Source organism: Actinoplanes oryzae (assembly GCF_030757795.1).
Lineage (GTDB): Bacteria > Actinomycetota > Actinomycetes > Mycobacteriales > Micromonosporaceae > Actinoplanes.
Genome location: NZ_JAUQWH010000052.1, coordinates 1 through 49,540 on the forward strand (window position 1 = coordinate 1; position 49,540 = coordinate 49,540).

Below are 49,540 nucleotides of genomic sequence, written 5' to 3' on the forward strand. Positions count from 1 at the left end.
GACCGCCGCCGTAGACGCCCTTGCCCTGCTGCTTCGCGCCGTAGACCGGGCCGGAGGCGGCCGCGGCGCCGTACGTGCCGGCGGGCGGGCCGCCCACGGTCAGCAGTTCGGTCGCGGCGTCGGCCGGCTTCGGGCTGCTGGGCAGGTCGTCGTCGGCGTCGTCCTTGAGGGCTGCCGGCGCCTCGGCGGGGTGCTTCTTGCGGTGCCGGACGATGCCGAGGACGCCCGCGCCCACCAGCAGGAGGCCGACGATGCCCACCCCGGCGACGAGCCAGGTGATGTCGGAGAGGGTGAGGTCGGAGTACCAGCTCTTGCCGTCGCCGGCGCCGGTGCCGCCCTTGTCCGCCGCGGCCTTCACGACCTCGGTGGCCGGGGTGTAGCGGAGGATGTAGTTGGCCGGCGGGTCGCTGGTGAAGCTGCCGATGTCGGAGACCGTCACGAAGTTCTTGCCGTCGGGCGTGTAGGAGATCGCCTCGCCGAAGGGCTCGTTGGGGAGCCCGGTCGCCCGCGGCTTCTTCTTGAGCGCGGCGACGACGTCGCCGCCGGTGACGTCCCACTCGTACGCGGCCAGGTAGGACCGGATGACCACCTTGCCGCCGCCGGGGGCGACAGCACCGCCCGTGGCGACGCTCTGGGCGAGCTTGGCGAAGGGGGTGCCGGCGGTGTCCGTGCGCGGAAGCTCGACCGTGCCGACCTTGGCGAGCGGGACGCCCTCCTTGTTGCCGGTCTTGAGGGCCGCGGTGGGCTTGTAGATCTGGGCGGCGCCGGAGACTTCCTTGGTCACGATCAGCGGCTTGCCGTCGCCGTCGAAGAGCAGCGTCTCGGCGTCGTGCTTGTCGCCCTCGGGGTACGCCAGGCGGTGGATCTTCGGCTTCTCGGAGAGGTCGGCCGGCATGCTCCACAGGGCGATCGTGGCGCGCGGCGTGAGCTCGTCGTTGCGGATGGCGTTGTCGCCGATGTCGGCGATCCAGAGCGTCTCGCCGTCCGGGGAGAGGACGAGGTCCTCGGGGTCACCGGGTCCGTCACCGCTGTAGGAGACGGAGTCCTTGATCGCGCACTTGCTGCTGAGCAGGAAGATCTTCTTCTTCTCGTCAGACGTCGAGCTGTCGTTGACGGCGATGTAGCCGTCGTCCGTGGCGACGATCCCGGACAGCTCGTTGAGGAGCGGATCAGTGACCTTGCACACCTTCTTGCCGGCCGCTGCCTTCGCCGTGGACGTCGTGGAGGCGTCCTCGGCGGAGGCGGGCACGGCACCCACGATCACGAGGCCGGAGGCCACGATGATCGGGAACACGAGACGCCGCATCCGATCAGTGTCGCATGCGCTGCCGAGTATCGGTGTTACGCGTGGATCAAGGCTGGCGGAACAGCCCCCACGCAGGCACGGAACGGGTGGAAGCGGCCACTGTGCGAGTCGTTGTCACATAGCGCGCGTGGCAGTGAAACGCACAGTAGCCCTCATATCCACAGTGGAGCCGACGGGGACCGCCTAGATCCGGAAGTTCTCCAGATCGGCCGCCAGTGCCTCGTCGATCCGGACCCGCAGCTCCGACCCCACCTCGGTGTGCCGGGTGTCGAGCACCTGACCACGCCGGTGGATCCGGGCCACCAGGTCGCCGCGGTCGTAGGGCAGGAGCACCCGCAGGTCCACGGCCGGCCGCGGCAGCTTCTCGGCGATCGCGGCGTGCAGCTCGGCGATGCCCTGACCCGAGTGCGCCGACACGAAGACGGCGTCCGGCCAGGTCCGCTTGAGGCGCAGCAGCGTCTCCTCGTCGGCCGCGTCGACCTTGTTGACCACGAGCAGCTCGGGGATGCGATCGGCACCGACCTCGCCGAGCACCTCCCGCACGGCCGACACCTGACCCTCGGGATCGGGGTGCGAGCCGTCGAGCACGTGGACGACCAGGTCCGCGTACGCCACCTCCTCCAGCGTCGACCGGAAGGCCTCGACGATCTGGTGGGGCAGGTGCCGCACGAACCCGACCGTGTCGGAGAGCGTGAACACGCGCCCGTCCTCGGCGGCCGTCCGGCGGGTGGTCGGGTCGAGCGTGGCGAAGAGCGCGTCCTCGACCAGCACGCCGGCCTGGGTCAGCCGGTTGAGCAGGCTCGACTTGCCCGCGTTGGTGTAGCCCGCGATCGCCACGGCGGGGACGCCGTTGGTCTGCCGCCGCGAGCGCTTGGTCTGGCGTACCGTCCGCATGGCCTTGATCTCGCGCCGCAGCTTGGCGATGCGGTGGTTGATCCGGCGCCGGTCGGTCTCCAGCTTGGTCTCACCGGGGCCACGCGTGCCCACGCCGCCCCCGGCACCGCCGCCGGCGCCACCGCCCTGGCGGGACAGCGACTCACCCCAGCCGCGCAGTCGTGGGAGCAGATATTGCAGCTGGGCCAGCTCGACCTGCGCCTTGCCTTCCTTGCTCTTCGCGTGCTGGGCGAAGATGTCGAGGATCAGCGCCGTGCGGTCGACGACCTTGACCTTCGTCTGCTGCTCGAGGTTGCGCAGCTGGGACGGGGACAGCTCGCCGTCGCAGATCACGGTGTCCGCGCCGGTCGAGAGGACCACGTCGCGCAGCTCCTCGACCTTGCCGCGGCCGATGAAGGTGGCGGAGTCGGGACGGGAGCGGCGCTGGATGAGGCCCTCGAGCACCTGGGAGCCGGCGGTCTCCGCCAGCTGGGCGAGCTCGCTGAGCGAGTTCTCCGCCTCGGCCACGCTGCCCTCGGTCCAGACGCCGACCAGCACCACGCGCTCGAGCCGCAGCTGCCTGTACTCGACCTCGGTGATGTCCGTGAGCTCGGTCGAGAGCCCGGCCACGCGCCGCAGCGAGTGCCGTTCCTCGAGCTCCAGCTCACCTGTCGTTACGTCGGGTTCGAAAAGCTCTGTTCGCAAAAGTGACCTCCTCAGCCCGATGGTGGCACGCCGCGGGTCCGGGCGCATCCACATATGCGGGCCGAGCGTTCTCGAATGAGTGCTTGACTCTTTAGTAACCACCGCGATGGATGCCGCATTCCGCAAGGGGCGAGAATCGGGTGACTCACCCGCCAACGACGGAGGGACTCCCGTGGTGACCACCCGCCTGCCCAGCGCAGGATTCTCGATCACGATCCGTATCGCTGTGACCGCCGACGCGTCCGCGATCGGCCGGCTCACCACCTGCGTCGGCGAGGCCGGCGCGATCGTGACGGCCCTCGACGTGGTGGACTCCGACCCCGGCCGCGTGCTCGTCGACCTGACCTGCGACACCGCCGACTCCGGACACGCCGACCAGGTCGTCAAGAGCCTGGAGGAGCAGGACGGCGTCGACGTCCGCAAGGTCTCCGACCGCACGTTCCTGCTGCACCTCGGCGGCAAGATCGAGGTCTCCTCCAAGGTCGCGCTGCGCAACCGCGACGAGCTGTCCCGGGCGTACACGCCCGGTGTGGCCCGGGTCTGCATGGCCATCGCGGAGAACCCGGCCGACGCCCGCCGCCTCACCATCAAGCGCAACACGGTCGCCGTGGTCAGCGACGGCTCGGCCGTCCTCGGCCTGGGCAACATCGGCCCGGCCGCCGCGATGCCGGTCATGGAGGGCAAGGCCGCCCTCTTCAAGCGCTTCGGCGGCGTGGACGCGTGGCCCGTGGTGCTCGACACGCAGGACACCGACGAGATCGTCAACATCGTCCGGGCGATCGCCCCGGCCTACGGCGGCATCAACCTCGAGGACATCGCCGCGCCGCGCTGCTTCGAGATCGAGACCCGGCTGCGCGAGCTGCTGGACATCCCGGTCTTCCACGACGACCAGCACGGTACGGCCATCTGCGTGCTCGCCGCCCTCACCAACGCCCTCCGCGTGGTCGGCAAGAACCTCGCCGACGTCAAGGTCGTCGTCTCCGGGGCGGGGGCGGCCGGCACCGCGATCATGAAGCTGCTGCTGCGCCAGGGCGTGGGCGACATCATCGCGTACGACCGGAAGGGCGCCCTGCACCGCGGCATGGACGACCTCAACGACACCTGGCAGTGGCTGGCCGAGAACACCAACCGCGACAACTACTCGGGCGACCTGCCCGGGGCGATCGTGGGCGCGGACGTGTTCATCGGCGTGAGCGCGCCCAACCTGCTCACCGGCGACGACATCGCGAAGATGGCCGAGAGGTCGATCGTCTTCGCGCTGGCCAACCCCGATCCGGAGGTCGATCCGCGGGAGGCCCGCAAGCACGCCGCGGTCGTCGCCACGGGTCGCTCCGACCAGCCGAACCAGATCAACAACGTGCTGGCGTTCCCCGGCGTCTTCCGCGGCATGCTCGACGTGAGCGCGGAGGAGTTCACCGAGGAGATGGCGCTCGCGGCGGCCATGGCCATCGCGAACGTGGTCGGCGAGGACAAGATCAACCCGACGGTCATCATCCCGAGCGTGTTCGACGCGCGGGTGACCCCGGCGGTGGCCGCGGCGATCCGCGCCACCGTCAAGGGCACCCCGGCGCCGCACAACGAGGCGGCGGCGCCTCCGGCCGAGCTCGCGGAGGCTCCCGCCGAGACCTTCTGACGGGCGTCGTTCGCGACCGGCACGACGGTCACACGGCGGCGTCTCCATCGTCGCTCGTTGCCCACCCGGTCAGCTCGCCGGTGCGGTCGGTGATCAATCCGGCCACACCGGCGGCGACCAGGTCGGGCCAGAGGGTCATGTCGTTGGCCGTCCACGGCATGACCCGCACGCCCTCGGCCCCCAGCGCCGCCACTGTCTCCGGCGAGCCGAGCACCGCGTTCATCGACGGGTTGACGTAACGCACCCCGAGCTCGCGCGCGACCGCGACCTGGTCGGAGTCGAACGGATCGCGCAGGAAGCCGCGGCGCACCTCCGGGGAGGCCTCACCCGCCAGCCGTACGACATTGGGGTCGAAGCTCTGCACCACCGTGCGGTCGAGCAGGCCCGCGTCGCCGACCAGGCCGATGATGTTCTTGACCTCCTCGAGGGTCGCCGGCGGCTTGATCTCCAGCAGCAGCTCGGCGTCGCTGGCCACGAGCGCGTCGAGCACCTCGGTCAGCGTGGGGATCCCGACGCCCGCGTAGGACGGCGAGAACCACGAGCCGGCGTCGAGGGCGTCGACCTCGTCCAGGGTCAGCTCCCACACCTTCCCGGAGCCGTCGGTGGTGCGGTCGACGGTCCGGTCGTGGATGACCACGGGTACGCCGTCCGCCGTCGTCCGCACGTCGAACTCGATGAACGTGGCCCCCGCCAGCACTCCCGCGGTGAGCGCGGGCAGCGTGTTCTCCGGCGCGACGGCGGAGTAGCCGCGGTGCGCCACGCGATGCAACGCCATCAGAGGGCGACCTCCCCCGTGGCCACGAGCACCGCCGGCCCCGCGAGCCACCACCGCCCCTCCGCGTCGGCGGTCACCCAGAGCCGGCCGCCGGGCACGTCGACGGCCACGCGGCCCGTCGGCAGCTCGGCGTTGCGCAGCGCCACCGCGCCGACCGCGAGGGCGCCGGAGCCGCAGGACAGGGTCTCGGCGGAGCCCCGCTCGTAGACCCGCATGTGCACGTGCAGGTCGGCGCCGTCCACGGCGGCACCGGGCGTGGTGAACTCGACGTTCACCCCCTGGGGGAACACGGCGGGGTCGAAACCGGGCGCCACGTGCAGATCCAGGGCGTCGAGGCGCACCCCGTCGTGCAGGGCGGCGACGAGATGCGGGTTGCCGCAGTCGACGGCGATGCCGGGCAGGGTCAGCGGGCCGACGGTCGCGGTGCCGGCCGCGTACACCTCGGGGGTGCGCATGTGCACGGAGATCAGGTCGCCGTCGGGCACCGCGACCACGACGCCGGACCGCGTCGCGATCGGCAGGCCCTCCGTCCCGAAGGACGCCAGCTCGTGGGTCAGCAGGTAGCGCGTGAACACCCGCACACCGTTGCCGCACATCTCGGCGAGCGAACCGTCCGCATTCCAGTAGTCCATGAACCACTCGGCCTCGGCCGCCCAGCCGGCGCCCTCGGGGTGCTTGGCGCTGCGCACGACGCGGAGCACGCCGTCGGCGCCGATCCCGCGGTGCCGGTCGCAGAGCGCGGCGACGAGCCCGGGAGTCAGCTCGAGCGCCCCGTCGGGGTCCGGGAGGATGACGAAGTCGTTGCCGGTGCCATGGCCCTTGGTGAACAACACGCGGTCCATCATTCCCCAGCCGCGCGAACGGCTGCCAACGCCCTGTGGACAACGTCCGGGGACGCCGCATCGAGCCAGGTGACACGCGGGTCGCGGCGGAACCACGAGCGCTGGCGGCGGACGAAGCGCCGCGTTCCCCGTACGGTGTCGTCCTTGGCCTCGGCTTCTGTCATGTTTCCGTCGATCTGCGCGAGCGCCTGCTGATAGCCGAGCGCCCGGCTCGCCGTGCGGCCCTCCCGCAGGCCGGCCCGGTCGAGCGCGCGCACCTCGTCGAGCAGACCCTGCGCCCACATGAGGTCCACGCGCGCCGCGATGCGCGCGTCCAGGTCCGTCGTGTCCCGGTCCACCCCGATCTGTACGGACGGGTAGTACGGGGTCGGCACGGGCAGATGAGCAGTGAACGTGGCGCCCGTCATCTCGATCACCTCGAGCGCGCGCACGATCCGCCGGCCGTTGGACGGCAGGATCTTGCTCGCCGCCTCCGGATCCCGCTCCCGGAGCCTCCGGTAGAGCGGTGCCGGACCGATTTCCGACAGCTCCGCCTCGAGCCGTTCCCGGATGGCGGGATCCGTGCCGGGAAACTCGAATTCCTCCAGCACGGCCCGGACATACAACCCCGAACCCCCCACCAGCAGAGGTACGCGCCCCCGCGCCACGACCGCGTCGACGGCGGCCCGCGCGACCTGCTGGTACTCGGCCACGCTGGCGGCCACGGTCACGTCCCAGATGTCGAGCACGTGGTGCGGGACGCCCTCGCGCTCGCCCGGCGGCAACTTGGCGGTGCCGATGTCCATCCCCCGGTAGAGCTGCATGGAGTCGGCGTTGACGACCTCGCCGCCCAGGGCCTCGGCCAGGGCGAGACTGAGCGCGGTCTTGCCCGCCGCGGTGGGACCGACGACGGCGATCACGCCGGGGGAAGGGAGCAATGGCACGCAAGCCACCGTAACGGGCTGGTCACGGTCATCTTCCGCGGCTTCCCCCTGACCGGGTTGGACCTGTGACAATGCGCGAGAAAGAATGCCGATGGAATGATGGCATTCGACTGCGCCATGGCGGTGCGTACGGGCAGTGGAGCCCGAGACACCGGGAAGACGAGGATGGGCTCATGAACGACTGGACGACCTTCGGGCGCGTGGACGCCGACGGCACCGTCTACGTCAAGACAGCCGAGGGCGACAAGGTCGTCGGCTCCTGGCAGGCGGGCACGCCGGAGGAGGGCCTGGCTCACTTCGCGCGGCGCTTCGCCGACCTGGTCACCGAGGTGGACCTGGTGGAGGCCCGGCTCAAGTCCGGCGCCGCCGACGCGGCGCACTCGCTGAGCAGCGTCAAGCGGCTGCGGACGACCCTCGACGAGGCCCACGTGGTCGGCGACATCGACGGGCTCGCCGCCCGGCTCGACGCGCTGACCCAGCTGGCCGACGCCAAGGCCGACGAGGCCAAGGCCGCCCGCGAGCTGGCCCGCACCGAGGCCCTCGCCCGCAAGACGGCCCTCGTCGAGGAGGCCGAGACGATCGCCGCCGAGGCGACCGGCTGGAAGAGCGCGGGCGACCGCCTCAAGGAGATCCTCGACGAGTGGAAGACGATCCGCGGCGTCGACAAGAAGACCGACGGCGAGCTGTGGAAGCGCTTCGCCGCGGCCCGCGACGGCTTCACCCGGCGCCGGGGCGCGCACTTCGCCACCCTCGACGGCCAGCGCAAGCAGGCGCAGACCGCCAAGGAGGAGCTGGTCAAGGAGGCCGAGGCGCTCTCCGGCTCCAGCGAGTGGGGCCCCACGGCCACCCGGCTCAAGGACCTGATGACCGAGTGGAAGGCGGCGCCCCGCGCGGCCAAGGAGGCCGAGCAGCGCCTCTGGGAGCGGTTCCGGGCCGCCCAGGACGCCTTCTTCACCCGCCGCAGCGAGGTCTTCTCGGCCCGCGACGCGGAGTACAAGGGCAACCTGGAGAAGAAGCAGGCCGTCCTCGCCGAGGTCGAGGCCCTCGACGTCGACGCCGACCCGCGCGGCGCCCAGAACAAGCTCCGCGACCTCCAGGCCGCCTGGCACGACGCCGGCCGCGTCCCCCGCGAGTCGGCCGCCTCCCTGGACCGCCGCTGGCGGGCCGCCGAGGAGCGCATCCGCGTCGCCATGGACTCCGCGTGGCGCAAGACCGCGCCGGAGGACAACCCGCTCCTGCGCCAGATGCGCGACCAGGTCGCCGAGGCGGAGGAGAAGCTGGCCCGCGCCCAGGCCGCCGGCGACAAGCGGCGGATCAAGGAGGCCGAGCAGGCGCTCGCCTCCAAGAAGCAGTTCCTGGCGTTGGCGGAGCAGGCGCACTGAGCGCTCGCACCGTTCGCTGAGCCGACGACGAAGCCCCGGGCCGGTGCCCGGGGCTTCGTCGCGCTTGGCCGTGCCGTCCAGCGGAGCCGGCCTCCCGGCGCGTGGCCGCCGGGCTGATCGCCGCCGAGATCGTGCTGAGCGTCCCGTGCCGCCGCCGCACGCTCAACGCCCGCTGAGAGCCCAGCGCCGGCCGACCGCGGGCCCACCCGCGAGCCCGGCGCCGAAGAGCCAGCGGGTGCAGCAGCACCGGCAAGTGCCGCAGCGCTCCCGAAGTGCGCTGCGCCCCGAAATGCGCCGTGCCCCCGAAATGCGCGCGTCCGCGGAGTGCGGCGTGCCCCCGGAATGCGCGCGTCCGCGGAGTGCGCCGCGCCCCCGAAGCGCGCAGCGCCCGCAAGTGCCGCAGCGCCCCGAAGCGCGCAGCGCCCGCGAGGGCCGTGGCGTCAGCTGATGCTGCAGCCGTCGACCACCGGCAGGGGGGCCGGGACGCCGATTGTCGGGAGGCCCAGGGAGACGCCGGGGAGCTTCGGGGTGTGGCCGGCCTCCCACGCGTCGCCCGCTCGGGTGCGGCGGTGGGACAGCGGGGCGCCGTCGGCGTTGAGGTGGTGCGGGGCGGCGTACGTGATGACGGTCTCGACGATGTCGCCGGGGCGCGGGGTGGTGTCGCCGACGGCGAAGTGGACCAGGCGGCCGTCGCGGGCGCGGCCGCTCATCCGGCCCGTACGCTCGTCCTTGCGGCCCTCGCCCACCGCGACCAGGACCTCGGTCGTGGCGCCGACCAGGCGCTTGTTCTCCGCCCAGGTGATCTCCTCGAGGAGGGCGATCAGCCGCTCGTAGCGCTCCTGGACGACCTGCTTCGGCAGCTGCTCCGCCATGGTCGCGGCGGGGGTGCCGGGGCGCTTGGAGTACTGGAAGGTGAAGGCGCTCGAGAAGCGGGCGCGCCGCACGACCTCCAGGGTCTGCTGGAAGTCCTCCTCGGTCTCGCCGGGGAAGCCGACGATGATGTCCGTGGTGATCGCGGCGTCGGGCATGGCGGCGCGGACCTTGTCGATGATGCCGAGGTACTTCTCCGAGCGGTAGCTGCGGCGCATGGCCTTGAGCACGCGGTCGGAGCCGGACTGCAGCGGCATGTGCAGCGAGTGGCAGACGTTGGGCGTCTCGGCCATGGCGGCGATCACGTCGTCGGTGAAGTCCTTGGGGTGCGGGCTGGTGAAGCGGACCCGCTCCAGGCCCTCGATCGTGCCGGTGGCGCGCAGCAGCTTGCCGAAGGCGAGCCGGTCGCCGAACTCGACGCCGTACGAGTTGACGTTCTGCCCGAGCAGGGTGACCTCGAGCACGCCCTGCGCGGCGAGCGCCTCCACCTCGGCGAGGATCTCGCCCGGGCGGCGGTCCTTCTCCTTGCCGCGCAGCGACGGCACGATGCAGAAGGTGCAGGTGTTGTTGCAGCCCACGGAGATCGAGACCCACCCGGCGTACGTGGACTCGCGCTTGGTGGGCAGCGTCGACGGGAACACCTCGAGGCTCTCGAGGATCTCGACCTCGGCCTCCTGGTTGTGCCGGGCCCGCTCGAGCAGCGCCGGCAACGACCCGATGTTGTGCGTGCCGAAGACCACGTCGACCCACGGCGCCTTCTTGACGATGTCGCCGCGGTCCTTCTGCGCCAGGCAGCCGCCCACGGCGATCTGCATGCCGGGGTTCTTGAGCTTGGTGGGGCGCAAGTGGCCGAGATTGCCGTACAGCCGGTTGTCGGCGTTCTCCCGGACCGCGCACGTGTTGAAGACCACGACGTCGGCGGCGTCGGCGTCGGCGGCACGGACGTAGCCCGCGTCCTCCATCAGGCCGGAGATGCGCTCGCTGTCGTGCACGTTCATCTGGCAGCCGTAGGTGCGCACGTCGTAGGTGCGGGCGGCCGCGGGGGCAAAGTCAGTCATGGCAATTCAAAAGCGTAGACCCTAGGCGGCCGCAGGTCGCTCCGGCTTCCAGCTGGATCGTGAGCACCCGGGGCCGAGGGCGCACGCCGGGTCGCTGCCTGTGCACGGGCGGGCATGGCGTCGCTCCGTACCGTCGTCGGTCTCGATCTCGTCGACATGCACCGCGCTGAGCGTGCCGTCCGCGGCGGCCCGGACGTACCGGGTGGGGTTGAGGGTGTCGTCCGCGAACAGGACGTCGGTGCCGAGACGAACGGCGACGGCGCTCGCGACGGCACTCTCGGGCAGATCGGAGGGGGCGAGGAAACACTCCAGCGCCGTCGGGAAGTCGCCTCCGGTGTGCCATACGTCGCAGAGCACGGCGTCGTCGACCATGGCGCCCAGGGTCGCCACGGGCCGGCGCAGCACCTCGGCGACGGCAGCGCACACGGTCGTCACCTCCAGCTCCGCGGCGAGACACCAACTCCACAGGCCGTCGGCGGGCTCAGCGTCCATACCGCTCATCGTGGACATCCCTTCCGGTCCGCACTTGCGGTGTTACCCCTCCGTGACCATTCTCGGGGCGTTCCGATACTTGTGGCCCCCTAGAGTGGCCCCATCCGAGTGAACGGCACAGACGGGACGGTGGTCAGACGGTGACGACGACGAGCGAGCCACTCATCGTCCTCGAAGGCGTCAACAAGCATTTCGGCCCGTTGCACGTCCTGCAGGACGTCGACCTGTCCGTGGCGCGTGGCGAAGTGGTTGTCGTGATCGGACCGTCGGGTTCCGGCAAGTCGACGCTGTGCCGCGCGATCAACCGCCTCGAGCCGATCGACTCCGGCACCATCACCTTCGACGGGCGGGCGCTGCCGGCCGAGGGCAAGGCCCTCGCGCGGCTGCGCAGCGAGGTCGGCATGGTGTTCCAGTCGTTCAACCTCTTCGCGCACAAGACCATCCTGCAGAACGTCATGCTGGGCCCGGTCAAGGTGCGCAAGGAGAAGCCGGCGGCGGTCCGCGACCGCGCGATGGGCCTGCTCGAGCGGGTCGGCATCGCCAGCCAGGCGGAGAAGTACCCGGCGCAGCTCTCCGGCGGCCAGCAGCAGCGCGTCGCCATCGCCCGTGCGCTGGCCATGCAGCCCAAGGCCCTGCTCTTCGACGAGCCGACCAGCGCCCTGGACCCCGAGATGGTCGGGGAGGTCCTCGACGTCATGACGTCGCTGGCCCGCGAGGGCATGACCATGGTCGTCGTCACGCACGAGATGGGCTTCGCCCGGCACGCCGCCAACCGCGTGGTCTTCATGGCCGACGGGCAGCTGGTCGAGCAGGCCGAGCCCGAGGAGTTCTTCGCCAACCCCAAGAGCGAGCGGGCCAAGGACTTCCTGTCGAAGATCCTCACGCACTGAGCGGTATCCAGGCGCGTACCGGCCGCATCTCTCCCGCGAGAACGCGGGAGTCCACAGACGATTTTCCGTTGATTGTTGTTTTTCGCAGCACCAGGAGGAGCAGGACGATGCGCATCACTCGAATGGCGGCGATCGCCGGGGCGTTCGCCCTGGCCCTGTCCGCGGCGGCCTGTGGCGGCGGGGACGACAGCGGCTCGGGCTCGGCCAGCGGCATCGTCGGCAAGGCGAGCAGCGACAAGAAGCTCGTCTTCGGCGTCAAGAACGACCAGCCCGGCCTCGGCCTGCAGACCGGCACGGCCTACACCGGCTTCGACATCGAGATCGCGAAGATCATCGCCAAGGGCCTCGGCGTGCCGGAGTCCGGCATCGAGTACAAGACGACGGTCTCCGCCAACCGCGAGCCCTTCATCCAGCAGGGCCAGGTCGACGTGGTCGTCGCGACCTACACGATCAACGACGAGCGCAAGAAGGTCGTCAACTTCGGCGGCCCCTACTACGTCGCCGGCCAGGACCTGCTGGTCCCGACCGCGTCGACGATCACCGGCCCCGAGGCGCTGGCCGGCAAGAAGGTCTGCTCGGTCTCCGGCTCCACGCCGGCCAAGCGGATCCAGACGGACTACAAGGACGCGCAGCTCCAGCAGTTCGACTCCTACTCCAAGTGCGTCCAGGCGCTGGCCGACGGCAAGGTCGACGCGGTCACCACCGACGACATCATCCTCGCCGGGTACGCCGCCCAGGACCAGTACGCGGGCAAGTTCAAGGTGGTCGGCAAGAAGTTCAGCGACGAGCCCTACGGCATCGGCGTCAAGAAGGACGACACCGAGGGCTGCAACAAGATCAACGAGATCCTGAAGACGGCCGCGACCGACGGCTCGTACAAGGCGGCCTGGGACGCCACGCTGGGCAAGAGCGGCACGGCGGCGCCCGAGCTCGACGTGACCAAGCTGACCAACTGCAGCTGACCGAGTTCTCTGGGCGGGGCCGGCATCGCGCCGGCCCCGCCCTCCTCATGAGAGAAGCGCGATGGACGTCTTCACCGATCCGGACAACATAGAGACCTACACGACCGGGTTCCTCTGGATCCTGAAGCTGACCGTGGCGGCAGCCGTCGGCTCGGGAGTACTCGGTGTGCTGCTCGCGGGGATGCGCGTGTCGCCCGTACCCGTGCTGCGGGCCTTCGGCACGGGCTGGGTCAACATCTTCCGGAACACGCCGCTGACGCTGATCATCTTCTTCTGCTACTTCGGCCTCTACTCCGCGCTGGGGCTGGAGCTGGCCGACGACATCGACCTGAACAACTTCTGGCTCGGCGTCGTGGGCCTGTCGGTCTACACCGCCGCGTTCGTCTGCGAGGCCATCCGCTCCGGCATCAACACCGTCCCGGTGGGCCAGGCCGAGGCCGCCCGCGCGATCGGCATGTCGTTCCTGCAGACCCTGCGCCTGATCGTGCTTCCCCAGGCCGGCCGGGCGGTCATCGCCCCGCTGGGCAGCATCCTCATCGCCCTGTGCAAGAACTCCACGATCGTCGGCACGATCGGCCTCATGGAGTCCTCGTCGGCCATGAAGGAGCTGATCAACGCCAACGGTGACGCGGTCATCCCGATCTTCCTCGTCTTCGCCGGCACCTTCGCCGTCGTCCTGATCCCCACCGGCTACTTCTTCGGGTGGCTGTCGAACCGACTGGCGGTGAAGCGGTGAGCAGCACGGACAGCGTCCTCTACGACCACCCGGGGCCCCGGGCCAAGGCGCGGAACCTCGCACTGACCGTCGTCTTCGGCATCGGGCTGGTGCTGCTGCTGTGGTGGATCTACCGGCAGTTCGACAAGAACGGCATCTGGGACGGCCCGTTGTGGGAGCCGTTCACGGCGGGCGAGACCTGGACGGCGTACATCCTGCCGGGCCTGTGGAGCACGGTGCAGGCGGCCGCCGTCGCGATGGTGCTGTCGCTGGTCTTCGGCGTGGTCTTCGCCGTGGGCCGGCTCTCGGACCACTGGTGGCTGAGCGGCCCGTCGGGCGTCGTGGTCGAGTTCTTCCGGGCTGTGCCGCTGCTGCTGATGATCTTCTTCATCTTCTTCGGCATCCCGTTCCTCACCGAGCAGCCCATGCCGCCGTTCTGGGCGGTCGTGATCGGGCTCACGCTCTACAACGGATCGGTGCTGGCCGAGGCCTTCCGCGCCGGGATCAAGGCGGTGCCGCGGGGCCAGAGCGAGGCCGCGTACGCGATCGGCATGCGCAAGAACCTGGTCATGCGCGAAATCCTCGTGCCCCAGGCCGCGCGCGCCATGCTGCCGGTGATCGTGAGCCAGCTCGTCGTGCTGGTGAAGGACACCGCACTCGGCTACATCATCGGCTACACCGAGCTGATCCAGAACGGCGTCAACACCGTCGGCGCGAACTTCGGCAACGTGGTCCCGGCGGCGATCGTCGCGGCGATCATCTACATCCTGCTCAACGCGTCGCTGACGTTCTTCGCCGGCTTCCTGGAGCGCCGCACCCGCCGGACCGGCCGGGCGCCGCGCATCAAGGCTTCCCCGGGTACGCCCACCCCGGTCGGCGCGGGTGCCGTGGTGGAGCCGCAGGGCTGAGCGTTCGTCCGTTTTGTCCAGGCGGGACAGATCATCGCCACTGACTGCAGGTAGCGTCCTCCGCCTACACGGGGAGAATCATGCGAATCAGTCACCTTGCCCGCCGGCGCAGTATGCGCATGGCGGTGCGTCTCGGAGTCGTCGCCGGAGCCGTGGGCGTGGCCGCGCTGACAGGTGGCGCGGCTGCCTCGGCCGCGCTGCCGTCGCCGGCCCTCGGGGCAGCGTTGCCGGCGCCGGCCCTCGGGGCCGGGGTTCAGGCCGCCGCCGATCCGGACGCGACCGGTGCGGACGACGGGGACGAGCCGGGCGGTCCGTCCGTCCCGGTTCCGGAGCCGACCACGGAAGAGCCGGCGCCCGATCCCACGACCGACGAGCCGGAGCCGCCGACCGACGAGCCGGAGCCGCCGGTGGAGGAGGAGCCGGAGCCGCCGGCGGAGGAGCCGGAGCCCGCTCCGGACCCGCACCCCACCACCGAGGACCCGGGCCCGGGCGCGCCGGGCAGGCCGGGCGAGCTGCCCGGCGGCGGGGGCGGCAAGCCGGTCGTCCCGCTAGATCCGGCGGATGAGCCCGCCGATACCGCTGATCCCGGTACCGGCACCGGCGCGAACGACGACCCCGGCACGGGCACGGGCGGCGGCGCCGGATCGGCCGTCAGCAGCTCCTTGACCCACGGCAGTGGCGGCGGGGTCGCCGCGGCCGGCGGGCCGAGCCTGCCGATCACCGGCACCAATGTGATCGCCATCGCCGGTGTCGGCGCCGCGATCGTGGCCGGGGGCGTGGGGCTGATCCTCGTCTCCCGGCGGCGCCCCTCCTGATCCACGACGGACGGCGGGCCCGGGGTCCCGGGGCCGCCGTCCGCTCATCGTCACCGCGCGCGGCCGGCTGGTAGCGTGCAAGGTCGTGGCCCGTGCTCGAGGCCACGAGCACACTGTTCGGAGGGGATGGGTCCGGTGAGCGATACGGACCACGACGGCGGCCCGGCCTACGGCCCGTTCCACACGCCTCCCACCAGCGGCGTGCCGCATCCCACCTCGGGCGGCGCCCACCCCACTTCCGGCGGAGCGCATCCCACTTCCGGCGGAGCGCATCCCACTTCCGGCGGAGCGCATCCCACCTCCGGCGGGGCCTATCCACCCTCCGGTGGAGCCCATCCCACCTCGGGCGGGGCCCATTCCACCTCGGGCGGGGCCCATCCCACCTCGGGCGGGGCCTATCCTGCCTCGGGCGGCGGCCTGGACGAGTACGGTCTTCCGCCCGGCGACGCGTTCGGTCTTGGCGCCGGCTACAGCGGCCCGCGCATCGAGCCGACGCCCAAGCAGCCGCGCGGCCGGTTCCTCGTCCCGGCCCTCGCGGGCCTGGCTGCGGGCCTGCTTCTGTTCGGCACGGGCGGATGGTTCCTCGGCCGCGCCACGGCACCCGAGGCGCCCCCGGCCGCGGCCGCGCCCACCCCGTCGGCCGGCGCCTCGGCGGGCGTCTACGAGCGGAACCAGATCGCGATCAACGGGCCGAAGTTCACCGCCCGCCTGACCCCGATGGCGCAGGGCTGGCTGCCGCACCTCTCCGGCTGCGCCCGCGACGGCGAGCAGGGCGGCCCGACCCTCAACCGGGGCGAGAAGGCTCGTGTCCGCTGCGAGATGGACGCCATGAGTGTGATCTTCGTCGAGTATGCGACCGCGGCCGAGCGCGATGCCGCCCGGGACACCACGCTCAAGCAGAACATCGACGCGCGCACCCTCACCCCCGGCGCCGGCGGGGCCCAGCAGAAGTCGACCCCGTCCGGGCGCATGAGCGGCAACTACGTGGAGTACGCCTATCAGGTGTCCGGACGCACGGTGGCGGGCATCTGGTGGGACGACGCCGGCAGTCCCGTGGCCGCGTACCTGCTGGCGTACTGGAAGGAAGGCGTCGGCCAGAAGTGGGACCCCGTCCGCGACGTGTGGGCCCGCTACGCCTGAATTGCCCCCTGCCGTCCTGAGCTGGGCGTGAGCGGGTCTGTGCCGAACGTCCCATCGCTGGGCGAATCATGAGTCCTTGACCGAAGCGGCTCTCGCGACCTAGCCTCGCGTTACCAAGGTTTGTTCGACCATTGCAGGCTAAGCGCACAACATAGATCGCATTACTTTTCGGCATCACTTCCGGTTTCGGACAGTGAGCCCGGCGACACCATCGCCGTCAGCTCGCCGCCCCGGCTCCCGCCCTGGCCCTCCCGCAGAAAGGACCGCCTCCGCCGCTTCGCCCCGGCCGGGTGAAGCGACGTCGCCGTTCCGACCTGGCCACCCCGGTCCCCCCGTCCGGCCGGCCGGTCGCGGCTCGCCGCTCCTCGGGCGGGCCGATCGAGCAGCCGTGTCCCCCTACCCGGCCGTCCGCCGACCGCGCGGGCGTCCGGCTCAGCAGCACCCGCGGTCCGCCGCCGACGACGATGTCATGGCCGCCACCCCCAGGGGCGGCTCGCACACCCGTTGCCGGCGCTGGATCGTACCCGCGGTCAGCCGCCTTTGGTCGGGCATCCCTACCCCGCGCACCGCGCGCCCACTTCGCCGTGGGCTCACGCGGCGCGGGACAACGAACCGGCCCCGCATCCCCATGCGGCGCGGCGAAGGGAGAAACGGCGAGATGTCGCCCCTCGACTGGGTGCTCGTACTGGCGATCGTCGTTCTCGCCGCCTTCGTGGCGGCAGGCATCTTCCTCGGTCAACGGGCCCTGCGCCAGCTCCAGGAGTCACGGTCGGCCGACGAGCGCAGCCGCGAGCAGACGCTGCACGCCGCGAAGGCCAAGGTCGACGACGCCAACGCCAAGGCCGCCTCCGTACGGGCGGAGGCCGCCGCCGCCAAGGCCGAGGCGTCCGCCGCCCGGGCCGAGGCCAAGCGGGTCCTCGAATCGGCGCACGAGGAGGCCGACACGATCCTCGAGCACGCCCACCGGCAGGCCGAAGCCGACGCCGAGCAGGTCCGCGCGGCCGCCCGGCGCAGCGGCGAGCGCGAGGTCTCCCTGCTCAACGCCACCGCCAAGGAGCAGGCCGCCGAGGTCGAGCGCCGCGCCGCCCGCATCGACGAGCGGGAACGCCTGCACGCCGAGGAGGTCGAGCGCCTCGTCGAACGCGAACGCCGGCTGGCCGCCCTCGACGCCGACCTGACCAAGCGCGAGGCCGCCCTCACCCGGCGCGAGGCCGAGCTGGCCGAGGCCGCCGAGCAGCGCCGCCTCGAGCTGGAGCGGGTCGCGAGCCTGAGCGCCGAGCAGGCCCGCACCGAGCTGGTCGAGAGCATCGAGTCCCAGGCCAAGCGCGAGGCCGCGATCCTCGTCCGCGACATCGAGAGCGAGGCGAAGAGCACCGCCGACACCCGCGCCCGGCACATCGTCGTCGACGCCATCCAGCGCATCGCCAGCGAGCAGACCGCGGAGAGCGTGGTCAGCGTCCTGCACCTGCCCAGCGACGAGATGAAGGGCCGCATCATCGGCCGCGAGGGCCGCAACATCCGGGCGTTCGAGTCGGTGACCGGCGTCAACCTGATCATCGACGACACCCCCGAGGCGGTGCTGCTCTCCTGCTTCGACCCGGTGCGCCGCGAGGTCGGCAGGCTCACCCTCGAGAAGCTCGTCCTCGACGGCCGCATCCACCCGCACCGCATCGAAGAGGTCTACGAGGCCGCCAAGAACGAGGTCGACGTCCTCTGCGAGCGCGCCGCCGAGGAGGCCCTCGTCGACGTCGGCATCACCGACCTGCACCCCCAGCTGGTCACGCTGCTGGGTCGCCTGCGCTACCGCACCAGCTACGGCCAGAACGTCCTCAAGCACCTCGTCGAGACCGCCCACATCGCCGGCATCATGGCCGCCGAGCTGGGCCTCGACGTCCCCACCATGAAGCGGTCCGCGTTCCTGCACGACATCGGCAAGGCGCTCACCCACGAAGTGGAGGGCAGCCACGCGCTGATCGGCGCGGACCTCGCCCGCAAGTACGGCGAGTCCGAGGACGTCGTCCACGCCATCGAGGCCCACCACAACGAGGTGCCGCCGCAGACGATCGAGGCCGTCCTGACCCAGGCTGCCGATGCCTGCTCCGGCGGGCGGCCGGGGGCGCGGCGGGAGAGCCTGGAGGCGTACGTCAAGCGTCTCGAGCGCATCGAGGAGATCGCCGGCACCAAGCCGGGCGTCGACAAGGTCTTCGCCATGCAGGCCGGCCGCGAGATCCGGGTCATGGTCCGCCCCGACGACGTCGACGACATCGGCGCCGCCGTCCTGGCCCGCGACGTGGCGAAGCAGATCGAGGAGGAACTCACCTACCCCGGCCAGATCCGCGTCACCGTCGTCCGCGAATCCCGCGTCACGGAAATGGCCCGCTGACCGCCCGCCCTCCGCACCCCGACCCAGCCGCCGCAGAGCCCATCAGCCCCCACCACGCCGGGCCGAAACAGCCGGCCCCACCGCTCGGGCCATAGCTGCCGGACCCACCACCGGGCGAAGGCAGCCCGGGCCAACGCTCGCAGGCGAAGGCAGCCCGGTCCACCGATGCCGGGCGGAGGTAGTCGTGCGCCCCACGCCGGACGAACGTGACCGGCCCCCGGCGGGGCGAGAATGACCTGCCGCCGGGGCTGGACGAGAGTGACCGGCCTCGCCGCGCCGGACGGAAGCGGCCGGGGTGACGACCGGCCGCCGCGGCGCGCTTACGTCGAAGTGCCGTGCCGGGCACAGGCCATGAGCGACTCCGCCGGCCCGCTGGACCGGAGACACGCCGCAGGCAAGTCGGCGTTCCGCGGAGCAGGGCCGACAAGTCAGGTGGTCTGCAGCGCAAGTCGGCGGATTGCGGCGCGGGGTGGAACGGGGTCGGGTCAGCCGGTCCGCGGCGCGGGGTGGACCAGTCAGCCGGTCTGCGGCGCGGGGTGGGACGGGTCAGTCGGTTTGCTGGTCGGTGAGGGCGTCGGCGTCGATCTGGTCGGCGAACTCGGCGGCTTCCTCGTCGCGGGCGGCGAGGGCCTCCTTGACCGCGCGGAAGGCCGTGCCCGCCGGGTAGCCCTTGCGCGCCAGCATGCCGACGAGCCGGCGGAAGATCTGGTCGGGCGTGCCGGTGGCGGTGCGCAGCTTCCGGTCGACGAGGGCCCGGGCGGCGGCCGCCTCGGCGTCGTCGTCCACGGACTCCAGCGCCTCGGTCGCCACCTCGGCGTCGACTCCGCGCTGGCGCAGCTCGTTGGCGAGGGCGCGCCGGGCCAGCCCCCGCCCGTGATGCCGGCTCGACACCCATGCCCGGGCGAACGCGGCGTCGTCGATGATGCCGACCTCGTCGTAGCGGTCGAGTACCTCGGCGATCACCTCGTCGGAGATCTCCTTCTTGGCGAGCGCCTTGGCCAGCTCCGCCCGCGTCCGGGGCCGCACGGACAGCTGTCGCAGACAGATCTCCCGGGCGATCTCCGACTCGGGCCGGTTGTCGGGCTCCTTCTCGCGCTGTTCCCCTCGCCCCCGGCGACCGGAAGAACGCCCGCCCGCCGACCGCGACCCGGCCTCGCTCCCCGGCTCCCGCGACCCGGCGTCGCTCCCCTCCGCCCGGGCAAGCGCGCCGGTCTCGGAGAGGGAGAACGCGTCCACCTCCCGCCGCGAGGACGCGCCCGCTCCCCGCCGGGAAGAGGCACCCGTTCCTCGCCGGGAGGACGCACCTGCGCCTCGCCCGGGGGATGCGCCCGCCCCTCGTCGGTCAAAGGCCTCACCCAGCTCGAGCCGGTCGAGCACGGGGTCGACTGTCAGCCGATAGGGCCTGGTCTCCGCATCAGGGCGCGTGGTTCCCGCAGGGCGCGTGGTCCCCACGTCAGGCCGCGTGGTCTCCGCGGGGCGCGTGGTCTCCGCGGGGCGCGTGGTCCCCGCGTCAGGGCGCGTGGGAGAGGCGTCGAAGGGATCGCCGGCCCACAGATCGGCGTCGTCCACCGGCCCGGGCCCGTCGCCCGTCCCGGCCCACGGGTCGTCGCCCGCGGCCCACGGATCGTCGCCGGCCGACGGGTCGGTGCCGGCCGGGGAACCCCGGCGCCGTCCCGCTCCGGCGTTGCCGCGCCGGGAGGCACCGCGCCGGGGCTCGCCACCGGGGTCGTCCCCGTCGGCCGGGCGGTCCGGGATCGCATCCCAGCCGCGCCCGGCCCGTGCACCACGTCGCCCCGCCACCGAAGGAGCGCCTCCTCATCGCCTCGCGCCCGGCCGCACGACACGTGCGGCGGATCCGTCAGAAGTCGACCGGGGGGAGCTCCGGGCCGCCGGCGGCGTCGCCGGTGGTCTGGCCCACGCCGAGCTTCTCCAGGATCTTCTTCTCGATCTCGGCGGCGACGTCCGGGTTCTCCTTCATGAACTCGCGCGCCTTCTCCTTGCCCTGGCCCAGCTGGTCACCGTCGTAGGTGTACCAGGCGCCGGACTTGCGGATGATGCTCTGCTCGACGCCGACGTCGATGAGCGAGCCCTCGCGGGAGATGCCCTTGCCGTACATGATGTCGAACTCGGCCTGCTTGAACGGCGCGGCCACCTTGTTCTTCACGACCTTGACGCGGGTGCGGTTACCCACGACGTCGGTGCCGTCCTTGAGGCTCTCGATGCGGCGCACGTCGAGGCGGACCGAGGCGTAGAACTTCAGCGCGCGACCACCGGTCGTGGTCTCGGGCGAGCCGAACATGACGCCGATCTTCTCGCGGAGCTGGTTGATGAAGATCGCGGTCGTGCCCGAGTTGTTCAGGATGCCGGTGATCTTCCGCAGGGCCTGGCTCATGAGCCGGGCCTGCAGACCGACGTGGCTGTCGCCCATCTCGCCCTCGATCTCGGCGCGGGGCACGAGGGCCGCCACGGAGTCGATGACGATGATGTCGAGCGCGCCGGAGCGGATCAGCATGTCCGCGATCTCGAGCGCCTGCTCACCGGTGTCGGGCTGGGACACCAGCAGCGCGTCGGTGTCGACGCCGAGGGCCCGGGCATACTCCGGGTCGAGCGCGTGCTCCGCGTCGATGAACGCCGCGATGCCGCCGTTGCGCTGGGCGTTGGCCACCGCGTGCAGGGCCACCGTCGTCTTACCGCTGGACTCCGGCCCGTAGACCTCGATGACCCGGCCGCGCGGGAGACCGCCGACCCCGAGTGCCACGTCCAGGGCGATGGAGCCGGTGGGGATGACGGCGGTCTGCACCACCGGCCGCTCCCCCAGCCGCATCACCGAGCCCTTGCCGAACTGCTTGTCGATCTGTGCCAACGCCAGATCGAGAGCCTTCTCCCGGTCAGGTCCTGCCACCATGTCCGCCACCCCTGTACTCGACTTCGCAGGCGTCTTCGCCGATGAGCTTTTCACCACGCGGTCACGCTAGACGCTGGGTCTGACAAGAATCGGCCGCCCGGTGGCGGCCTGTGGATGACCACGCCGCTGAGGACAATAGCCGAACACCTGTACGACGATCGAGCGACACGCCGAACAAACGTACGAAAAACCGGCTCAACGCAGGCGCGCAGGCACTCGATCGGGGTATGCGGCGACCACAGCTCGCCACACCGTCACCGTGTCGACACCGTCCGCAATGGCCTGATCGATCGTGCGCCCCTCCAGGTCCGAGAACGAGTGATCGGCCGCGATGCTGCGCGCGTAGGCGCCGCCGAATGCCTGCTCAAGACGCTGCCAGAAGTCCGTCAACCGCACTCTCGAAGCCTACTCCCGGCGGCTCGGGAGCCCCGGTTCGCGGACCCGCGGGCTCGTCGATGAGATGTGCGTCACTGAGCCGCGAGGACCTGCGGATTGTGGGGTGAGCCGCGACACTAGAGCACCGTGGCGGCCACCTTCAGATCCTCGACCAGCCCCGCGTACGCGGCATCGCGGTCGTCCGCCCGAAGCACCGCCGACGGGTGGATCGTGGCGAGCGCTTGCACCTCGGCCACCGGGAAGTCCTCGGGATGCTGGGCGGACGCGGGCCACGGCATGAGCTGACCGCGCGACCGTGTCACCCGGAACGACGGTCCGAGCAGCGCCTTGGCCGCCGTGGCACCCAGCACGACGACGAGCTCGGGCTTCAGCTGCGCGAACTCCGCCACCAGCCACGGGCGGCACGCCGTGATGTGCGTGGGCCCGGGGCTCTGGTGGATGCGACGCTTGCCCCGCAGCTCGAAGCGGAAGTGCTTCACCGCGTTGGTGATGTAGACGCTGCCCGGGTCGATGCCCGCGTCGTCGACCGCCTCGCGCAGCAGCCGGCCGGCCGGGCCGACGAACGGCAGGCCCTTCTGGTCCTCCACGTCGCCGGGCTGCTCCCCGACGAACACCACGCGGGCATCGGCGTTGCCGCGGCCGAACACCGTCTGGGTCGCGTCCTCGTAGAGCTCACATCCCCGGCAGTGCGCCGCGGCCGCCTTGAGCTCGTCGAGCTCGTGCGCGTCCGCCGGAACGAAATGCTGCGCGCCGATGGGCGCATCAGTCCTGGGCATGACCACCGTTCTACCCGCTCGCGCCACGCCCACGCCCGGCGGACTCACACGATCGGGTACCACCAGCACGAACACCCCGCACAGCAGAGGCAAGCCGGGCGCAGAGGCAAGCCGGGCGTAAAGGCAAGCCGGGCGTAAAGGCAAGCCGGGCGCAGAGCGCAGAGCCGGGACGCAGGAGCGCAGAGCCGGGATGCAGGAGCCACGGCCCACGCGGGGCGCAGGCCGGCTCGGCAGCGTCGCCCTCGCCCGCGGATCCGCCGCCGAAGGGAACCGGGACACCCCCGTTTCAGCGCCCCGAAGGCCCGGGACCGGCGGGGAGCACCGCGGCGGCGAGGGCGTCGGCCAACGGCTCCACGTCCTCGTCGTCGAGGCGGCTGACGGTCACCCGGACGCCCGGAGGGGACCCATGCCGGAACAGGGCACCCTGCGCCACGGCGTAGCCCCGGTCGCGCAGCTCGGTGACGGTGCGGGTCTCGTCCTCCACACGTACCCAAAGGTTGATGCCCGTGGCACCGTGGGCCCGGACCCCCCGCGCGGACAGCGCCTCCCGCAGGGCCCGGCGTCGCCGGTCGTAGCTCGCGCCGGCCGCGGTGATCCGCTCGGCCACCGACTCGGCCTGCCACAGACGCAGGAGCAGGCTCTGCAGCATCGTGGACACCCAGCCCGTGGTGATGCGCTGGCGGCCGGTCAGGCGGCCCATGGTTGTCGTGTCGCCGGTCACGACCGCCATGCGCAGGTCGGGGCCGAACGGCTTGGACGCCGACCGGACGAACGCCCAGCGCGCGGTCGTGCCGCCGAGGCAGTGCAACGGCACTCCCGCCAGCTCGGCGGCGTGGTCGTCCTCGATGAGCAGGACACCGGGGTGCACGGTGAGAAGCAGCCGGAGCATCGCGGCGCGCTCCGCGGTGACGGCGGCGCCGGTCGGATTTTGCGCGCGGGCGGTGATGATGACGGCACCCACGCCGGCCAGCAGCGCCGAGGCCAGACTGTCGGTGGTCGGCCCCTCGTCGTCGACCTCGAGCGGGACGGCCGTCAGGCCCAGCGCGGCGACGAGATCGAGCAGGTTGGCCCAGCCCGGGTCTTCGACGGCGACCGTGTCACCGGGGCGCAGGTGCGTCAGGAGCAGGCTCTCCATCGCGTCGAGGGCGCCGTTGGTGATCGCGATCGGCGCGTCGCCGGCCGGGACGCCGTCGGCGGTCAGCCGGGCCCGGGCAGCCGCCTCCAGCTCGGGCAGCACACCGGCCACCGAATAGTCGCCCGGCTCGCCCAGCCCGGCCGCCACGTCGCTCAGGAACGGCCCGAGCGGCGCCATGAGACGCACGTCCGGGTCGCCGCTGGAGAGGTCGAGCGTGCCCGGCGGGGGAGCGGTGCGCAGCGCGGAGCGCGGGCCGGCGACCGGTGGCCGCGGACGCACGCGGGTGCCGCTGCGCCCCGACGCCTCCACGATGCCGCGCTGGCGCAGCTCCTGATAGGCCTTCGCCACCGTCGCGGGGCTGACCTGCAGGACATTGGCCAGCAGGCGGATCGCGGGAAGTTTCTCCCCCCGGGCGAAGTCGCCGCTGAGCACCCCCGCCTCGATGCTCGCCGCAATCGTGGCGGCGGTGGTGCCCGAGACCTGATATTGTTCTGCCACACGAATGATTCTGTACTAGCACAGAGCCTTTGGCAAGGAGGCCCCGGTGACCGATCTCTACGAGCCCACCGCCCGCACCACCGCGACACGCAGCCGGGGCCGCATGCACTACGACCGCGCGGCGGCACACGCCATCCTGGACGAGGCGTACGACTGTTCCGTGGCCTTCGTCGTCGACGGCGAGCCCCGCGCCCTGCCGACCATGCACGTCCGCGTCGGCGAGACGCTCTATCTGCACGCCTCCACCGGCGGCCGGATGGGCCTGATCGCGCGCGAGGCCGGGGTGCCCGTCTGCGTGTCGGTCACGCTGCTCGACGGGCTGGTGTTCGCGCGGGCACAGTTCCACCACAGCGCGAACTACCGGTCGCTGGTCGCCCTGGGCACCGCGCGACTGGTGACGAACGACACCGAGAAAAGCGCCGCGATGACCGCCCTGGTGGAAAAGACCGGCCCCGGCCGGGCGGCCCAGAGCCGCCCACCCACACCCCGCGAGCTGGCCGGCACGGCGGTCCTCGCCCTGCCGTTGGCGGAGGTTTCGGTACGCGTCCGCGCGTCAGGAGTCATCGACGAGCCGGAGGATCAGGGACTGCCGCACTGGGCGGGCGTGCTTCCGATCCGGACGATCGCCGGTCCGCCCGAGCCGGCCGCCGGAGTGACGCAGCCGACCCCGACCTATCTCGCGGGCGCGCCGACCTCACCGTGGCACACGGCGGTCCGGATGCGCGGGCAGCACGTCGCGCTGGAGCCGCTCGCCCCGTCGCACGTGGACGGCCTGCTGACCGCGCTGGCCGACGACGAGGTGTGGCAGTTCCTGCCTTCGACGCGGCCTCGCGAGCGCGCGGCGATGGCGGAGCTGGTCGAGCAGGCCGAGCGCGAGCGATGGGCCGGGCAACGGGTGGCCTGGGCGCAGTGCGACCCGCACACCGGCGAGGTGCTGGGCATGACCAGCTACCACGACATCGACACGGCCAGGCGGGCGCTCGGCATCGGGCACACGGTCCTGGGGCGACGGTGGTGGCGGAGCGGCGTCAACACGGAGGCGAAGCTGCTGCTGCTCGAGCGCGCCTTCGAGATGCTGGGCGCCGAGCGGGTGTTCTGGTTCACGGACATCCGCAACGAGCGGTCGCAGCGGGCCATCGCCCGGCTGGGCGCGAGCCGCGACGGGCTGATCCGCCGGCACCGCTTGCGCCCGGACGGGACCTGGCGGGACACGGTGCTGTTCGCGATGACGTGCGAGGAGTGGCCGGGCGCCCGCGAGCAATTGAAGGCGCGGCTGGCTGCGGGAGGGGACGTCAAGGGACGCGAGGAGCGGCCGGCTGCGGGAGGGGACACCGAGGGACGAGAGGGGCGGTGAGCCACAGGAGAGGACGCCCGCGGGGCAGACGCGCGGTTTGACGCGGAAGGTGAGCAACGCGCCGGGAAAGCTGAGCAACGAGCCGGGATTGGAGCGGTTGGCCTCACCCTGCGGAGCAGTTTCTGCCCCGCACTCGGACCAGATTGCCCCGTCTGCCAAGGGGGCCGTCACGCGTCAGGATTTCGCACGCGCCGACGCAGCTTGCAGGCCCACGCGACCTTGCAGGCCCACGCGAGCTTGCAGGCCCACGCGAGCTTGCGGGCCTACGGGACGACCCGCGCCACCCGGGACCGTCACGTGCGGCGGTCCCGGCGGCGGGGGTGGTCAGGCGTTGGCGGTTTCCGTTGCGGGGGCGGGGGTGCCGGCCGGGGCGGGGTTCGGGGCGGCTGCGGTGCGGCGGCGCAGGAGGGCGTCGAGGGACCAGGTGCCGGGGCCGAGGATGGCGATCATCAGGAAGCTCCAGGCGTAGAGGGCCGGGCCGACGCCGCCGTTCTGGTTGGGGGTGAGGGCCTCGGGCTGGTGGACGACGAAGTAGGCGTAGGCCATCGAGCCGGAGGCGAGGATCGCGGCCGGGCGGGCGAAGAGGCCGAGCATCACCAGGATGCCGCAGACGAGCTGAATCATGCCGGCGTACCAGTTGGGCCAGACGCCGACCTCGATCGCCTTGCCCGTGGCGGGCGAGCCGCCGAAGAGGCCGAGGACGGTTGCCGCGCCGTGGAAGGTGAAGAGGAGGCCGACCACGATGCGGAAGATCGACCAGGCCGGGGCGGCGAACTTGTGGTTGTCCATGGGTGCTCCTTGCAGCGACGGGACAGCGGAGGGGACAGCGACAGGACAGCGGGGGCAGCGACGGGATGGCGAGCGGGCAGCGGCGGGACAGCGACGGGATGACGAGGGACGTCGACCGGACAGGGGGATCAAGAGGGACAGCGACGGGACCGGGACAGCGACGGGCGGCACCAGAGGGCGCCGGCACGAACTGGCCGGAAGCGAGCACATCGGGAGGTCTGGCTGTTTCGATCGACGCTAAAAGGTTGAAGCTGCAACCACAAGGCATCGAGATTTGTTAATAGAAATCACAGGCTGGCCAGCGTCGATTTCACAGATTTCGGGCGCGTTAGGGCGGCTGGTCGCATGGCGTGTCAGGACAGAGCGCGGCCGCGAAGCTGGGAGACCTGAATCTTTGCTGGGCGTCTCACTTAATGGGAAGTGAGGCGAGAGGACGATCCGGCAAGCCCGGGTGCGAGGGAGCGGCAACCGCCGAGGGGGATGCAGCACGGGCGGCGACCACGCCGGCGCCGGAGCGCAGGCAGCGACTCCGGAAGCCGCGCCCCGAGGACTCGTGCAGTGCGGAAACCTAGGGCAGGGCCCGGTGCAGCGCCGCGGCGGCCTCGGACGGCGAGCAGCCGTGGCCGAGGCGGAAGCGGGCGTACGAGTCCTGGGGCGCCCGGAACAGCCCGCCGTGCCGCTCGTACTCGAGGATCACCTCGACGCCCTCGGCGTCGGCGACGAACGTCAGCTCCAGCTCGTCCAGCGTGCGCGCCCATCGGGCCGGCGGCGTGAATTCGATCTCCTGGTAGAACGGCAGCTCCAGGCGTACGCCGTAGATGGCCCCCCGCTCCACGTCGGCGTGCCGGAAGTGGAAGCCGGCGTCGGTGAGCGCGTTCAGGACCAGCTCCTGCGCGGGCAGCGGGTGGACCGTCAGCAGGCTGGCGTCCTCCCGGTCGACCTCGTCCTCCGCCTCGACCTCGGTGCGCAGGGCCAAGGACATGCCGGCGAGCCGGTGCCCGTACGCATGGGTCAGCGGCGTCTCCCACGGCGGCGTGATGGTGAACGGGATGTCCTGGTGCTCGCCCGCCGCCAGGGTGAAGCCCGCCGCGACCCACGCCCGGTGGAACTCGAGCAGCGCGTCGCCGTCCTCCGCCTCGACCCGCGTGACCAGGCCGACCGCGATCGTGTCCACGGCCAGGTCGTAGTCGCCGCCCTGGAGCCGGACCGCGCCCATCAGGGGCGTGCCGGGGTAGGTCTCCGCGGTGGCGAGCACCGTGCTGACCTTGGGCCCGCCCAGGTGGAACGTGCGCAGCACCGTCTCGAAGTCCATGCCGCAACCCTTCCCTCGCGCACGCCCGGGCAATCCTGACCGAATTGTCCGGCAAGCCCGGGCGTGCGCGCGGAGAAACGGCGATCGTCAGCGCATGCGGCGGCCGACCGGCACGGGGTCGGTCTCGTCGTCGAACTCGCCGATGACCTGCTCGAGGAGGTCCTCCAGGGCCACGAAGCCGACCCGCTCGCCCTCTCGCGTCACCATGGCGAGCTGCGCTCGGGCCGCCCGCATGCGGGTGACCGCGTCGGTGACGGTGACGCCGCCGGCGAGGACGAACGACGGGTCCATGAGCTGCGCCGCGGTCACCGGGGAGTCCGCGGTGGTGGCGCGGACCGCCTCGCGCACGTGGACGACGCCGACGACATTGCCGGCGGCGTCGAGGACGGCCATGCGCGACCGGCCGCTGGCCAGGGAGGCCGCCTCGATGTCCAGGGCGGTGGCCGTGACGGGCACGGTGACCAGGTGGTCGTCGGTGATGAGCACCTGGTCGATCGTGGTCTCCTGCAGCTTGAGCATGCTGGTCAGCAGCTCGCCCTGCTCCGCCTCGATGGTGCCCTCGGCGCGGGAGCGTTCGAGCAGGATGTTCATCTCGGCCGGGCCGTGGGCCTGGGCCAGCTGGTCCTGCGGGTGCACGCCGAAGGGGCTCAGCGCCGCGTTGGCCAGCCAGTTGAGCGCGACCAGGGCCGGGCGGACCAGGGCGACGAAGCCCCGGAACGGCAGCGCCAGGATCGTCGCCGAGCGCTCGGGGTCGGTGATGGCCCAGCTCTTGGGCATCATCTCGCCGATGACCAGGTGCAGGAAGGTGACCACGATCAGCGCGACCAGGAAGGCGACGATCCCGCTCGGGACGTCCGGCAGGCCCGCCGCGTGCAGCAGCGGGTGCAGCAGGTGCTCAATGGACGGCTCGGCGAGGGCACCCAGCCCCAGCGAGCACAGGGTGATGCCGAGCTGGGCGCCGGCCAGCATGATCGACAGCTCGCGGCTGCCGTCCAGGGCGGCCTTGGCGGCGCGGCTGCCCTCGGCGGCGGCGTGCTCGAGGCGGTAGCGCTTGCTCGCCACCAGCGCGAACTCGGCCGCGACGAAGAAGCCGTTGCCCGCGAGCAGCAGCAGGGAGCAGATGACGGCCCACGTGGTGCTCATCGGTCGCTCCCCTCGGTCGCCGGCAGCGCGGGGGCGGGCGCCGGCGTGATGCGCACGGACTGGGGCACGTGCCGGTCGACCGAGAGCACGGCGAGGCCGGCGCCCGAGTCGAGCGCGACCGCGTCGCCCACCTGGGGCACCCGGCCGAGGTGGCTCATGACCAGGCCGGACACGGTGTCATAGTCGTCGTCCTCGGGCAGGTCGACGCCGGTCGCGTCGGCCACCTCGTCGATGCGCCAGCGGGCCGGGACGATCCAGGAGCCGTCGTCCTGCCGGGCCGGCGCCGGCTCGGGCAGGTCGTCCTCGTCGCGGATCGGGCCCACGAGCTCCTCGGCGATGTCCTCGAGGGTGATGATGCCGGCGAAGCCTCCGTACTCGTCGACGACGCACGCGAGCTGCCGGTGACCGCCGCGCAGCCGGTCCAGCACGGCGGGCAGGTGCAGGGAGGCGGGGACCAGCAGGGGCGACGCGCACAGGTCGCCCACCTGCCGGGTCGCCCGCTCCTTCGGGGGTACGCCGAGCACGTCCGCGATCCCGACGACGCCCACGATCTCGTCCACCCCGTCGCCGCCGCGCACCGGGAAGCGCGAGCGGCCCGTGTCGAGCAGCTCGACGACCTTCTGCGCGGTGTCGGTGGCCTTGACGGTGTGTACGTCGACGCGCGGCACCATGACCTCGGAGGCCGACCGGCCCCGGAAGTCGAGGCCGCGGTCGAGCAGCGCGGACAGCTCGGGGTCGAGGTGCCCCTCGGCGCGGGACTCGGCGATGATCTGCTCGAGGTCCTCCTCGGTGGCACCCTCGGGCAGCTCCTCGATCGGCTCGATGCCGATGCGGCGCAGCAGCTTGGCCGCGGCCTTGTCGAAGAGCTTGATCACCGGGCCGAAGACGGCGAGGTAGATCAGCGTCGAGCGGCTCAGCGCCTTGGCGAGGGGCTCGGGGCGGGCGATGGCGAAATTCTTGGGGGCGAGCTCGCCGAGGACCATCTGCACGACGGTCGCGATGAGCAGGGCCAGCACCACGGAGATCGCCGCCGTGACGCCCTCGGGCAGCCCGGTCAGGCCGAGCAGCTCGGCGAAGCCCTCGCCGAGGTAGGGCTCGGCGAGGTAACCGACGATCAGGGCGGTCACCGTGATGCCCAGCTGGGCCCCGGAGAGGACGAAGGAGAGTCGCTCGGTCACCTGGAGGGCACGCTCGGCGGCCTTGTCGCCGCGGTCGGCCTCGGCGCGCAGCTTGCCGCGGTCGACCGCGACATAGCCGAACTCCTGGGCGACGAAATAGCCCGTGATCGCGGTGACCAGAATGACGAGCAGAAGGCCTGCCAGGATCAACATGGCGTGACGGGGGCAGGCGGTTCAGTGACGAGGGGCCGGGCCGTACCCGGCCGTCTACTGCCAATCATCCGAAGAAAATACCAGCGTCCGCTGAGTGCCCGCTGTGAGACAACGATCTTCACAGCGGGCGCATCAGGCGGTCACGGTCAGCTCTGCGCGAGGGTCCAGACGGCGCTCGCGATGGCGTCCGAGCTGCGGTTCAGTGCCGTGGCGCTCACGTTCGCGGTGGTGTCGCAGGAGCGGTGGTAGCACGGGTCGAAGGCCGCCTGTGTGCCTCCCCACAGCTGCACCTGCGCGGCGGTCTTGCGGCCCTCGGCGCCGGTGAAGATGCCGCCCGCCGGGATCCCCGCCGAGATGAACGGTCCGTAGTCACTGCGGCCGTCGAAGTCGGTCCCGCGGGTGGGGACGCCGATCGACGTGAAGTACGCCTCCAGCACGTCCTCGATCTCCGCCGAGCCCGCGGGTCCGGCCCCGGCGCCCGTACCGTCGGAATTGTCCCCGTCGTAGAGGAAGTAGCCGGGGTTGGGCGAGCCGACCATGTCGAAGTTGAGATAGCCGGTGATCTGCCGCTTCTGGGCGGTGGTGAGCGAGTTGACGTAGGCGGTCGAGCCGCGCAGCCCGAGCTCCTCCGCGCCCCACCAGCCGAAGCGCAGGTGCCGGGCGGGAGCGAAGCCGGTGCGCGCCACGGCCAGGGCCACCTCGAGGTTCGCCGCGGAGCCGGTGCCGTTGTCGTTGATGCCGGGGCCCGCGGTGACGCTGTCGAGGTGCGAGCCGATCATGAGCGTGTCGGCCGTGTCGCCCCCGGGCCAGTCGGCGATCAGGTTGTAGCCGGTCGCCCCGCCGTACGTGAAGCTCTGCTGGCGGGTCTGGAAGCCGGCGGCGTCGAGCAGGCCCTTCACGTACGTGACCGAGGCGAGATAGCCGGGCCGGCCGTGCGCGCGGTTGCCGCCGTTGGCCGTGGCGATCGACTGGAACCGGGTGAGGTGAGCCTGGACACTCGCGACGGGGATGTCGGGAGCGGCGACGGCGGCCTGGACAAAGGGCGCAGCGGGGGCGGCGAGCGCAGCCGAGGCGGGGACTGCCGCGGTGGCGGACAGCACGAGCGCGGCCGCGCCGGCGAGGACGAGAGGTCTCATGCCCCGAGCATCACAACGACGGACGTCGATGAATAATCCCGGCCGGGACATACCGCTCAGGTGCCCGTCGCGAACGTGCTGACGATCATCCCCCAGGTCGCGAAGGTGGCCGGCCAGTCCAGATCGCGGGCCAGCAGCCCGTACGCATAGCCCTCCCCGCCCGACGCCACCCACCGCGTCATGGCGTGCATCCGGGTGCCGGTGCGCGGATCGTCGTACGCGTACTCCCAGTCCGCGGCGCGGGTGAGCGACGCGACCCGGTCGAGCCGGTATTGCCGGTAACCCGGGAGCGCGCCGGCGCCCCGCAGTCGCGCAGCCTCCTCCCGGCAGGCCTTGACGGGGTCGCCCCGGGGATTGCGGGAGGCGTCGATGCTCAGTACCCGCGGGCTGGCCGGGTCGCGGAAGCAGATCGTCGTGCCGACCATCTGGTAGGTCCAGCCGTCCGGCACCGCGATCCGGAAGTCGTCCCGCGCGAAGAAGGACCAGCCGCTGTAGAGCGCCCAGCCGTTGCGCAGCTTGTCCGCGCCGCGCTGCGGGGTCCTGGGCAGGCCGGCCGGCGGGTCGCCCTGGCAGGCCACCGGGCTGAAGCCGCCGCCGCCCCCGCCGGTGCCCGAGGGCGGGACCGACGTCACCGCCGGTGCCGCCCGGCGCTGCTCACCGCCGTCGTCGTGCAGGAGGTAGCCGGCAGCCGCGCCGAGCAACGCGAGCGCCAGCGCTCCGGCCAGCACCGGCCGCTTCCAGGAGCGTCGTCCCACCGGCGGCACAGGAGCCCGGCCGACAGAAGGTGTGCGGAGCAGCCTCGCCGCCTCCGGCGCGGTCAGGCGGTCGGCGGGGTCGCGCCGGAGCAGACCGGCCAGCACCGGCGCGAGCGACCCCGCGCGCACGGGCGGGTCGGGCGGCTCGGTCGCGAGCGCGGTGAGCGTGGCCATCGCGCTCTCCCGGGCGTACGGGGACCGGCCCTCGACCGCCGCGTAGAGCGTCGCGCCGAACGACCACAGGTCCGACTCCACCGTGGAGGTGCCGTCCCGGGCCCGCTCGGGCGCGACGTAGTGCGGCGACCCGACGACCACCCCGGGCCCGGTCACCGCGCCGTCGTCGGCGAAGGTCGCGAGGCCGAAGTCGGTGAGCACCACCCGGCCGCCCGGGCCGATGAGGACGTTGTGCGGCTTGATGTCCCGGTGCAGCACGCCGGCGCCGTGCGCGGCGGTGATCGCCTCCAGCACCGCGGAGCCGACGCGGGCCGCCTCCGCCGGCGGCAGCGGGCCGTCCTGCCCGACGATGTCGTAGAGCGAGCGGGACGGCACGTACTCCATGACGATCCACGGCTGGTCGCCCGTGTGCACCACGTCGTAGATCTTCACCACGTGCGGGTGGTCGATGCGGGCCGCGCTCCGAGCCTCACGCAGCGTGAGATCGCGCAGCCGGGCCTGCTCGGCGGGGGTCATCCAGGCGGGCGGGATGATCTCCTTGACGGCGACCTCCCGGTGCAGCATCTCGTCCCGGGCGAGCCACACGCGGCCCATGCCGCCGGTGCCGACCGGGTCGAGCAGGCGGTAGCGCCCCGCGACGAGCGTCTGCCTGGCCGTCATCCGCACACCCCCCTGAGCCAGCGTAGGTCCGATCCGATCACCATCGGTAGCTCGATCACCCGGCCACCGCGTACACCACGAGGTTCTCCCGATAGGAGCGTGCGCTGCGGTCGAAGCTCCCGCCACAGGTGATCAGCCGCAGCTGCCGGTCGGGCGTGGGGCCGTAGACGCGGGCGGCCGGGAAACGGGTCTTCGGGTACCACGCGCTGCCGGTCACGGTGAAGGTCACCGGCTCACCCCCGCGCGTCACCTCGACGGTGTCGCCCGGCCGCAGCTCGCGCAGCCGGAAGAAGACGGCCGGGCCGCTGCGCGAGTCGACGTGTCCGGCGAGGACGGCCGGGCCGATGTCGCCCGGTGCGGTGCCGTCCGCGTACCAGCCGGCCTGGTCGTTGCCCTCGGGCGGCACGAGCTCGCCGTCCGGGCCGAGGTGCAGCCGCTGCAGCCCGGTGTCGATGCCCACGGCCGCGACGCGCAGCCGGGTGGGCGGCCCGCCGGGTGCCTGCCCACTGTGCGCGAAAGGGTCCGGCCATTTTTCCGGTACGACGACCGGGGCGGCCGCCCGGGGAACGGCGCGTTCACTGCGCGGTGGCGACGCCGCCCCGGCCATGCTTGCCGTGACGAGCACCACCGCCACGGAGAGCAGGTGCCTCATCGCGTACGACGCCGGAGCACCAGGAGGCCGGCCAGCGCGACCAGCGCCGCCACCGCCCAGCCCGTGACCCGGGGCGCCGTCCCTCCCCCGCCCGTGGCGACGCCCCCGCGCGGGACGCCGCCCTGCCGCGCCGCGTCGATGTGCAGCTCGGGCTCCAGGCCGCCCTTGCCGTCGTCGAGGACGAGCAGCGAGTAGACATTGCCCGCGCCGAGCGTGCACGGCAGGTCGCTCGGCGCGCCGCCACCGGTCGGCTGGACGCGGACGGTCCAGCGCCCGGGGCCGACCTGGCGGTAGCCGGTGGTCGTGGCGAAGGGCACACCGTCGGCGATCTGACGGCCGTCCGCGCCGGCCACGTCGAGGACGGGGGCGCGTACGGAGGCCTGAATGATCCTGATCTTGGCGGTCCCCGCCGCGGGCAGGCCGAGGTCGTCGGCGAGCACCCGCAGGCCCAGATCGGCATAGCGCCCGACGCCCGCGACGGTGTAGGCGGCGCCGTCCGCGACCGTCACCTGCGTCGTGATGACGGGCGGCGTGCTCGCGGCGGCACCCGCCTTGCGCATGGCCACCGTGTACGTGCCGGCGGGCATCCGCATGTAGTCGGACAGCGCGCCGTACGCCACCCCGTCGAAGCGCTGCGGCTCGGTGGCGCCGGACTCGGACCGGAGATAGACGTCGACAGCGGGCGTGTCCGGCGAGAGGTGGGCGAGCCGGACATACCCGGCCCCGGCCGCCCGGGCGGGCGTGGCGCCGAGCGTCACAGCGGCCAGCAGGACCGGCACTATGAGGGCATATCTCCTGTTCACGGCGCCTCCCCGGGGGCAATTTTCGATACATCAATGTGCCCACCGTCGATGCTTCGACACCATGGGCCGTCCGGACGGGTGGATCCGCGATTTTTGTCGTACCCCCGGGGCACCATGGATTTCATGCAGGACGTGCTGGAGCAGTTCGGTGTGGCCACCCGGGAGTGGTTCCGCGCCGCCTTCGCCGCGCCCACGGCCGCCCAGGCGGGCGCGTGGCGGGCCATCGGGGCGGGGCGCAACGCTCTCGTGGTCGCGCCTACCGGCTCCGGCAAGACGCTGGCCGCCTTCCTGTGGTCGCTCGACCGGCTGGCCCACGAGCCCGCGCCGGAGGATCCGAAGCATCGCTGCCGCGTGCTCTACGTGAGCCCGCTCAAGGCACTGGCGGTCGACGTCGAGCGCAACCTGCGGGCGCCGCTGACCGGCATCCGGCAGGCCTCGGGGCGGCTCGGCGTGCCGCCGCCCGACATCACCGTGGGCATGCGCACCGGCGACACCCCGGCCGACGAGCGGCGGGCCTTCACCCGCACGCCGCCGGACATCCTGATCACGACGCCCGAGTCGCTCTTCCTGCTCCTCACGTCGGCGGCCCGCGAGTCCCTGCGCGGCGTCGAGACGGTGATCATCGACGAGGTGCACGCCGTCGCCGCCACCAAGCGCGGGGCGCACCTCGCCCTCTCGCTCGAGCGGCTCGACGCGCTGCTGGGCAAGCCGGCGCAGCGGGTGGGCCTCTCCGCGACCGTGCGCCCGATCGAGGACACCGCCCGCTTCCTCGGCGGCGCGCAGGATGTCGAGATCGTGCAGCCCAGGTCCGCCAAGACCATCGACGTCGAGGTCACCGTCCCGGTCGAGGACATGACCCGGCTCGACGAGGTGCCCGAGCCCGACATGGACGACCCGGGCGCCGGGCGGCACTCGCCGTCGATCTGGCCCGCGGTCGAGGAGCGGGTGCTCGACCTGATCCAGGAGCACCGGTCGACGATCGTCTTCACCAATTCGCGGCGCGGGGCCGAGCGGTTGTGCGCGCGGCTCAACGAGCTGGCGGTCGAGCGGGCCGAGGCCGCCTCCGGCGCGGTCCCCGGGGCCACGGTGGCCGGCGGGCGCGGCACCGACCAGGGGAAACGGCCGCCGGCTCAGATCATGGCGCAGTCGGGCGAGGCGGGCGGGGCGCCGCCGGTCGTCGCCCGGGCCCACCACGGCAGCGTGTCGCGCGAGGAGCGCAAGCAGATCGAGGAGGCGCTCAAGAGCGGGCAGCTGCCGGCCGTGGTCGCCACCTCCAGCCTCGAGCTGGGCATCGACATGGGCGCCGTCGACCTGGTCGTGCAGATCGAGGCGCCGCCGTCGGTGTCCGCCGGGCTGCAGCGCATCGGCCGAGCGGGCCACCAGGTCGGGGCGGTCTCGCGCGGGGTGGTCTTCCCGAAGCACCGCGGCGACCTGGTCTCCTGCGCGGTCGTCGCCGAGCGGATGGGTGAGGGCGCGATCGAGGAGCTGCGCTATCCCCGCAACCCGCTCGACGTGCTCGCCCAGCAGGTCGTGGCCATGGTCTCCCTCGACGAGTGGCAGGTGGACGAGCTGGCGGGCCTGGTGCGCCGGGCCGCGCCCTATGCCGAGCTGCCCGACTCCGCCCTGCACGCCGTGCTCGACATGCTGTCCGGGCGCTATCCGTCGACCGCCTTCGCCGAGCTGCGCCCGCGCCTGGTGTGGGACAGGACGAGCGACGTGCTGACCGGCCGCCCGGGCGCGCAGCGGCTCGCCGTCACGAGCGGCGGCACGATCCCCGATCGCGGGATGTTCGGAGTGTTCCTGGCCGGCTCGGAGAAGGCGTCGCGCGTCGGCGAGCTCGACGAGGAGATGGTCTACGAGTCGCGGGTCGGCGACGTCTTCCTGCTCGGCTCGACCTCCTGGCGCATCGAGGACATCACGCCCGACCGGGTGCTGGTCTCGCCCGCGCCGGGGGCGCCCGCGCGGATGCCGTTCTGGAAGGGTGACGCGCTCGGCCGCCCGGTCGAGCTGGGCCGGGCGATCGGGGCCCGGCTGCGCGGGCTGGTCCGGGCGGGCGACGACGCCGCGGTGGGGTCGCTGCGCGCGTCCGGGCTGGACGAGTGGGCCGCCGGCAACCTCGTGGCGTACGTGCGGGAGCAGCGCGAGGCGACCCGCAACCTGCCCGACGACCGCACGATCGTGGTCGAGCGCTTCCGCGACGAGCTGGGCGACTGGCGGATGACCGTGCACTGCGTGCTCGGCGCCAAGGTCAACGCGCCGTGGGCGCTGGCGATCGGCCGGCGCCTCGGCGAGCGCTACGGGGTGGACGGTCAGGTCATGCCCTCCGACGACGGCATCGTGGTGCGCCTGCCCGACACCGCCGAGGAGCCGCCCGGCGCCGACCTCGTGGCGTTCGACCCCGAGGAGATCGCCCAGATCGTCGAGGAGTCGGTGGGCACCTCGGCGCTGTTCGCGTCCCGCTTCCGCGAGTGCGCCGCCCGGTCGCTGTTGCTGCCCCGCCGCGACCCCAAGCGCCGCCAGCCCCTGTGGCAGCAGCGCCAGCGCTCGGCGCAGCTGCTCGACGTGGCGCGCGAGTTCGCCGACTTCCCGGTGACGCTCGAGGCCGCCCGCGAGTGCCTGCAGGACGTCTTCGACGTGCCGGGGCTGGTCGGGCTGATGCGCGAGATCGCCGGGCGCAAGGTCCGCCTGGTCGAGGCCGAGACCCCGCGCCCGTCGCCCTTCGCCCGATCGTTGCTGTTCGGCTATGTCGGAGCCTTCCTCTACGAGGGCGACGCGCCGCTGGCCGAGCGCCGCGCCGCCGCCCTCGCCCTCGACTCGACGCTGCTAGGCGAACTGCTGGGCCGCGTCGACCTCCGTGAGTTGCTCGACCCCGCCGTGGTCACCGAGAGCGAGAGCCAGCTCCAGTGGCTCACCACGCAGCGGGCGCCCCGCGACGCCGAGGACGCGGCCGAGCTGCTGCGCCTGCTCGGCGACCTGTCCCCCGCCGACCTGACCGCCCGCTCGGTCGACCTCGCCTGGATGGAGGAGCTGGCCGCGTCGCGGCGCGCCCTGCTGATCCGCGTCGCCGGCGAGGAGCGCTGGATCGGGGTGGAGGACGCCGGGCGCTACCGGGACGCGCTGGGGGTGGCGCTGCCGGTGGGCGTGCCGGAGGCGTACCTGGAGCCGGTGGCCGACCCGCTCGGCGACCTGGTGGCCCGCTATGCCCGGACCCACGGGCCGTTCGCGGCGGCGACGTGCGCGGCGCGGTTTGGCCTGGGCGTCTTCGTGGTGGAGCAGGCCCTCAAGCGGCTGAGCGCCACCGGCCGCGTGGTGTCCGGCGAGTTCTCCCCCGGCGGCGCCGGCTCCGAGTGGTGCGACGCCGAAGTCCTGCGGCTGCTGCGCCGCCGGAGCCTGGCCGCCCTGCGCCGCGAGATCGAGCCGGTGGCACCGCGCGTGCTGGCCGCCTTCCTCCCCCGGTGGCACCAGATCGGCGGCAACTCCCGCGGCGTCGACGCGCTCGCCGCCTCCCTGGAGCAGCTGCAGGGGGTGGCCGCCCCGGCGTCGGCCTGGGAGCGGCTCATCCTGCCCGCCCGCGTCGCCGACTACGCGCCGCCGCAGCTCGACGAGCTGTGCGCCGGCGGCGAGGTGCTGTGGGCCGGCTCGGGCAGCATCGCCGGCGGCGACGGCTGGGTTACGCTGGCCTATGCGGACAGTGCCCCGCTGCTGCTCCCGCCGCCCGACGAGGAGCTGGCCCTGACGCCCCTGCACCAGGCGGTGCTCGACACGCTCGCCGACGGGCAGGCGCTGTTCTTCCGCAGCCTCTCCGACCGCGTGCACTCCACCGACGACAGCGCGCTCGCCGCCGTGGTGTGGGACCTCGTGTGGGCCGGCCACCTGACCAACGACACGATCGCGCCGCTGCGGGCCCTCCTCGGCGGCAGCGGCGCCCACAAGGCGAAGGCCGCCCCGGCCCGCACCCGCTACCGCCGCCCCGGACGCCCCGTCATGCCGGCCCGCTCGGGGCCCCCGCAGATGGTCGGCCGCTGGTCCCGGCTGCCCGACCGCGACCTCGACCCGACCCGGCGCGCCGCGGCGACGGCCGACCTCCTGCTGGAGCGGCACGGCGTCGTGACCCGCGGCGCCGTGCTGGCCGAGGGCGTGACGGGCGGATTCGCGGCGGTCTACCCGGTGCTCAGCGCGCTGGAGGAGCGCGGGGCGGCCCGGCGCGGCTACTTCGTCGAGGGCCTGGGCGCGGCCCAGTTCGCCGTGCCCGGCGCGGTCGACCGCCTGCGGGCGCTGTCCGAGCCCGCCGAGCTGGCGAAGCGGACGGGCACCACGGCGGTCGTCCTCGCCTCCACCGACCCGGCGAACCCCTACGGCGCGGCCCTTCCCTGGCCGGACCGCGTGGTCGACAACGGCACCGGCGAGACCGCCCCGGCCACCGGCCACCGCGCGGGCCGCAAGGCGGGCGCCCTGGTCGTCCTGGTCGGCGGCGACCTGATCCTCTACGTCGAGCGGGGCGGCCGGACCCTCCTGTCCTACACCGACGACACCGAGGCGCTGGTCGCCGCCGGGCAGGCGCTGGCGGGCTCGGTGCGCTCGGGCGCCCTCGGCCCGATGTCGGTCGAGCGGGCCGACGGCGAATCGGTGCTGGCGTCGCCGCTGCGGGATGCCTTGTCGGCGGCCGGCTTCCGCGCGACGCCCCGGGGCCTGCGCCTGCGCGGCTGAGACCGGCCATCGGTTCCCTTCGCGGGGCTGTTCCCGGACGGCGGGGACGGCACCTGGGCGCCTGGCGCTCGCTCGGCACTGCGCAGCGCTCGCTCGGCACTGCGCAGCACTCGCTCGGCACTGCGCAGCACTCACTTGGCACTGCGCAGCACTTACTTGGCACTTGCGCGGCGCTCCTCGGCACTGCGCGGCACGTGCTCGGTGCTGCGCGGGCTTGCTCAGCGTCCCGGATGGTCCGCCGACGTTGCGCGAGGGGGGCGTTCAGGGAGTTCCCGGATGGGGGCGTCACGACTTCGCGACCAGGCTTGCGGGCAGGAGCGACACACCCGGCCTGGGGAGGATGGCATGGGTATCGAGCAGCACGCCGCCGATGAGCGACCGAGTTCCGGCGACGACCGGGGCGCCGGGGTGCATCCCGCCGTGGCGGCCCTCGGGCGGGCCCATTTCTGCCGCCGCATCGCGCATCTGGTCGCCGGGGTGGTCGGTGGCGCCGTCGCCCTGGGGTTCCTGCAGGTGAGCGTCGGCGGCGACGACCTGTGGAGCAAGGCCGCGGAGTCGATCGGCGCAGCATTGATCTTCGCGTCGGTCAGCGCGATCGCGCTGGTCGTCGTGCGCTGGTTCAGCGGCGTGGAGAGGGCCGAGCTGACGGCGCTCGAGCATCTCCTGCACGACCACGACACGGGCGCCGCGGGGCTCGGCCGTCCGCATCACGGCTGATCGGGCTCCGACCGGCGTGCTGCGCGCCACGCGGCGACGGCAAAGGGCGGGCGTTGCGGCGACCGCGGAGGGCAGGCGTTCGCGGCGACGGCGGAGGGCGGACAGCCGCGGGGACGCTGCGCGGGCGGGCGGGCGCGGGAACGTCAGGGGTGGCGGTCCCAGCGGAGGGTGTACATCCAGTCGGGACCGTCCTCGCCCGGTTCGTCCTGGGCCGGGTCGCGGGTGAGGCCCGCGCGCTGGGCCACGCGCTGGGAGGCGATGTTGGCGGGCCGGATCCGGGCCATCACCGGCCAGTCCGGGAGGTGCTCGCCGGCCCAGGCGACGACGGCGGTGGCGGCCTCGGTGGCGAGGCCGGCGCCCCAGACGGCGGGGTCGAGGCGGTAGAAGAGGTTGAGGACCTCGCGGTCGCGGAAGCGGACGATCTTGATGCCGCAGAAGCCGGCGACCGCCCCGGACGCGGCGAGCGTGCCCGGCTCGGTCAGGACCGTCCAGTAGCCGAAGCCGTGCCGCTGCCAGTGCTCGTCCCAGCGGCGCAGCAGGTGCTCGGCGTCCTGGCGGCGGGCGAGCAGGTCGGAGGGGTTGTGCAGGCAGGCGCGGGGGTCGTGGTGGATCGCGTAGACCGCATCGAGGTCCGGCGCGGCCGGGCGGCGCAGGGTCAGACGATCAGTGACAATCCGCACGGGTCCGACTTTACGTGCCTGTGGGGGAAGGACGGTGCCGTCCTTCCCCCGGGCGCATCACAGCTGCGGCATCACCTGGGCGGCGACCAGCTCGATGTGGTCGAGGTCGGCGAGGTCCAGCGTCTGCAGGTAGACACGCTCCGCGCCCACGGCGGCGTACCGGCCGAGGGTGTCGACGACCTGGTCGACCGTGCCGACGATGCCGCCGTTCTCGCGCATCTCCTCGACCTCGCGGCCGATCGCGGCGGCGCGGCGGGCGACCTCGGCGTCGTCCTTGCCGACACACAGGACGGCGGCGGACGAGAAGACGGGCAGCTGCTCGCGGCCGGCTTGCTCGCAGGCGGTGCGCACCCGGCCGTACAGGGCAGGCAGGTCTTCGATCTTGGCGAACGGGGTGTTGAACTCCTGCGCGTAGCGGGCGGCCAGCGCGGGGGTGCGCTTCTTGCCGTGGCCGCCGACGATGATCGGCGGGCGGGGGCTCTGCACCGGCTTGGGCAGGCCGGGCGAGTCGACGACCTGGTAGTGCTTGCCGTCGAAGCTGTAGCTGGCGCCCTCGGGCGTGGTCCACAGGTTCGTGATGATCTCGAGCTGCTCCTCGAGGCGGTCGAAGCGCTCGCCGACGGACGGGAAGGGGATGCCGTACGCGGTGTGCTCGGCCTCGAACCAGCCGCCGCCGAGGCCGAACTCGACGCGGCCGCCGCTCATCTGGTCGACCTGCGCGACGCTGATCGCCAGCGGGCCGGGGTGGCGGAAGGTCGCCGAGGTGACCAGGGTGCCGAGGCGGATGCGGGAGGTCTGCAGGGCGAGACCGGCGAGCGTGATCCAGGCGTCGGTGGGGCCGGGCAGCCCGTCGCCACCCATGGTGAGGTAGTGGTCGGAGCGGAAGAAGCCGTCGTAGCCGGCGTCCTCCGCGGCCACGGCCAGCCGCCGCAGGGTGTCGTAGGTGGCGCCCTGCTGGGGCTCGGTGAAGATGACGAGACGCATAAGATCAACTCTGCCAGACGGCCCCGGCGGGAGCAGTAACGTAGGGCTCATGGGCGCGTATGGATGGATCAGCCTCACCACGGACTACGGCACCTTCGACGGGTTCGTGGCGGCCTGCCACGGCGTGATCGGCCGCCTGGCCCCGCAGCTGCGGGTCATCGACGTCACGCATCACGTCCCGCCGGCCGACGTCGCCCGGGGCGCCGCCGTCCTCGCCCAGACCGCCCCGCACCTGCCGCCCTCGGTGCACGTCGCGGTCGTCGACCCGGGCGTCGGCACCGAGCGCCGAGGCATCGCCGTCGGCACGCCCGGCGGCCTGCTCGTCGGCCCCGACAACGGCCTGCTGGTCTGGGCGGCCGAGGCGCTCGGGGGCCTCGACGAGGTGGTCGAGCTCACGAACACCGACTGGTTCCTCGGCGACGTCTCGCGCACCTTCCACGGGCGCGACATCTTCTCGCCGGTCGCCGCGCGGCTCGCCCTCGGGGCGCCGCTGGCCGAGGCCGGGCGGACGGTCGATCCGAAGTCGGTGGTCCGGCTGCCCGACCCGGTCGTGGCGGTCGGCGACGGCTGGGTCGAGGCCGAGGTCGTGACCGTGGACCGCTTCGGCAACGTGCAGCTGGCCGCGGGCGGCGGGATGCTCAGCGGGCTCGGCCCGGAGCTGATGGTGGGCGGCGTCAAGGCGCGCCGCGGCCAGACGTTCGGCGACGTCGGGCCCGGCGAGCTGATCGTCTACGAGGACTCGGCCGGCCGCGTCGCGATCGCGGTCAACGGCGGCCGGGCCGTCGTCGTCCTCTCCGTGACGCCGGGCGACGTCGTCCGGATCTCGGAGCGCTGAGGCTGTTTCACAGCGGGGCCCGCCGCAGGTCGTGAAGAGGCTTCAGCCCTGGCGGACGCGGTCGCGCGCGGTGGCGTACGTGCGCTTGCCGAAGAGTGCCCACAGCACCCGCGCGGGCAGCGGCAGCGTGGCCAGGAAGCGCCGGGCCTCCGCGGGCGAGGCCTCCTCCAGCGACGCGCCCAGGAAGACGAGCGCCTTGCGCAGGTCGTTCCTGGGCAGGATCTCCTTGCCGCGCTCGCCGAGGGCGTCCCACTCGGCCTGCGTGACGAACTCCGAGACCAGCGGGAGCAGGTCGCGCTCCTCGTCCCCCAGGTGCTCCTCCAGCACGGGCGAGACCTGCGCGACCACGTCGGCGAGCCCGTCCCGCGTCTCCTGCCGGGCGGAGGCGCGCCACTGGCTGTTCAGCGCGTCGAGGCGGCCGAGCAGCTCGGCGAGCCGGAGATGCTGAGCCTCCATGCGGTGCACCACGTCGGCGTGCAGCCCGACCCGGTCGAGCATGATCGGCCAGAGCAGCTCGTCCTCGGCCTCGTGATGGTGGTGCAGGCCGTGCGAGACCTCACCGAGGTGCTCGCCGACCACCTCGGCGCGGGCCTTGTCGCCGGGCGGAACGGCCCGGATGATCGCGGGCAGGATGCGGAACTCGCGCCGGAAGACCCGGTGCACGAGCACCATTTCCCAGGTGTCGACTGTCATGCGTCCACAGTGGGACCGTCGCCTTGCAGACTGCTTGCAAGCCTCCTGCGTTTGTATGCTGCGCGCGTGCTGGAATGCCGTGTCCTCGGACCGCTGGAGGTCCTCTCGCGTTCCGGCCGCATCGACCCCGGCGGCCCGCAACCCCGCCGCCTCGTCGCCGCCCTCGCCATGGCACGGGGAGCGGCGGTCAGCGACGACCGGCTCGCCGAGGCGGTGTGGGGCGACCGGCCGCCCGCGAGCCCCGCGGTGTCACTGCAGGCCTATGTGTCGCGGCTGCGCAAGGCCCTCGGGGACCGGGACGCCCTCCCGCGTACGCCCGCCGGCTACCGCCTCGTGGCGCGCACCGACGCGGCGGAGTTCGAGGCGGCCGTGGCAGCCGGGCACTTCGAGGCGGCGCTGCGGTGCTGGCGCGGGCGCCCGTACCCGGAGCTCGACGAGTTCGCGGAGGCCGAGCGCGCCCGCCTGACCGAGCTGCACGCGGTCGCGGCGGAGGAGCGCGCGGCGGGCCTCCTGGCCGTCGGCGACGCACCCGCCGCGGTGGCCGAGCTGCTTGATCTCGTACGCGAGGAGCAGTACCGCGAGCGCCGCTGGGAACTCCTCATCCTCGCCCTCTACCGCAGCGCCCGCCAGGCGGAAGCGCTGTCCGCCCTGCGCCGCGTGCGCGCCCTGCTCGCCGACGACCTGGGCGTGGACCCGGGCCCGGCGTTGCAGAGCCTCGAGCGCCGCCTCCTCGCCCAGGACCCCGGTCTCCTCCTGCCCGCGCCGCCGGTGGCCCTGCCCCGGCCGCTGTCGCTGTTCGTGGGGCGCAAGGCGGAGCAGGAGTGGCTCGACACGGCGTTCCGGACCGCTCGCCTGGTGACGCTCGTGGGCCCCGGCGGCGCGGGGAAGACCCGGCTCGCGGTGGAGTGGGCGGCTGACGGCTTCCTCGCCCGGCTGGCCGACGTCCGGGCGCCGCGGGACCTGCCGTCCGCGGTAGCCACGGCGCTGGGGCTGGCCGACGTGCCGGCCCGCATCACCGGCGTCAGTGGCCTGCTGATCCTCGACAACTGCGAGCACCTGATCCGGGCCGTCGCCGGGCTCGCCGTCACGCTGCTGGCCGGCAATCCGCGGCTGCGCATCCTCGCGACCAGCCGGGAGGCGCTCGGCGTGGACGGGGAGCGGCTCGTGCCGGTCGAACCCCTGCCGCGTACGGATGCCGTGGCGTTGCTGACCGACCGCATCGCCGCCGTGCGTCCGGGCTGGCGGCCCTCCCCGGGGGACGACGCGGACCTCGCCCGGCTCGCCGAAGCGCTCGACGGCATCCCGCTGGCGCTGGAGCTCGCCGCGGCCCGCGCCCGGGTGCTCGGCCTGCACGAGCTCACCGCCGACGGGCCGGTGCCGCACGGGGCGGTCTCCCCGCACGCCACGCTCGCGGCGACCATCGCGTGGAGCGTCGACCTGCTGCCACCGGGCGACCGGGCTCTGCTGCTGCGGCTGTGGCCGTTCGAGGGCGGCTTCACGCTCGAGGGCGCGGCGGCGGTGGGCTCCGACCTGTCCGCGCTGTCGTCGCTGGTCGCGCGCTCGGTGGTGGCCGCCGACACCACCGTCACCCCGGTCCGGTACCGGCTGCTGGAGATCATCCGGGCGTACTGCCGCGCGCACGACCCGGCGCCGGATGCCAGCCGCGCCGCCCATGCCGCGTGGGTACGCGCACTCGTCGCCCGCACGTGGCCGGAACTGCGCGGCGACCGCTCCACCCGGGCCATCCGGGTGCTCAACCGCGAGCTGCCGAACCTGCGCGCCGGCCTGGCGCACGACCTGACGGCCGAGCCGGGCGAGGCGCTGCGGACGGCGGGACGGCTGGAGTGGTTCTGGTTCCGGGGCGGGCACGTGGCGGAAGGAATCCGTACGCTCACGGCGGCGCTCGCGGCCCCGGCCACGCCCAGCGACCGCGCCCGTGCGCTGGGCGCCCGCGCCTCGCTGCACTGGATCGGCGGGTCGCTCGACGCGGGCCGCACGGATCTCCTCCAGGCGCTGGACCTGATCGCCGGGGACGAGAAGTCCGAGCTGCTCGGGCAGTTGAAGTACTACGAGGCGCTGATGTGGAACGCGTACGGGGAGTTCGCCCGCGGCGCGCAGGGTGCCCGCGAGGCCATCGCCATCAGTACGGCCCTCGGCGCCGAGTGGCTGGGTGTCCTCCCCCGCGTCGCGCTCGGGGCGGCGCTGGCCGGGCTCGGCGACCTCGACGGCGGCCGCCGGTTGCTGGCCGAGGCGATCGGCGTCGCGCACCGCGCCGGGCAGGGCTGGAGTGCCGCGCTGGGCGGGCTGTCCCTGGCCCGGGCGTGGCTCGACGAGTCCCCTCCGACGGCGTTCGGGCTGCTGCACGAGGCCATCGAGCGCTTCCGGGCCGAGAACGACATCGGCGGCGTGCTGTCCTGCCTGCACACGGGCGCGCTGGCGATGGCGCGCGCGGGCCTGGTCGGCGAGGCAGCGCGGTTGCTGACGGCGGTGCGGGCGTACGCCGTACGGCGGGGGCTGTTGCCGGACGCCATCGACCCGCCGACGACCGCCCTGCTCGACGCCGTCGTGCCCGCGTGGGACGGGCCGGTGGCTGCCACGGAGGAGGACATGATCGCCCTGCTTCCGGGGAAGAATTGAGCCATGCCCGAAGGTGACACCGTCTGGAACACGGCCCGCGTGCTGGAGAAGGCGCTGACCGGCGACGTGCTGACCGGTTCCGACTTCCGCGTGCCCAAGCTCGCGACGACCGACCTGACGGGCTGGACGGTGGCCGAGTCGGCGAGCCGCGGCAAGCATCTCCTGCTGCGCCTGACGCGGGACGGGGAGGAGCCGCTCACGCTGCACTCGCATCTGCGGATGGAGGGGGCGTGGCGGGCGTACCGGCCGGGTGAGCGCTTCACCCGCCCGTCGCACCTGATCCGGGTCGTGCTGCGCACCGCGCGGTCCGTGGCGGTCGGCTATCACATCCACGAGGTCGCGCTGCTGCCCACCGCGCAGGAGGACACGCTGGTCGGGCATCTCGGCCCGGACCTGCTGGGCGCGGACTGGGACCCCGACGAGGCCGTCCGCCGGATCGCGGCCGGCCCCGACCGCACGATCGCCGAGGCCCTGCTCGACCAGCGCAACCTGGCCGGCGTCGGCAACCTCTACAAGGCCGAGACGCTGTTCCTGCGCGGGCTCTGGCCCTGGACCCCGGTCCGCGACGTCGCGAACCTCGCGGGCACGGTCAAGCTCGCGCAGAAGCTGGTGGCCTCCAACCGCGGGCGCTGGACGCAGACCACCACCGGCTCGCTGCGCCGCGGCCAGACCAGCTATGTGTACGGCCGCCGCGCCCAGCCGTGCCGCCGCTGCGGCGCCGCGATCCAGAAGGCGGAGCTCGACGACCGGGTCACGTACTGGTGCCCGCACTGCCAACCGGAGCGGCCGGCCGCCCGATAAACGCACCTCACGATGCAGTGCCTGTTCGTGGCGGTCATGGCGAACTTCGGCCGATGGCTCGTCATCATCCGAGGCCGACGTGCTGCGCGGCGAGGCCCTGCGGTCGGCACGGGAGCCGCACGGTCCTGGGACCGAGGTCCATGGCCGCGGGGCCGCCGAGGACGCGGCTTGACCTCAACAGAGGTTGAGTTCCTACGGTCGGCGCATGACCTCTCTGGCGGCCGAGCCCGTCGCCTACTGGACCGGGCTCGCGTACGAATCGGTGATCGCCTTCATCCGGGCCCGGCAGGCGGAGCTCGGCGTCACCCAGCCGCAGTTCTGGCTGCTGCGCCACCTCTCCCCGGACGACATCTCGCCGGACGGCCGGGGCATGACGGTCGCGGAGCTGACCCGGGCGATGAGCTCCTACCTGCGGCGGGAGGACGATCTGGAGGCCGAGGCGGAGGTGCTGCTGGACCGGGGCTGGCTGGCGGCCGACGAGCGGGGGCGGCTGACGATCACCGACGCCGGCGAGCGGGCGCGGCTCGACGTGCGCAGTCACACGCCGGAGATCCGGGCGGCCATCCACGCGGGCATCGACGACGCCGACTACGAGACGACGGTCCGGGTGCTACAGCGCATGATCAGCAACACCAGCCAGGGCTGAGGTCTGGCTCGGGGAGATGCCGAAGAGCCGCCTGTACTCGCGGCTGAACTGCGACGGGCTCTCGTAGCCGACCTCGTGCCCGATCGCGGCGACGTCCCCGGGCGCGGCGGCCAGCCGGATCCGGGCCCGCTGCAGGCGCAGCTGCTTCTGGTACTGCACCGGGCTCATCGTGGTGACCTCGCGAAAGTGCCTGTTCAGCGTGGCGACGCTGACGCCCGCGTGCCGGGCCAGGTCGTCGACGCGGATCACGCGGTCGAAGTGCTCCTCCATCCACCGGGCGGCGCGGCGCACGAGCACGAACCGGTCGTCCGCCCGCCCGACCTGCCGCACCAGGCCGCCCAGCGGGCCGGTGAGCAGTCGCCAGTGGATCTCGCGCTCGATGCCCTTGGCCAGCACGGCGAAGTCGCGGGGGCGTTCGACCAGGCGCAACAGCCGCAGTACGGCGTCCAAAAGCTCCTCGTCGGCCACGGCGACCCCGGCGCCCGGGCCCGCCGTGGCCGGCGTGGCCGCCTCGGCCGCCTCGAGCAGCAGCTCGGCGACGAGCTCGGGCCGCAGCCGCACCCCGGCCGCCAGGAACGGGTCGGCCCGGGTCACCTGGGCCGCGACGGCCAGCTCCATCGAGAAGATGAGGTACTCGCCGGCGCCGTAGCGGAACTCGTTGCCGGCCAGGGACAGGCGCTTCTCCCCGGCGACGACGACGGCGAACAGCGGCTCGAAGTTCGAGCAGTAGGGCTGGGTCTCGGTGGTGACGGCCGACACCAGCGAGCCGGGCAGCCAGCTGCCGCGCGGGGCCCGGCCGGCCAGCTTGGGGATCAGGTCACGCAGCTCGGTGAGGGCGTCCACGGGCCGAGTATGGCTCATTGAGCGGATCGGGCAAGAGCCTGACCGGAACGATCTAGGGTCCGCGACGCGGTGGCCCGACGATGAACTCATGACTCAGACAGTGCTCATCACCGGAACCTCCAGCGGCCTCGGCCGGGCCACCGCTCAGCTCTTCGCCGACCGGGGCTGGAACGTCGTCGCGACCATGCGGACGCCGGCCCCGCTCTTCGACGCCCCCAACGTGCTGGTCACCCGGCTCGACGTGCAGGACGCCGGGTCGATCACGACCGCGGTGGAGGCCGGGCTCGCGCGGTTCGGACGGATCGACGCGCTGATCAACAACGCGGGCTACGGCGCGTACGGGCCGCTGGAGTCGACCCCCTGGGACACGGTCGAGCGGCAGTTCGGCGTGAACGTGCTCGGCCCGCTGGCGACGATCCAGGCCGTCCTGCCCCACTTCCGCGAGCGGGGCAGCGGCGTCATCGTCAACATCTCCTCGATCGGCGGGCGGTTGGCGTTCCCGCTCGGCACGCTCTATCACGGTACGAAGTTCGCGGTGGAGGGGTTCTCGGAGTCGCTGCACTACGAGCTGGGCGAGCTCGGCATCCGCGTGAAGCTGGTCGAGCCGGGCGGGATCAGGACCGACTTCGGCGGCCGGTCGCTCGCGTTCCACAACGAGCCGGCCATCCCGGACTATCAGCCGCTCGTGCGGAACGTCCTCGGCGAGCTCGGGCCGCTGGTGGCGAACGGCTCGGAGCCCGCGGCGATCGCGGAGGTCGTCTACGGCGCGGTGACGGACGGGTCCGACCAGCTCCGCTACGCGGCCGGCCCGGACGCCGAGCAGATCCTCGCGGCCCGCCAGTCGACCGGCGACGCAGGCTTCCTGCCCACCGTGAAGGCCCAGTTCGGCCTGGCATGAAGACGACCGCGGCGCCAGAGGAGTCCCGCGAGCTCAGGCGCAGCTGGGAAACGCGAGGTCAGGCGGCCGGGCTCGCAGGGTCAGGCGGCCCGGCCCGTGCGAGCTCAGGCGGCCCGGATCAGGCAAACTCAGGCGGCCCGGGTCGGGCGAGGTCAGGCGGCCGGGGTCGGCGGGCGGCGCAGCTCGGACAGGCCCTCGGCGATGCCGCGCAGCCGGTCGGTCGCGTCGATCAGGCTGGTCAGCGCCGGGTGCTGCGCGGCGGCGACCGGGTGGCCGTCCTCGGCGACGTAGGACGCGGCGGAGGCGACCAGGTTTTCGAAGGCGGTGACGCCCTCGGTGAACTGCGCGGCCAGGCTCTCGTGCGACTCCTGCAGGGCGGCCCGCTGGTCGGGCGGCGTCAGGGGCAGCGCGCGCTCGACGCTGGCGACGCGCTGGCCGAGGTCGCGGAGCCACTGCTCGGCGGTGGCCGCCTCACCGACGGCGGCCTCGCCCGGGCCGGTCAGGCGGCCGGCCAGGCCCACCATGGTGGCGGAGGCGCGGTCGAGACGGTCCCAGGCCCGCGCGACGGCCGAGCCGCGGACGGCGTGGCGGTTGCGCTGGCGGCGCAC

The 49,540-nt window shown here is 72.9% G+C and carries 41 protein-coding genes and 1 pseudogene; 17 read left to right on the top strand and 25 right to left on the bottom strand.

Annotated elements, in window-relative coordinates; all coding sequences use genetic code 11:
- Together RBH18_RS18680 and hflX are read right to left on the bottom strand one after the other, a co-directional pair.
- On the bottom strand, nucleotides 1–1,306 hold a 1,306-nt coding region (locus RBH18_RS18680; RefSeq protein ID WP_306209467.1), incomplete at its 3' end, for a hypothetical protein.
- Between the two features lie 183 nt (nucleotides 1,307–1,489).
- On the bottom strand, nucleotides 1,490–2,884 hold the full coding sequence (gene hflX / locus RBH18_RS18685) for a GTPase HflX (RefSeq protein ID WP_306209469.1): 1,395 nt from the start codon (nucleotides 2,882–2,884) through the stop codon (nucleotides 1,490–1,492).
- Nucleotides 2,885–3,056: 172 nt separating this feature from the next.
- Here hflX and RBH18_RS18690 point away from each other — a divergent pair, with 172 nt between their 5' ends.
- Nucleotides 3,057–4,517, top strand: coding sequence for an NAD-dependent malic enzyme (locus tag RBH18_RS18690; RefSeq protein ID WP_306209471.1), 1,461 nt, complete (start codon nucleotides 3,057–3,059; stop codon nucleotides 4,515–4,517).
- Nucleotides 4,518–4,545: 28 nt separating this feature from the next.
- Here the strand turns inward: RBH18_RS18690 and RBH18_RS18695 are convergent, their stop codons facing one another.
- Genes RBH18_RS18695 through miaA form a run of 3 tightly spaced genes read right to left on the bottom strand, consistent with a single transcriptional unit; the run spans nucleotide 4,546 to nucleotide 7,066 of the window.
- Nucleotides 4,546–5,292, bottom strand: a complete 747-nt coding sequence (locus RBH18_RS18695) for a glycerophosphodiester phosphodiesterase (RefSeq protein WP_306209473.1) — start codon at nucleotides 5,290–5,292, stop codon at nucleotides 4,546–4,548.
- The gene (dapF, locus tag RBH18_RS18700) at nucleotides 5,292–6,125 is read right to left on the bottom strand and encodes a diaminopimelate epimerase (RefSeq protein ID WP_306209475.1); all 834 of its coding nucleotides are present in this window, start codon (nucleotides 6,123–6,125) and stop codon (nucleotides 5,292–5,294) included. The genes RBH18_RS18695 and dapF overlap by 1 nt, the downstream gene beginning before the upstream one ends.
- A gap of 8 nt (nucleotides 6,126–6,133) precedes the next feature.
- A complete protein-coding gene (gene miaA / locus RBH18_RS18705) occupies nucleotides 6,134–7,066 on the bottom strand; it encodes a tRNA (adenosine(37)-N6)-dimethylallyltransferase MiaA (protein WP_306209477.1) in 933 nt (310 codons plus the stop codon).
- Nucleotides 7,067–7,230: 164 nt separating this feature from the next.
- Between miaA and RBH18_RS18710 the strand changes: the two genes are divergently transcribed.
- Nucleotides 7,231–8,439 (top strand): DUF349 domain-containing protein, encoded by a 1,209-nt coding sequence (locus tag RBH18_RS18710; protein WP_306209479.1) that lies wholly within the window; start codon nucleotides 7,231–7,233, stop codon nucleotides 8,437–8,439.
- Between the two features lie 440 nt (nucleotides 8,440–8,879).
- On the opposite strand, the gene miaB is transcribed toward RBH18_RS18710, so the two are convergent.
- Together miaB and RBH18_RS18720 are read right to left on the bottom strand one after the other, a co-directional pair.
- Nucleotides 8,880–10,367, bottom strand: coding sequence for a tRNA (N6-isopentenyl adenosine(37)-C2)-methylthiotransferase MiaB (gene miaB, locus RBH18_RS18715; RefSeq protein WP_306209481.1), 1,488 nt, complete (start codon nucleotides 10,365–10,367; stop codon nucleotides 8,880–8,882).
- Between the two features lie 21 nt (nucleotides 10,368–10,388).
- Entirely contained in the window at nucleotides 10,389–10,859 is a 471-nt protein-coding gene (locus tag RBH18_RS18720) for a hypothetical protein (RefSeq protein ID WP_306209483.1), read from the bottom strand.
- 140 nt (nucleotides 10,860–10,999) lie between these two features.
- On the opposite strand from RBH18_RS18720, the gene RBH18_RS18725 reads away from it, so the two are divergent.
- The 7 genes from RBH18_RS18725 (at nucleotide 11,000) to rny (ending at nucleotide 18,672) form a co-directional block, all read left to right on the top strand.
- Nucleotides 11,000–11,749: an amino acid ABC transporter ATP-binding protein gene (locus tag RBH18_RS18725; RefSeq protein WP_306209485.1), complete on the top strand. Its 750-nt coding sequence runs from the start codon at nucleotides 11,000–11,002 to the stop codon at nucleotides 11,747–11,749.
- A gap of 107 nt (nucleotides 11,750–11,856) precedes the next feature.
- Nucleotides 11,857–12,711 carry a glutamate ABC transporter substrate-binding protein gene (locus RBH18_RS18730; protein WP_306209487.1) on the top strand — a complete coding sequence of 285 codons (855 nt, stop codon included), beginning with the start codon at nucleotides 11,857–11,859 and terminating at the stop codon, nucleotides 12,709–12,711.
- Between the two features lie 61 nt (nucleotides 12,712–12,772).
- Nucleotides 12,773–13,447 (top strand): amino acid ABC transporter permease, encoded by a 675-nt coding sequence (locus tag RBH18_RS18735; protein ID WP_306209489.1) that lies wholly within the window; start codon nucleotides 12,773–12,775, stop codon nucleotides 13,445–13,447.
- Nucleotides 13,444–14,334, top strand: coding sequence for an amino acid ABC transporter permease (locus RBH18_RS18740; RefSeq protein WP_306209491.1), 891 nt, complete (start codon nucleotides 13,444–13,446; stop codon nucleotides 14,332–14,334). Before RBH18_RS18735 ends, RBH18_RS18740 begins: the two co-directional genes overlap by 4 nt.
- 119 nt (nucleotides 14,335–14,453) lie before the next feature.
- Complete coding sequence (locus tag RBH18_RS18745; protein WP_306209493.1) at nucleotides 14,454–15,149, top strand: LPXTG cell wall anchor domain-containing protein; 696 nt, start codon at nucleotides 14,454–14,456, stop codon at nucleotides 15,147–15,149.
- A gap of 135 nt (nucleotides 15,150–15,284) precedes the next feature.
- Nucleotides 15,285–16,289, top strand: coding sequence for a hypothetical protein (locus tag RBH18_RS18750; protein ID WP_306209495.1), 1,005 nt, complete (start codon nucleotides 15,285–15,287; stop codon nucleotides 16,287–16,289).
- 658 nt (nucleotides 16,290–16,947) lie between these two features.
- Complete coding sequence (rny, locus tag RBH18_RS18755) at nucleotides 16,948–18,672, top strand: ribonuclease Y (RefSeq protein ID WP_306209497.1); 1,725 nt, start codon at nucleotides 16,948–16,950, stop codon at nucleotides 18,670–18,672.
- 546 nt (nucleotides 18,673–19,218) lie between these two features.
- On the opposite strand, the gene RBH18_RS18760 is transcribed toward rny, so the two are convergent.
- From RBH18_RS18760 to RBH18_RS18780, 5 genes are all read right to left on the bottom strand, one after another.
- Nucleotides 19,219–19,908 carry a regulatory protein RecX gene (locus tag RBH18_RS18760; protein WP_306209499.1) on the bottom strand — a complete coding sequence of 230 codons (690 nt, stop codon included), beginning with the start codon at nucleotides 19,906–19,908 and terminating at the stop codon, nucleotides 19,219–19,221.
- A gap of 622 nt (nucleotides 19,909–20,530) precedes the next feature.
- Complete coding sequence (gene recA / locus RBH18_RS18765; RefSeq protein ID WP_305782766.1) at nucleotides 20,531–21,577, bottom strand: recombinase RecA; 1,047 nt, start codon at nucleotides 21,575–21,577, stop codon at nucleotides 20,531–20,533.
- Nucleotides 21,578–21,772: 195 nt separating this feature from the next.
- Nucleotides 21,773–21,973 (bottom strand): DUF3046 domain-containing protein, encoded by a 201-nt coding sequence (locus RBH18_RS18770; RefSeq protein WP_306209503.1) that lies wholly within the window; start codon nucleotides 21,971–21,973, stop codon nucleotides 21,773–21,775.
- Nucleotides 21,974–22,089: 116 nt separating this feature from the next.
- On the bottom strand, nucleotides 22,090–22,749 hold the full coding sequence (locus tag RBH18_RS18775) for a UdgX family uracil-DNA binding protein (protein ID WP_306209506.1): 660 nt from the start codon (nucleotides 22,747–22,749) through the stop codon (nucleotides 22,090–22,092).
- Nucleotides 22,750–23,035: 286 nt separating this feature from the next.
- Nucleotides 23,036–24,382 carry an aminotransferase class I/II-fold pyridoxal phosphate-dependent enzyme gene (locus tag RBH18_RS18780; RefSeq protein ID WP_306209508.1) on the bottom strand — a complete coding sequence of 449 codons (1,347 nt, stop codon included), beginning with the start codon at nucleotides 24,380–24,382 and terminating at the stop codon, nucleotides 23,036–23,038.
- Between the two features lie 46 nt (nucleotides 24,383–24,428).
- Here RBH18_RS18780 and RBH18_RS18785 point away from each other — a divergent pair, with 46 nt between their 5' ends.
- Nucleotides 24,429–25,736 (top strand): bifunctional pyridoxamine 5'-phosphate oxidase family protein/GNAT family N-acetyltransferase, encoded by a 1,308-nt coding sequence (locus RBH18_RS18785; RefSeq protein WP_306209510.1) that lies wholly within the window; start codon nucleotides 24,429–24,431, stop codon nucleotides 25,734–25,736.
- Between the two features lie 324 nt (nucleotides 25,737–26,060).
- Here the strand turns inward: RBH18_RS18785 and RBH18_RS18790 are convergent, their stop codons facing one another.
- The 8 genes and pseudogenes from RBH18_RS18790 to RBH18_RS18825 form a co-directional block, all read right to left on the bottom strand.
- Complete coding sequence (locus tag RBH18_RS18790; RefSeq protein WP_306209512.1) at nucleotides 26,061–26,525, bottom strand: DoxX family protein; 465 nt, start codon at nucleotides 26,523–26,525, stop codon at nucleotides 26,061–26,063.
- 568 nt (nucleotides 26,526–27,093) lie between these two features.
- Nucleotides 27,094–27,837, bottom strand: coding sequence for a sporulation protein (locus tag RBH18_RS18795; protein WP_306209513.1), 744 nt, complete (start codon nucleotides 27,835–27,837; stop codon nucleotides 27,094–27,096).
- A gap of 87 nt (nucleotides 27,838–27,924) precedes the next feature.
- Complete coding sequence (locus RBH18_RS18800; protein ID WP_306209515.1) at nucleotides 27,925–28,980, bottom strand: hemolysin family protein; 1,056 nt, start codon at nucleotides 28,978–28,980, stop codon at nucleotides 27,925–27,927.
- A complete protein-coding gene (locus RBH18_RS18805) occupies nucleotides 28,977–30,311 on the bottom strand; it encodes a hemolysin family protein (protein WP_306209517.1) in 1,335 nt (444 codons plus the stop codon). The genes RBH18_RS18800 and RBH18_RS18805 overlap by 4 nt, the downstream gene beginning before the upstream one ends.
- Before the next feature lie 149 nt (nucleotides 30,312–30,460).
- Nucleotides 30,461–31,447, bottom strand: a pseudogene (locus tag RBH18_RS18810) (M28 family metallopeptidase); the annotation flags it as partial.
- A gap of 56 nt (nucleotides 31,448–31,503) precedes the next feature.
- A complete protein-coding gene (locus RBH18_RS18815) occupies nucleotides 31,504–33,036 on the bottom strand; it encodes a serine/threonine-protein kinase (protein WP_306209519.1) in 1,533 nt (510 codons plus the stop codon).
- Nucleotides 33,037–33,091: 55 nt separating this feature from the next.
- Nucleotides 33,092–33,688: a class F sortase gene (locus RBH18_RS18820; protein WP_306209521.1), complete on the bottom strand. Its 597-nt coding sequence runs from the start codon at nucleotides 33,686–33,688 to the stop codon at nucleotides 33,092–33,094.
- Nucleotides 33,685–34,491, bottom strand: a complete 807-nt coding sequence (locus RBH18_RS18825; RefSeq protein ID WP_306209523.1) for a DUF4397 domain-containing protein — start codon at nucleotides 34,489–34,491, stop codon at nucleotides 33,685–33,687. Before RBH18_RS18825 ends, RBH18_RS18820 begins: the two co-directional genes overlap by 4 nt.
- Before the next feature lie 114 nt (nucleotides 34,492–34,605).
- Here RBH18_RS18825 and RBH18_RS18830 point away from each other — a divergent pair, with 114 nt between their 5' ends.
- Nucleotides 34,606–39,198: an ATP-dependent helicase gene (locus tag RBH18_RS18830; RefSeq protein WP_306209525.1), complete on the top strand. Its 4,593-nt coding sequence runs from the start codon at nucleotides 34,606–34,608 to the stop codon at nucleotides 39,196–39,198.
- A 345-nt stretch (nucleotides 39,199–39,543) separates the two neighbouring features.
- A complete protein-coding gene (locus RBH18_RS18835; RefSeq protein ID WP_306209527.1) occupies nucleotides 39,544–39,915 on the top strand; it encodes a hypothetical protein in 372 nt (123 codons plus the stop codon).
- A gap of 143 nt (nucleotides 39,916–40,058) precedes the next feature.
- Here RBH18_RS18835 and RBH18_RS18840 read toward each other — a convergent pair whose 3' ends face one another.
- Complete coding sequence (locus RBH18_RS18840) at nucleotides 40,059–40,595, bottom strand: GNAT family N-acetyltransferase (protein WP_306209529.1); 537 nt, start codon at nucleotides 40,593–40,595, stop codon at nucleotides 40,059–40,061.
- Between the two features lie 57 nt (nucleotides 40,596–40,652).
- Nucleotides 40,653–41,579 carry an LLM class F420-dependent oxidoreductase gene (locus tag RBH18_RS18845; protein WP_306209531.1) on the bottom strand — a complete coding sequence of 309 codons (927 nt, stop codon included), beginning with the start codon at nucleotides 41,577–41,579 and terminating at the stop codon, nucleotides 40,653–40,655.
- A gap of 49 nt (nucleotides 41,580–41,628) precedes the next feature.
- On the opposite strand from RBH18_RS18845, the gene RBH18_RS18850 reads away from it, so the two are divergent.
- Nucleotides 41,629–42,414 (top strand): SAM hydrolase/SAM-dependent halogenase family protein, encoded by a 786-nt coding sequence (locus RBH18_RS18850; RefSeq protein WP_306209533.1) that lies wholly within the window; start codon nucleotides 41,629–41,631, stop codon nucleotides 42,412–42,414.
- 42 nt (nucleotides 42,415–42,456) lie between these two features.
- Here the strand turns inward: RBH18_RS18850 and RBH18_RS18855 are convergent, their stop codons facing one another.
- The gene (locus RBH18_RS18855) at nucleotides 42,457–43,107 is read right to left on the bottom strand and encodes a hemerythrin domain-containing protein (RefSeq protein ID WP_306209536.1); all 651 of its coding nucleotides are present in this window, start codon (nucleotides 43,105–43,107) and stop codon (nucleotides 42,457–42,459) included.
- Between the two features lie 66 nt (nucleotides 43,108–43,173).
- Here RBH18_RS18855 and RBH18_RS18860 point away from each other — a divergent pair, with 66 nt between their 5' ends.
- The 3 genes from RBH18_RS18860 (at nucleotide 43,174) to RBH18_RS18870 (ending at nucleotide 47,191) form a co-directional block, all read left to right on the top strand.
- Nucleotides 43,174–45,744, top strand: a complete 2,571-nt coding sequence (locus RBH18_RS18860; RefSeq protein ID WP_306209538.1) for a BTAD domain-containing putative transcriptional regulator — start codon at nucleotides 43,174–43,176, stop codon at nucleotides 45,742–45,744.
- A 3-nt stretch (nucleotides 45,745–45,747) separates the two neighbouring features.
- Complete coding sequence (locus tag RBH18_RS18865; protein WP_306209539.1) at nucleotides 45,748–46,545, top strand: DNA-formamidopyrimidine glycosylase family protein; 798 nt, start codon at nucleotides 45,748–45,750, stop codon at nucleotides 46,543–46,545.
- Nucleotides 46,546–46,750: 205 nt separating this feature from the next.
- A complete protein-coding gene (locus RBH18_RS18870) occupies nucleotides 46,751–47,191 on the top strand; it encodes a MarR family transcriptional regulator (RefSeq protein WP_306209541.1) in 441 nt (146 codons plus the stop codon).
- On the opposite strand, the gene RBH18_RS18875 is transcribed toward RBH18_RS18870, so the two are convergent.
- Complete coding sequence (locus RBH18_RS18875) at nucleotides 47,156–48,034, bottom strand: AraC family transcriptional regulator (protein ID WP_306209543.1); 879 nt, start codon at nucleotides 48,032–48,034, stop codon at nucleotides 47,156–47,158. The genes RBH18_RS18870 and RBH18_RS18875 overlap by 36 nt on opposite strands.
- An 88-nt stretch (nucleotides 48,035–48,122) precedes the next feature.
- Between RBH18_RS18875 and RBH18_RS18880 the strand changes: the two genes are divergently transcribed.
- On the top strand, nucleotides 48,123–48,932 hold the full coding sequence (locus RBH18_RS18880; RefSeq protein ID WP_306209545.1) for an SDR family oxidoreductase: 810 nt from the start codon (nucleotides 48,123–48,125) through the stop codon (nucleotides 48,930–48,932).
- Nucleotides 48,933–49,084: 152 nt separating this feature from the next.
- Here RBH18_RS18880 and pspM read toward each other — a convergent pair.
- The coding region (gene pspM, locus RBH18_RS18885) for a phage shock envelope stress response protein PspM (protein WP_456237629.1) at nucleotides 49,085–49,540 on the bottom strand (456 nt) is incomplete at its 5' end.

Bases quoted from the DNA above. Each gene is read 5' to 3' on its own strand.
- RBH18_RS18695 (WP_306209473.1), bottom strand. From the start codon at position 5,292: ATGGCGTTGCATCGCGTGGCGCACCGCGGCTACTCCGCCGTCGCGCCG.
- RBH18_RS18710 (WP_306209479.1), top strand. From the start codon at position 7,231: ATGAACGACTGGACGACCTTCGGGCGCGTGGACGCCGACGGCACCGTC.
- miaB (WP_306209481.1), bottom strand. From the start codon at position 10,367: ATGACTGACTTTGCCCCCGCGGCCGCCCGCACCTACGACGTGCGCACC.
- RBH18_RS18720 (WP_306209483.1), bottom strand. From the start codon at position 10,859: ATGGACGCTGAGCCCGCCGACGGCCTGTGGAGTTGGTGTCTCGCCGCG.
- RBH18_RS18730 (WP_306209487.1), top strand. From the start codon at position 11,857: ATGCGCATCACTCGAATGGCGGCGATCGCCGGGGCGTTCGCCCTGGCC.
- RBH18_RS18735 (WP_306209489.1), top strand. From the start codon at position 12,773: ATGGACGTCTTCACCGATCCGGACAACATAGAGACCTACACGACCGGG.
- RBH18_RS18745 (WP_306209493.1), top strand. From the start codon at position 14,454: ATGGCGGTGCGTCTCGGAGTCGTCGCCGGAGCCGTGGGCGTGGCCGCG.
- rny (WP_306209497.1), top strand. From the start codon at position 16,948: ATGTCGCCCCTCGACTGGGTGCTCGTACTGGCGATCGTCGTTCTCGCC.
- recA (WP_305782766.1), bottom strand. From the start codon at position 21,577: ATGGTGGCAGGACCTGACCGGGAGAAGGCTCTCGATCTGGCGTTGGCA.
- RBH18_RS18775 (WP_306209506.1), bottom strand. From the start codon at position 22,749: ATGCCCAGGACTGATGCGCCCATCGGCGCGCAGCATTTCGTTCCGGCG.
- RBH18_RS18790 (WP_306209512.1), bottom strand. From the start codon at position 26,525: ATGGACAACCACAAGTTCGCCGCCCCGGCCTGGTCGATCTTCCGCATC.
- RBH18_RS18795 (WP_306209513.1), bottom strand. From the start codon at position 27,837: ATGGACTTCGAGACGGTGCTGCGCACGTTCCACCTGGGCGGGCCCAAG.
- RBH18_RS18800 (WP_306209515.1), bottom strand. From the start codon at position 28,980: ATGAGCACCACGTGGGCCGTCATCTGCTCCCTGCTGCTGCTCGCGGGC.
- RBH18_RS18805 (WP_306209517.1), bottom strand. From the start codon at position 30,311: ATGTTGATCCTGGCAGGCCTTCTGCTCGTCATTCTGGTCACCGCGATC.
- RBH18_RS18815 (WP_306209519.1), bottom strand. From the start codon at position 33,036: ATGACGGCCAGGCAGACGCTCGTCGCGGGGCGCTACCGCCTGCTCGAC.
- RBH18_RS18820 (WP_306209521.1), bottom strand. From the start codon at position 33,688: ATGAGGCACCTGCTCTCCGTGGCGGTGGTGCTCGTCACGGCAAGCATG.
- RBH18_RS18830 (WP_306209525.1), top strand. From the start codon at position 34,606: ATGGATTTCATGCAGGACGTGCTGGAGCAGTTCGGTGTGGCCACCCGG.
- RBH18_RS18835 (WP_306209527.1), top strand. From the start codon at position 39,544: ATGGGTATCGAGCAGCACGCCGCCGATGAGCGACCGAGTTCCGGCGAC.
- RBH18_RS18845 (WP_306209531.1), bottom strand. From the start codon at position 41,579: ATGCGTCTCGTCATCTTCACCGAGCCCCAGCAGGGCGCCACCTACGAC.
- RBH18_RS18850 (WP_306209533.1), top strand. From the start codon at position 41,629: ATGGGCGCGTATGGATGGATCAGCCTCACCACGGACTACGGCACCTTC.
- RBH18_RS18855 (WP_306209536.1), bottom strand. From the start codon at position 43,107: ATGACAGTCGACACCTGGGAAATGGTGCTCGTGCACCGGGTCTTCCGG.
- RBH18_RS18865 (WP_306209539.1), top strand. From the start codon at position 45,748: ATGCCCGAAGGTGACACCGTCTGGAACACGGCCCGCGTGCTGGAGAAG.
- RBH18_RS18870 (WP_306209541.1), top strand. From the start codon at position 46,751: ATGACCTCTCTGGCGGCCGAGCCCGTCGCCTACTGGACCGGGCTCGCG.
- RBH18_RS18880 (WP_306209545.1), top strand. From the start codon at position 48,123: ATGACTCAGACAGTGCTCATCACCGGAACCTCCAGCGGCCTCGGCCGG.